Origin of the sequence: Devosia sp., assembly GCF_036676215.1 — a bacterium.
Classification (GTDB): domain Bacteria; phylum Pseudomonadota; class Alphaproteobacteria; order Rhizobiales; family Devosiaceae; genus Devosia.
The window spans coordinates 1-48,113 of sequence record NZ_JAKFDJ010000163.1 but is presented as its reverse complement, the minus strand read 5'-3'; the positions used below and the strand labels follow the sequence as shown (position 1 = coordinate 48,113).

General features: G+C 62.4%; 34 protein-coding genes and 4 pseudogenes. 21 read left to right on the top strand and 17 right to left on the bottom strand.

Annotated features, from left to right (window positions below; genetic code table 11):
• Window positions 1-2: 2 nt before the first annotated feature.
• The 5 genes and pseudogenes from V6M52_RS14260 to V6M52_RS14240 form a co-directional block, all read right to left on the bottom strand.
• Entirely contained in the window at window positions 3-581 is a 579-nt protein-coding gene (locus V6M52_RS14260; protein WP_332701496.1) for an outer membrane protein, read from the bottom strand.
• A 599-nt stretch (window positions 582-1,180) separates the two neighbouring features.
• Window positions 1,181-1,452: pseudogene (locus V6M52_RS14255) on the bottom strand (class I SAM-dependent methyltransferase); the annotation flags it as partial.
• A 113-nt stretch (window positions 1,453-1,565) separates the two neighbouring features.
• The gene (locus V6M52_RS14250; RefSeq protein WP_332701495.1) at window positions 1,566-2,165 is read right to left on the bottom strand and encodes an NADPH-dependent F420 reductase; all 600 of its coding nucleotides are present in this window, start codon (window positions 2,163-2,165) and stop codon (window positions 1,566-1,568) included.
• Window positions 2,166-2,192: 27 nt separating this feature from the next.
• Complete coding sequence (locus tag V6M52_RS14245) at window positions 2,193-2,987, bottom strand: SDR family NAD(P)-dependent oxidoreductase (RefSeq protein ID WP_332701494.1); 795 nt, start codon at window positions 2,985-2,987, stop codon at window positions 2,193-2,195.
• A 38-nt stretch (window positions 2,988-3,025) separates the two neighbouring features.
• Window positions 3,026-3,760: an SDR family NAD(P)-dependent oxidoreductase gene (locus tag V6M52_RS14240; RefSeq protein ID WP_332701493.1), complete on the bottom strand. Its 735-nt coding sequence runs from the start codon at window positions 3,758-3,760 to the stop codon at window positions 3,026-3,028.
• A gap of 229 nt (window positions 3,761-3,989) precedes the next feature.
• On the opposite strand from V6M52_RS14240, the gene V6M52_RS14235 reads away from it, so the two are divergent.
• From V6M52_RS14235 to V6M52_RS14220, 4 genes and pseudogenes are all read left to right on the top strand, one after another.
• The gene (locus V6M52_RS14235; RefSeq protein ID WP_332701492.1) at window positions 3,990-4,886 is read left to right on the top strand and encodes a LysR family transcriptional regulator; all 897 of its coding nucleotides are present in this window, start codon (window positions 3,990-3,992) and stop codon (window positions 4,884-4,886) included.
• A 144-nt stretch (window positions 4,887-5,030) separates the two neighbouring features.
• Window positions 5,031-5,456 (top strand): annotated as a pseudogene (locus V6M52_RS14230) (GNAT family N-acetyltransferase); the annotation flags it as partial.
• A gap of 91 nt (window positions 5,457-5,547) precedes the next feature.
• On the top strand, window positions 5,548-6,411 hold the full coding sequence (locus V6M52_RS14225; RefSeq protein ID WP_332701491.1) for an alpha/beta hydrolase: 864 nt from the start codon (window positions 5,548-5,550) through the stop codon (window positions 6,409-6,411).
• 187 nt (window positions 6,412-6,598) lie between these two features.
• The gene (locus V6M52_RS14220) at window positions 6,599-6,844 is read left to right on the top strand and encodes an NUDIX domain-containing protein (RefSeq protein WP_332701490.1); all 246 of its coding nucleotides are present in this window, start codon (window positions 6,599-6,601) and stop codon (window positions 6,842-6,844) included.
• A gap of 640 nt (window positions 6,845-7,484) precedes the next feature.
• On the opposite strand, the gene V6M52_RS14215 is transcribed toward V6M52_RS14220, so the two are convergent.
• The 5 genes from V6M52_RS14215 to V6M52_RS14195 form a co-directional block, all read right to left on the bottom strand.
• Window positions 7,485-8,270, bottom strand: a complete 786-nt coding sequence (locus V6M52_RS14215) for an SDR family oxidoreductase (protein ID WP_332701489.1) — start codon at window positions 8,268-8,270, stop codon at window positions 7,485-7,487.
• A gap of 49 nt (window positions 8,271-8,319) precedes the next feature.
• The gene (locus tag V6M52_RS14210; protein ID WP_332701488.1) at window positions 8,320-9,270 is read right to left on the bottom strand and encodes a sugar-binding transcriptional regulator; all 951 of its coding nucleotides are present in this window, start codon (window positions 9,268-9,270) and stop codon (window positions 8,320-8,322) included.
• Between the two features lie 22 nt (window positions 9,271-9,292).
• The gene (locus V6M52_RS14205; RefSeq protein ID WP_332701487.1) at window positions 9,293-10,762 is read right to left on the bottom strand and encodes an FGGY family carbohydrate kinase; all 1,470 of its coding nucleotides are present in this window, start codon (window positions 10,760-10,762) and stop codon (window positions 9,293-9,295) included.
• Between the two features lie 77 nt (window positions 10,763-10,839).
• Complete coding sequence (locus tag V6M52_RS14200) at window positions 10,840-11,808, bottom strand: transketolase family protein (RefSeq protein ID WP_332701486.1); 969 nt, start codon at window positions 11,806-11,808, stop codon at window positions 10,840-10,842.
• Window positions 11,808-12,617, bottom strand: coding sequence for a transketolase (locus tag V6M52_RS14195; RefSeq protein ID WP_332701485.1), 810 nt, complete (start codon window positions 12,615-12,617; stop codon window positions 11,808-11,810). The genes V6M52_RS14200 and V6M52_RS14195 overlap by 1 nt, the downstream gene beginning before the upstream one ends.
• Before the next feature lie 211 nt (window positions 12,618-12,828).
• Between V6M52_RS14195 and V6M52_RS14190 the strand changes: the two genes are divergently transcribed.
• From V6M52_RS14190 to V6M52_RS14175, 4 genes are all read left to right on the top strand, one after another.
• Entirely contained in the window at window positions 12,829-13,806 is a 978-nt protein-coding gene (locus V6M52_RS14190; protein ID WP_332701484.1) for an ABC transporter permease, read from the top strand.
• Window positions 13,807-13,921: 115 nt separating this feature from the next.
• A complete protein-coding gene (locus tag V6M52_RS14185; protein WP_332701483.1) occupies window positions 13,922-14,854 on the top strand; it encodes a substrate-binding domain-containing protein in 933 nt (310 codons plus the stop codon).
• Between the two features lie 23 nt (window positions 14,855-14,877).
• A complete protein-coding gene (locus V6M52_RS14180; protein ID WP_332701482.1) occupies window positions 14,878-16,371 on the top strand; it encodes a sugar ABC transporter ATP-binding protein in 1,494 nt (497 codons plus the stop codon).
• 17 nt (window positions 16,372-16,388) lie between these two features.
• Complete coding sequence (locus V6M52_RS14175) at window positions 16,389-17,177, top strand: SDR family oxidoreductase (protein ID WP_332701481.1); 789 nt, start codon at window positions 16,389-16,391, stop codon at window positions 17,175-17,177.
• A 317-nt stretch (window positions 17,178-17,494) separates the two neighbouring features.
• Here V6M52_RS14175 and V6M52_RS14170 read toward each other — a convergent pair whose 3' ends face one another.
• Window positions 17,495-18,433, bottom strand: coding sequence for a LysR substrate-binding domain-containing protein (locus tag V6M52_RS14170; protein WP_332701480.1), 939 nt, complete (start codon window positions 18,431-18,433; stop codon window positions 17,495-17,497).
• 122 nt (window positions 18,434-18,555) lie between these two features.
• Between V6M52_RS14170 and V6M52_RS14165 the strand changes: the two genes are divergently transcribed.
• The 7 genes from V6M52_RS14165 to V6M52_RS14135 all read left to right on the top strand — a co-directional run bounded on the left by V6M52_RS14165 (window position 18,556) and on the right by V6M52_RS14135 (window position 28,040).
• A complete protein-coding gene (locus tag V6M52_RS14165) occupies window positions 18,556-19,278 on the top strand; it encodes an isochorismatase family protein (protein WP_332701479.1) in 723 nt (240 codons plus the stop codon).
• 77 nt (window positions 19,279-19,355) lie between these two features.
• Window positions 19,356-20,897 (top strand): ABC transporter substrate-binding protein, encoded by a 1,542-nt coding sequence (locus tag V6M52_RS14160; RefSeq protein ID WP_332701478.1) that lies wholly within the window; start codon window positions 19,356-19,358, stop codon window positions 20,895-20,897.
• 11 nt (window positions 20,898-20,908) lie between these two features.
• A complete protein-coding gene (locus V6M52_RS14155) occupies window positions 20,909-21,856 on the top strand; it encodes an ABC transporter permease (protein ID WP_332701477.1) in 948 nt (315 codons plus the stop codon).
• A gap of 15 nt (window positions 21,857-21,871) precedes the next feature.
• Complete coding sequence (locus tag V6M52_RS14150) at window positions 21,872-22,759, top strand: ABC transporter permease (protein ID WP_332701476.1); 888 nt, start codon at window positions 21,872-21,874, stop codon at window positions 22,757-22,759.
• A gap of 15 nt (window positions 22,760-22,774) precedes the next feature.
• Window positions 22,775-24,733, top strand: coding sequence for an ABC transporter ATP-binding protein (locus V6M52_RS14145; RefSeq protein WP_332701475.1), 1,959 nt, complete (start codon window positions 22,775-22,777; stop codon window positions 24,731-24,733).
• Window positions 24,723-25,988: an MFS transporter gene (locus tag V6M52_RS14140; protein WP_332701474.1), complete on the top strand. Its 1,266-nt coding sequence runs from the start codon at window positions 24,723-24,725 to the stop codon at window positions 25,986-25,988. The genes V6M52_RS14145 and V6M52_RS14140 overlap by 11 nt, the downstream gene beginning before the upstream one ends.
• A gap of 3 nt (window positions 25,989-25,991) precedes the next feature.
• Complete coding sequence (locus V6M52_RS14135) at window positions 25,992-28,040, top strand: MFS transporter (protein WP_332701473.1); 2,049 nt, start codon at window positions 25,992-25,994, stop codon at window positions 28,038-28,040.
• Window positions 28,041-28,313: 273 nt separating this feature from the next.
• Here V6M52_RS14135 and V6M52_RS14130 read toward each other — a convergent pair whose 3' ends face one another.
• Together V6M52_RS14130 and V6M52_RS14125 are read right to left on the bottom strand one after the other, a co-directional pair.
• Window positions 28,314-30,131, bottom strand: a complete 1,818-nt coding sequence (locus V6M52_RS14130; RefSeq protein ID WP_332701472.1) for a sensor histidine kinase — start codon at window positions 30,129-30,131, stop codon at window positions 28,314-28,316.
• A 3-nt stretch (window positions 30,132-30,134) separates the two neighbouring features.
• Complete coding sequence (locus V6M52_RS14125; RefSeq protein WP_332701471.1) at window positions 30,135-30,869, bottom strand: response regulator transcription factor; 735 nt, start codon at window positions 30,867-30,869, stop codon at window positions 30,135-30,137.
• Between the two features lie 157 nt (window positions 30,870-31,026).
• Between V6M52_RS14125 and V6M52_RS14120 the strand changes: the two genes are divergently transcribed.
• Genes V6M52_RS14120 through V6M52_RS14110 form a run of 3 tightly spaced genes read left to right on the top strand, consistent with a single transcriptional unit; the run spans window position 31,027 to window position 37,827 of the window.
• The gene (locus V6M52_RS14120) at window positions 31,027-32,802 is read left to right on the top strand and encodes a ShlB/FhaC/HecB family hemolysin secretion/activation protein (RefSeq protein ID WP_332701470.1); all 1,776 of its coding nucleotides are present in this window, start codon (window positions 31,027-31,029) and stop codon (window positions 32,800-32,802) included.
• Between the two features lie 14 nt (window positions 32,803-32,816).
• On the top strand, window positions 32,817-37,301 hold the full coding sequence (locus V6M52_RS14115) for a beta strand repeat-containing protein (RefSeq protein ID WP_332701469.1): 4,485 nt from the start codon (window positions 32,817-32,819) through the stop codon (window positions 37,299-37,301).
• Window positions 37,291-37,827: an invasion associated locus B family protein gene (locus V6M52_RS14110; protein ID WP_332701468.1), complete on the top strand. Its 537-nt coding sequence runs from the start codon at window positions 37,291-37,293 to the stop codon at window positions 37,825-37,827. The genes V6M52_RS14115 and V6M52_RS14110 overlap by 11 nt, the downstream gene beginning before the upstream one ends.
• A 201-nt stretch (window positions 37,828-38,028) precedes the next feature.
• On the opposite strand, the gene V6M52_RS14105 is transcribed toward V6M52_RS14110, so the two are convergent.
• Both V6M52_RS14105 and V6M52_RS14100 read right to left on the bottom strand, forming a co-directional pair.
• Window positions 38,029-39,375: a pyridoxamine 5'-phosphate oxidase family protein gene (locus V6M52_RS14105; RefSeq protein WP_332701467.1), complete on the bottom strand. Its 1,347-nt coding sequence runs from the start codon at window positions 39,373-39,375 to the stop codon at window positions 38,029-38,031.
• Window positions 39,375-39,848, bottom strand: coding sequence for a hypothetical protein (locus V6M52_RS14100; protein WP_332701466.1), 474 nt, complete (start codon window positions 39,846-39,848; stop codon window positions 39,375-39,377). Before V6M52_RS14100 ends, V6M52_RS14105 begins: the two co-directional genes overlap by 1 nt.
• A gap of 152 nt (window positions 39,849-40,000) precedes the next feature.
• Between V6M52_RS14100 and V6M52_RS14095 the strand changes: the two genes are divergently transcribed.
• Window positions 40,001-41,548 (top strand): flavin-containing monooxygenase, encoded by a 1,548-nt coding sequence (locus V6M52_RS14095; protein WP_332701465.1) that lies wholly within the window; start codon window positions 40,001-40,003, stop codon window positions 41,546-41,548.
• A 68-nt stretch (window positions 41,549-41,616) separates the two neighbouring features.
• Entirely contained in the window at window positions 41,617-42,054 is a 438-nt protein-coding gene (locus V6M52_RS14090) for a hypothetical protein (protein ID WP_332701464.1), read from the top strand.
• A gap of 602 nt (window positions 42,055-42,656) precedes the next feature.
• Here V6M52_RS14090 and V6M52_RS14085 read toward each other — a convergent pair.
• Together V6M52_RS14085 and V6M52_RS14080 are read right to left on the bottom strand one after the other, a co-directional pair.
• A pseudogene (locus tag V6M52_RS14085) lies at window positions 42,657-42,839 on the bottom strand (hypothetical protein); the annotation flags it as partial.
• Window positions 42,840-42,916: 77 nt separating this feature from the next.
• Window positions 42,917-47,398, bottom strand: a complete 4,482-nt coding sequence (locus V6M52_RS14080; protein ID WP_332701463.1) for an autotransporter outer membrane beta-barrel domain-containing protein — start codon at window positions 47,396-47,398, stop codon at window positions 42,917-42,919.
• A gap of 526 nt (window positions 47,399-47,924) precedes the next feature.
• Between V6M52_RS14080 and V6M52_RS14075 the strand changes: the two are divergent.
• Window positions 47,925-48,113 (top strand): annotated as a pseudogene (locus V6M52_RS14075) (hypothetical protein); the annotation flags it as partial.

Below are 48,113 nucleotides of genomic sequence, written 5' to 3'. Positions count from 1 at the left end.
ACTTAGAAGTGGTAGTAGACGCCGACAGTTGCCTTGGCCGCTTCGAAGAACGGGTCCGAAGCACCGTCGAAGTCGCCCTGGCCGACGAGTTCACCGCGAACGGAGACCACATCGGTCACAGCCAGTTCGACGCCGCCGCCGAGCTGATACACGCCCTGGTTGAAACCAGTGCGATTGTTGGTGCCGAGACCACCGATGGCATAGACGAGGACCGAATCGGTCACAACGGCACCAGCACGCAGGTTGGCGAAGAATTCGCCGGTGCTGAAGGCGTTGTTCCAGATGTAGTCGCCGGTGACTTCAGCGCCGATCAGGAAGGGTTCCATGGGCAGGAAGTTCACACCAACGGCGGCGCCGAGAACACCCGAAGTGGTGCTGATCGGATAGCCGGCATAGAGGCTGGCATCGGTACCAGTGAACTGGCCACCGGCGCGAGCGCCGACATAGAGACCTTCCCAGCTGAAGCCAGCAGCTTCATAGATCGGCTCCGGGGTCATCGGGATGATGAGGTCAGCAGCCTGAGCGGCGACGGTGCCCAGAACGGCGAGCGAAGCGCCAGCGAGTAGAATACGTATGGACATATAAGGCCTCCAGAGGCGGTGCAATTTAAGCAAGGTACGCTCGCCTCCCCCGCGCCACAACCGCCTTGGTCTCAAACCATGCACGGTCAGCGACCGGTGTTGCGAAAACGCCTCACGCCAAACGAGCAAAAAAGAAGGCCTGGCGTGGGAGTGCAAATCCCGCCAGGCCATCTTGCGGCCGACGCCGCGTACGCAAAGAAAAGGCTACAGTAACTTTTGACCGTAGGCAACTGGCCCCACCTGTTCCACCTGTTGTGCTCCTTGCCTCGCCGGTGCGACGGCAGTCTGGCTCAACCCCTGGGGCTGACCAGGCATGGCGCGCGATGTGAGATGAACTTGGGCGGCCCGTGCGCGTGGTCGGCGCGGCCATGAGGGGGAACGGGGCCCGGACCTATCCGTTGTGCCAGTACAACCTTGTAGGAGGCCAATTATGGAAGCCATTCCCAGCACCATTCATACAGGCGAGAGGTTTCGAGCTGGAAGGTCATGACTGAACATAACCTACCCGGTCCCGAGTTTTCCATTCTGTTGCGGGACGGAGGTGCACTATTCACCCGTTCGGACAATTGTCTACACAACGTGCTCGTGCTCGTGCATGGGCTGGCCTCCGACATCGCGACGAGGTCCGCTCCACCGTCATCGACGTTGTCTCGGCCCGGCTCCTTCGCGAGCGTCCGCATGCGGCCGACCTGATCGTCCACTAAGTCGGCGATTTCGGTCGGGACGGCACTGAAGACCGGTCCTTGGGGTCCCACGATGTCCGAGAGCATGCGCGTCCAGTCGCCGTCGCTTGGGTAAACGTCGATGACGGTGGAGCCGCGTCGACTTGGGCGAACCGGATCAACTCGGACAGCTTGGGTTGGTCGTGCATTGTGGGTCCATTGTGGCAGGGCATGGGCCGAGCGCACGGCATAAGAGGGCGGTCGGATCGCGCTCGACCCGACCGCTTGCGTCGCATCCCTGCCTTTGGGAATGTCGTGTCCGTCAGTCGAACGTGACCAAGTCCTTGAAGATCAACCGACCCCAACTATTTCCGTGCGCCTGCACAAGCAGCCCACCTTCCGAAAGCCCGCCAAGTTTGATCGGCGCGAATCCGAGATTTTCCGCGAGTGCACCGATCTCCGTTGCAGCGCCTTCATCGTCGCTCGCCAGGAACACGACTCTCTTGCCTCCATGTACGACCGGGGACTGGTCGAGGACGGCCGCAACCAGATGGTTGAAGCCCTTGACCACGCTTGCGCCAGTGAAGGCCCGCGCGACGACCCTTGCAGACGGCTGTCCGCCCAGATCCTCATCAGGCACGCCGTAGGCATTGGTCACGTCGATGATGATCTTCCCCTGCCAGGAGGGGAGCGCTTTCGCGACATCCGGGTGCGACTGGAAACGGACGGCCAAGAAGATGACGTCCGCCTTGACCGCTTCCGCGAGCGTCTTGGTAGTGACTTCGGGTCCGATCGCGGCCGCGTCGGATGCGAAGCTTTCCGGGTCGCGCGTGGTTGCAACAGATACATCGATGCCGCTTCGGGCGAATGCCCTGGCGAGAGTCTGGCCGATCTCGCCGAAGCCGATGATTGCGTAGCTCATACTATTCTCCTTGGTTTTTTGTCGCGGTCAGAGCTTGTAGCCGCCGCTCGCCTCAATCGTCTGGCCGGTCACCCAGTGGCCTTCATCGGAAGCCAAGAACGCCACGACGGCGGCGATTTCCGAAGGCTCGCCAAAGCGTCCCAGCGCGATTTGGGCCTCGACCGCCTCTACGAGTTCGGGGTTCTCTCGGAAGGCGGCGTTCGCGTCGGTTCGCGTGTAGCCCGGCGCTACGGCGTTCGCGGTAATTCCGCGCGGCCCCAGCTCGGACGCGAGTGCATGGGTCAGGCTGTTGATAGCCGCTTTGGCCATCGAGTAAATGGGCGCGGCTGCCATGGGCTTCGTGGCGGCAGCGGAAGAGATGTTGATGATGCTTGCGCCATCGGCGAGACGACCCAGAGCGGCCTGAACGATGAAGAAGGGCGCACGGGCGTAGACCGCGATCAGGGTGTCCCAACTGTCCGGCGTCGCGTCTTTGAAGCCAACCCAGCCGGAATTGCCAGCGTTGTTGACTAGAATGTCTAGGGCTTTGCTTCCGTTCCGCTTGGTGAACTCGTCGTCGAGTCTCTCGAACAAGGTCGGGACGGTCGCCGGGTCAACGAGGTCCGCGTGGATCGCGAACGCAGTACCTCCAGCTTTCTCGATGGCCGCGACCGCCTCATCTGCGCCAGATTTGCTGGCGTTGTAGGTCAGCGCGACCGTCGCGCCATCCTTTGCAAGACGTTCGGCGATGGCACGGCCTATGCCCCGCGACGCCCCGGTAACGAGAGCAGATTTTCCTTTAAGAGATTGGTCCATTTTGTTTTCTTCCGTGGATGTGCGCATAATCGGATCAATGGGAATGACCGGCCGAGCGAGGCGGGTCAGAGTTGCGCCAGGCCGCCGTCAACGGCGACCTCGCTGGCGGTCATGAAGCTGCTGTCCGACGACGCGAGAAAGGCAGCCGCCGCCCCGACGTCCGCCGGATCGCCCATGTGCTGGAGCGCAGTCATCGCTCCGTAGATGTTCAGACCCTCCTCGCCCAGCGCTGCTTTCGCGAGTTCGGTCGCCACCGCCCCGGGCGACAGCACGTTGACCCGGATGCCGGTGCCCTTGAGGTCCTCCGCCCAGGTCCGCGCGAGATTGCGCACTGCCGCCTTGCTCGCGCTGTAGGCGGTGAATGCCGGGGCGCCCGTGGTGCCGGCGCTCGATCCTGTCAGGATGATTGAGCCGCCCTGTCCCATCAACGGCAGCGCCTTCTGGACAGTGAAGATCGTACCCTTCACATTGGTGTCGAAGGTTTCGTCAATGTGCTTGGCGGTGATCTGCCCGAGCGCAAGCTGGCTTCCCACGCCGGCATTGGCGAAGACGATGTCGAGGGTTCCGCGCTCGGCCTTTACCGCCGCGTAGAGTCGGTCAAGGGCGGCCTCATCCGAGACCGAGCCTTCAACCGCGCGGGCGTTGGGCCCGAGTTCGGCCACGGCGGCATCGAGCGCTTCCCGTCGGCGGCCGAAGATGAAGACGAAGGCGCCTTCCTCGATGAAGCGCTTTGCCGAGGCGAGGCCGATGCCGGTGGCGCCGCCTGTGATAACGGCGGTCTTCCCATTTAATCTGGTCATTCGTGCAGTCCTTGTTTCCCCGTCTCGGGTCTTTGGCTGTCCGGGAGGTCGCCCGAGACCCCCAAAATGGGTTCGCCGGAGGGAGGCTGCGAGTGCGGAATCGCGCATATCGGTGGTGCGAAAACGATCCATCTAGACGATTGAACGCCGCAGCGTTCGCTCGCACTGCGGCTCAACGTGGTGTTAGAGTGGGCTTCGGAAGGCGAAGCTTGCGGCGCGGGAATGCACCATGATGAACTGGGATGACGTTCGCTACTTTCTAGCCGCCGCGCGCGGCGGCTCAGTGCGGGCGGCCGCCGGGCGCCTCGGGGTGAATCATGCAACCGTGCTGCGACGCATCGCTCAGCTCGAGGAACGCCTCGGGACGCAGATGTTCGAAAGGCTGCCTTCGGGCTACCGCCTGACGGCTGCGGGCGAGGAGGTTCTCGAACTCGCGGAGCAGATGGAAGCGTCATCGCACCAGTTGGAGACGCGCGTATTCGGTCGCGACCAGAGCGTGCGCGGGCTTCTGCGGGTGACGTTGCCTCCGTTCCTTGCGACACACCTGCTCATGCCGGATCTCGCCGATTTTGCGCGCGTGCATCCGGACATCGAGATGGAGATCGTGTCGACCGGCGAGGTGGCGAATCTGACCAACCGAGAGGCGGACGTCGCGATCCGCATTGTCTCCGATCGCAAGACCCTGCCGCTCAATCTTCATGGCCTGAAGGGGCCGGAGCTGTTCGCAGGCATCTATATGTCCCCCGATCTACTTGCCGCGTGGCGTACGGGCGCGCCGGATCCCATCCGGCCCATCGTCATCGGCGGTCAGGGAGTTCCGAACTGGGCCGACGAGGGCGAGGTTCGTGCGACAGGGGTTCCGTTCAGGACGCCGGACGCCGAGGCGCAGATCGCTGCGGCAAGGCAAGGGATCGGTATGACCAAACTGCCGTGTTTCGTTGGAGATGCCGATCGCCTGCTGGCGAGGGTGCCGGGCATCGATCTGAAAGCACACGCAACGCTCTGGCTTCTTACGCAGGGGGAGACACGGAAGGCGAAGCGTGTCCGGCTCTTCACGGAGTTCGTATCCCGCAGGCTCGGCGCCTACGCTCCACTTCTCGCGGGGCTGTCGATGTCGCGCGACTAACGCCCGGCAGGTCGCCGTCGACGTTTGCGGTGGACAGGTGTCGGCAAGCGGACATCCCCAGCGGCCGCCGGGGTGGGACACGGCCGTTCACGCTGGCGATCCCAATGTTCGGCTTCTGCAGCAGTCTCAAGGACCGCTTTTGGCGCTTACGCCCGGCCTCCGTGGTACGAGAACTGGTCGCTTGAAGCTGCAATTGAGAATGTAACTTATGTACTTGAGACTCCCAAATCGATTGCAATCGTCGCGGTCGAAGGTGGCAAGGTGCTAGGCATCGCATTAGGTATTCGCCAGCGGCGTCATGCTGGCCCGGTCATTTACCTCGATGAGCTATCGGTTTTGCCCGAAAGGCAGGGTACGGGGATAGGAACCGCGCTTCTTTCAGCCATGGGTGAAATGGCAAAGGCAGAAGGGTGCGACAGCGTCTGGTTGGTTTCACAGCGGGAGGGCGCGCTGTCGAATTTCTATCAGCGTGGTGGTTTTGTTTCTGCGCACAACCTTGGGCTCTATTCAAAATCGACCCGATATTGCCGAGCGTGCGAAACTTCGCCAGGGCCGCTGCTGAACGGTTGACAATAACGGCAGCACGGCCGGAACCTTGACCTGCGCGCCGTTCTTTCATCGGAGCAACACCTTGAGGACTCTTTGGATTTCCATCGCTGTCATGACAGCAATCACGCCGGCGGGCGCCTTTGCAGAGGTCCAGCAACTCCCCCGTGGCGATGGCAGCGTAATTCGATACTCTCTGGATGTCCCTCCGGACGGAAACGAGGGGCTGTTGGTTCTGGCGCAAGGGTCAGGTTGCGAGCCCGCAATCGGCAGTGCCAATTTGGCCACCGTCCGTGCTGCCTTTCCGCAATACTCAGCCCTGATTGTTGAAAAGGCCGGCGTCACGGGCAGCGGCGATGCAGACCAGAGTGATGACATTTGCTCTCAGGAGTTTGTCGACACCTTCACCTTTACTGGCCGCGTCCAAGATTATGAGACCGTTCTGGAACACTTGACCACGGACGGTAACGCCGGCGCCGAGATCGTTCTCTTTGGTGGCTCGGAAGGCGGTCTGGCAATGGAAATGCTGGCAGCGCGTCTACAACCCAAGGCTACTATCATTCTGTCGGGTTCGGTCGGAACTACGTTTGGTGACATGGTGCTGGCTTCCGTGCCGCCCGAGGGACAGCCTATAGTCGAGGCGGGCTTTGCTGATGCACGAGCCAACCCTAGCAGTGAGATGTTCTCCGGTCATACGAAGCGGTTCTGGGCTGACATCCTTGATCATCGATCTTCAGCCTACCTGAAAGCGACTGAAACGCCCGTTTTGCTGATCTATGGAGGGCGGGATGAAAGCTCATCTGTTCAGGCGGCGCGAACCTTGGCTGATAGCTTCGCCAAAGAGGGGCGCTGCAATCTTGTTTGGTGGGAGTTCCCGGGCCTGGACCACGGCATGGCTGACCCCTCCGGCAAATCGTATTTGGACCGAGTTGCCAATCTTGCATCCGCGTGGGTTGAGGCCCCGATCCCTGCATGCTGAACGACCACATTGAGCGAACTTGATCCAGAAGCAAACCGTCAGCTACCCGGAACGCGGCAAAGGATTCGAACATCAATCCATGAGGAGGCGGCAGTGCCGGCACCTTCGAAAACGATCAAACTGGATGTAGGGTTTGCCAAGGCAAATATCTTGCCGACTATTTTGCCAGTTTCGTTGGGGGCTACCCGTGACTGCAAAGGTTTGTGCTGTCCCATACCGTAGGCCGCCGAGTGGTTTCGAGGTGTTGGCATTTCGGCATCCCCTTGCTGGGAACCAGTTCGTAGAAGGAACCCTTGAGGCTGGCGAAGACCCTGCCGAAGGAGCTTACAGGGAACTGCAAGAGGAAAGCGGCTTGACGCTCGGCGAACCCCCCGCCCTTGGGCCAGGACACCATTGGCGCTCTTGCGCTCGTATGGCACTTCTATGCGTTTGAAGCACCCGGTCTCCCGGATAGTTGGAAATTGATCAGCGACGAATGGGGGTGTCCGAATGCGAGTTTTGGTGATTGGCTTGGCGTTGGCACTCGGTTTCGCTGGTAGCGCCCACGCGCAGGACATGCTGAGAGACCGAACCGTGTTGCTGCATGACGGCACGCTGGGTACTCAGATCATCTATCTGGGGCGCTCCAACAAGACCTTCCTCTGGCACCCAACGAGCTCTCAGGTGATCCCTGGCTGGTGGACGACCCGAGCCACCGGGGAATACCCTGACACGATCTGCCTCAGATACGGATCTGAGAAGTACAATCCGGTCACGGGCGAAACCGACTGGAACACCCAGTGCACGCACGTTCAGCGGCTCCTGGACAGGGTAGGGGCCGGTAGCGGCCTGGCAGCTTGTGGTGTCGTCTAAGCGATAGCGGACGTTCAATTCACAGCCCGAGATCTCGGAATGGCCCAAGCGTATCTAGACCGTCGATCGCCAACTCGCGGTTCGAGCAAGGTCCCAAGAAGTCTCGAAATGGTCGCCGATCTGCAAGCGAAGATGTGCCTTGAGCCGCTTGGAGCTACGCCAAGTCATGATGTGCCGTGGTTTCGGCGGCCGCTGATGCACCGCGATGGCCCCCGCGCCACTCACGACATGATCAAGCCGCCATCCACATTGATGGTCTGGCCGGTGATGTAGACGGCATCGGCAGACGACAGGAACGCGACCAAAGCTCCGACTTCGGCCGGCGTTCCCGCGCGTCCCATAGGGATGCCTCTTACCCATTCTTCCATCAATTCACCCGGCGCATAGTCTCCCAGCATCTGGCCCCAGACGCGGTCATTGTAGTCCCACATTTCAGTATGGATGATGCCGGGGCAGATGGCGTTGACGGTGATGCCTTCTCGCGCCACCTCCTTCGCCAGGCTCTGGGTGAGGCCGACGACACCGAATTTTGAAGCCGCATAGTGCGGCGTATAGATGAACCCGTCACGCGCTTGGCCTGAGGCTGTGTTGACCAACCGCCCCCTGGTGCCGCTGGCGCGAAACCGGCGGATCGCTTCCTGGCAGCATAGGAAAACGCCCTTGGTATTGACGTCGAGGTTGAGGTCCCATTCCCGCTCGCTAAGGTCCTCGACCTTGGCGATGGTGATGACCCCGGCATTCTGCACCGATACGGAAAGCGTCCCGAGCCTAGCCTCGACCTCGCCATAGGCCTCCCGCACCGCCTTGGCGTCGGTGACATCAAGCGTCAGTCCCAGCACCTGGGCGCCGGTTTCCTGCGCCAGCTCCGCCGCAACTGCCGGCGTATCCTGTTCGATGGCAGCGATGGCTACCTTGGCCCCTTCCTGCGCGAAGCGGGTGGCGATGCCCCGTCCGATGCCCTTATTGCCCCCCGTTACGAAAACGGTCTGTCCGGCGAAGCGAGCCATGGCTTTTTCTCCATCATGGGCAGCGCGCCGGACGAAGGCCCTTGCGGGCTCAGGCCGTCAGGCGGGCTGCAGTAAACTTGTCAGTGACAAGCACATCGATGACGCCGAGCTTGAGCGCGCCAGCAATGGCATTGGTCTTGGATTCGCCGCCGGCCAGGGCCATGACGCGATCGGCTTTGGTCAGTTCTTCAAGCGTGATGCCGATCACTCGCTCGTCGAGCGGCGTCTTAACCTGCTTTCCGGTCTTGTCGTAGAAGCGCAGCGAGATTTCCCCGACCACGCCTGCCTCGTTCAGCGTTGCCAGTTCCTGCGGCGAGAAGACGTTGCCCGACCGGGCCAGTAGTTCGGAAGGCTCGACAGCGCCAATGCCGACGATGGCGAGGCTAATGCGGTCGAACAGATCCATCGTCTCGCGCACAAACGGATCGGCCAGCATCACCAGCTTGGCTTCGCGCGACGAGGTGACGCCCTGTACTGGCAGTACGCGTGCTTCGCCGCCGGTGAGCTTGGCCAGCCTGGCGGTCAGTTGCGTGGCATGGGTCTGCACCGACGGGGCGCCCATGCCACCCAGAGTCTGCACGATGTAGCGGGCATGCGTGCCCTTCATGGGGTGGATATTATCCACCATGCGCAGGATCGTCTGGCTCCAGCTCGACACCCCGATGATTTCATCCTGCTGCAGGGTGATTTCAAGGAAATGCGCCGCGGCCTCGCCGATACGCGCCATGATGGCGCCGTCGCGATCCTCCGAGCAATCGATGACGATGGCTTCGGTCAGCCCGTAGCGCTCGCGCAAGGCAGTCTCGAGATCGGCAAACGTTCCTGCTGGCGGGATGACCGTCGTGCGGACGATGTCCTCCTGCTCGGCGCGCTTGAGCATGCGCGAAACCGTGGCTTGCGACATCCGCAATACGTCGGCGATCTCGGCCTGGCGCTTGTGCTCGACATGATACATTTGCGCGACGCGGGCGATCAGCCGCAACTCATTGATCCGCCCCATAGATGCCTCCAGGTGTGAATTTTTATTCACCCTCAGACTTAGCTTTTGGCAACGACGCGCGATAGATGGCATCCCGCCAAATCGACAATTGCCCAGCGGAATCGGTGGAATTCGGGGATAGCAGGTGTTCCGCGCGGGGCAGCGCCGCTATGGCTGGCAGATCGGGCCAGATGCCCAGCGTCAGGCCGGCCAGGTAGGCCGCCCCCATTGCCGAGGCCTCAGGCGCATCACACTGGATCAATTGATGGTCGATAATGTCGGCCACGCATTGCATCAGGAAGGTGTTTTGGCTTGGCCCGCCATCGACATAGAGCTGACCAAGCCGGGTCGGCGATTGTCCCCGCATAGCGGCAAAGACATCGTGGACCTGGAAGGCGATGGAGTCGGTTACCGCGCGCGCCATCTGGGCCCGGGTCGTGCCGAAGGTGATCCCGGAAAACAGCGCCCGCGCGTCCGCCTGCCAATGCGGAGCGCCCAGCCCGACAAAGGCGGGAACAAATCCCGGACCGCCCGGCTCGGCGGTGGCAGCCAGATCGGTCAGCGCCTGCACGTCCGGCAGGCCAAGCATATCGGCCATCCAGGGAAGGGCAGCCGCCGAAACCAGGATATTGCCTTCGAAGGCGTAGGTCGGTCGACCGTCAATCGCCCAGGCGATCGTCGTGGTTATGCCGCGCTGCGGCGGGAGGAAACCTGGCAGGGTGGCCATGACCGACGAACCGGTGCCGAACGTCACCTTGCCGTCACCGGGATGGAAGGCGCCGTGACCGAACAGCGCCGCGTGGCTGTCCCCGATGGCCGAGCAGATGGGAATGCCGTCAGGCAAGCCGGACACGCCCTTGGTCGTGCCGAAACGCGCCGCGCTGTCATGCACTTCGGGCAGCGCGGATTTCGGAACGCCGAACAGCGCGCACAGCTCGTCGCTCCAGCTCTGCGTGCTGAGGTCGTAGAGCTGGCTGCGCGCCGCATTGGAGGCGTCACAGGCGTGGACCGCGCCGCCGGTCAGGCAATGGATCAGCCAGGCATCGATGGTTCCGAGGCGACTGTCGCGATCGCCAGGCACCCGGTCGAGCAGCCATTTCATCTTGGGGCCGGGAAACATCGGATCGATCGGCAGGCCCGTCAGCGCCTGCACCCGCTCGGCATGGCCGGCGGCGGCCAGCTCGGCACAGGCGTCAGCGGTGCGCCGACATTGCCAGCTGACCACTGGGCCAAGCGGCACGCCAGTCTGGGCGTCCCAGGCGGCCACCGATTCGCGCTGGTTGGAAATGCCAATCCCCAGGATGTCGACGCCGCGTACGGCGCCTAGACAGGCAGCAATTGCCTCCTGCACCGATGCCCACACACGCAGCGGGTTCTGCTCCACCCAGCCCGGCCGGGGATGCTCGATGCCCACGGGCGAGGAACCGCGCGCCAGGATTCGTCCTGACGTTGAGACAAGCACCGCCTTGGAATTGGTCGTGCCTTGGTCGATGGCAAGGATGGCGGGGATCATTGCAACTCCGGCGGTAGGAACAGGGCACGGCTGTCGGGAGGACCGCCGTGCCCGGCGCTGAAGCTAGCGCGCGAGGGTCACGCGCGAGAAGCCTTCCGCGCGATTAGCGCAATTGCGGCTTCGGCGATGGCAGCTGGCGCCATGCCGAATTCATCCAGCAAGAACTCTGCCGAGCCGGTCGGGGCAAAGATACCCGGCACGCCCAGGATTTTCATCGGGACGGGCGCCTCGGCTACGACGACCTCGGCGATGGCAGAACCCAGGCCGCCGTAGACCGAGTGCTCCTCGGCGGTAACAATGGCTCCGGTATCGCGTGCTGCGGCGACGACGGCTTCGACATCAATCGGGCGAACGGTCGCCATGTTGAGCACTCGGGCCTCGATGCCACGTGAGGCCAGCAGTTCGGCCGCCTTCATCATGCGGTGGGTCAGGGTGCCATTGGCGATCAGGGTGACGGAGTCGCCGTCGCGCAGCAGATTGGCTTTGCCCAGCTCGAACTTGTGTCCTGACGGCAGCAGGTCGGGAACGCCGACGCGCGACAGGCGCAGGAAGACCGGGCCCTCATAGCTTGCCGCCCATTCGGTCGCCGCCGCCGTCTCGATGGAATCGCAGGGGGCGATGACCGGCAGGTTTGGCAGCACGCGGGTCCAGGCAAAGTCTTCGATGGAATGATGGGTCGGTCCAAGCTCGCCATAGGCCATGCCCGAAGATATGCCGATCAGCTTCACATTGGCATTGGAATAGGCAATGTCGGCCTTGATCTGTTCTAGCGACCGGCCGGTCAGGAAGCACGAGGCGGCGCAAACAAAGGGCAGCAGCCCGCCATTGGCAAGACCGGCGCCGACGCCGACCATATTCTGTTCGGCAATGCCCACATTGACCAGCCGCTCCGGCCACTTGGCCTTGAAGCCAACCAGTTTGGAGGAGCCGACCGAGTCATTGCAGACCGCGACGATCCGCTCATTCTCGGCCCCCAGCCGTTCGAGGGCGGCCGTGAAGGCATCGCGGCAGTCGTGCAGCTTGGGGTTGGTGGTCAAGGCGTTCATCACAAGCTCTCCGAAAGCTCGGCCAGGGCGATCTGGTATTGCTCGGCATTGGGCACCTTGTGGTGCCATTCCACCCGGTCCTGCATGAAGGATATGCCGTGGCCCTTGTTGGTGTGGGCGATAATGCCGTGCGGGCGGTCGGCCCGGTGCTGCAGCGCGGGTACGATCTCGGACATCTCGTTGCCGTTGATTTCCGTGACCTCCCAACCGAACGCTTCCAGCTTGCTTCGGAACGGGGCCAGATTGTTGGTATCGCTCAGCGAGGCGCCCTGCTGGAACCGGTTGTGATCGATGATCAGCGTCAGGTTATTGAGACCGAACTGCGCCGCTGATGAAATGGCTTCCCAGTTTGAGCCTTCCTGCATCTCGCCGTCACCGGTCATGACGTAGGTGTGGTAGGCGGCGCCCAGGATCCTGGCGGCCTTGGCCATACCGACGGACACAGGCAGGCCGTGCCCCAGGGGGCCGGTATTGGTTTCGACGCCCGGGACCTTGTTGCAGTTCGGGTGGCCGTTGAGACGGGAATGCGGCTGGAGAAACGTCGAAATCTCCTCCTCGGGCAGGAATCCCCGCTTGGCAAGGGTCACATAGAGCGCGCAGGCCGTGTGGCCCTTGGATAGTACGAAGCGGTCCCGATCAGGGTGCCTTGGCTCTTCCGGCCAGATGCGGAGCACGTGGAAGTAGAGCGCGGTCAGAATGTCGATCGCCGACATTTCGCCCCCGATGTGACCGGCGCCGGCCTCAACGACGGCTTGGAGATCGCGGCGGCGAATCTGACGGGCGATGCGCTCGAGATCGTTCGGCTGCATGATGTTCTCTTGATGAATAAATATACGGTTGTCTATATATTTGCGCGACGCCTGAGCAAGTCAAGCGAAAACGCAAGCAGTAACCAATGCGCGCCCTAGGATTTCGTGTTGACACCTCCGTTGCTGATCGGCTACGCATTTACAGACGTGCTTGAATAAATATGCGCAACAACCTGCGACGAGCAGATGGAATGCGGGAGGAAGTACCGTGATGCTTGCATCGGTGAAGGATCGCGAGGAGGGAGGTGCGGCGCGTGTCGTGTTCTCGGCCCTCAAGGGCGCTACCGGGCCGCTGATAGGTCTTATCCTGCTGTGCCTGTTCCTGACCTTCGCCACAGACAAATTCATGTCCGTGCGCAATGTGCTGAACATCCTCGACCAGATCACCGTTCTTGGGATCATGGCGGTCGGCATGACCCTGGTCATCCTGATTGGCGGTATCGACCTGGCGGTGGGGTCGGTGCTGGCCCTGGCCATGATGGTCATGGGCTATCTCTCCAACCAACTGGGCTACCCCTTTCCCATCGCGATGCTCCTGGCCCTGGCGGTCGCAGCTCTGTGCGGCGCCGTCTCGGGAGGGTTGATCACTGCCTTCAAGGTCCCGGCTTTCATTGCTACGCTGGCCATGATGTCGGTGGCGCGCGGCCTGGCCAATATGATCACCGATGGCCAGCAGATCGTGGGCTTTCCGAGCTGGTTCAGCCTGCTGGCCTATAACCGCTTCGGCGGCTTCCTGACTGTCACCGTTGCCATCATGCTGGTGGTCTTCTTGGCCGGCTGGCTCTACCTGCGTTTCACGCGTGGCGGCCGGTCGCTCTATGCCATCGGCGGAAACCCGGAAGTGGCCCGACTGGCTGGTATCAACGTGACGCTGTTCACCATCGGCGTCTACGTGGTGTCGGGCCTGCTGGCGGGACTGGCGGGCATCGTGCTGGCGATGCGGCTGGACTCGGTCCAGCCGACGGCAGGTGTCACCTACGAACTCGACACCATCGCAGCGGTGGTCATCGGCGGCACCAGCCTGTCCGGTGGCAAAGGCGGCGTCGTCGGCACGATCGTCGGCGTCCTCATCATCGGCGTGCTGCGCAACGGCCTGAATCTGTTGGGCGTGTCGCCCTTCACCCAGGCTGTGGTCATCGGCGTCGTGATCGCACTCGCGGTCGCCGCGGAGGCCTTCAAGAAACGATAGCAATTTGGCGGCTCGCCAAAACTGGTGGGGTAACCGCCAGCCAAACGCCCGGAAAACCGGGAAAACCTTCGGGCCCGCGATGGTTGCGGGCGCCGAGCCACAAGGAGGAAATATTATGCAAATCAAGACTGCCGTTATGGCTGCCATCCTGGCCACTACCGCTCTCAGCCCCCTCGGCGCTTCCGCCCAAGAGGTCAAGAAGATCGGCCTGGCTGTTTCGAACCTGCAGGCCGACTACTTCAACCAGATCAAGATCGGCGTCGAAGCCTACGCCGCAGAGCTGGGCATCGAGGTCATCACTGTCGACGCCAAGAACGACAGCGCCACCCAGGTGAGCCAGGTGCAGGACCTGCTGACCCAGGAAATCGACGCCTTCATCTATATCCCGGCGGGCGCCGCCGCTGCCGCCGTTCCGACACGCCTTGCCAAGGAAGCCGGTATTCCTGTGGTCAACGTCGACCGCAATGCCGACGAAGCGCCGGGCGATACCTTCATCGCCACCGACAATGCCACATCGGCTTACGAAGTGTGCAAGCACATCATCGGTCTGGCCGAAGGCAAGGGCCAGATGATCATGATCCACGGCCAGAAGGGCACGACCCCGGAAGTGGAACGCACCAAGGGCTGCATGCAGGCTATCGGCGAAAACCCGGGCGTTGAACTGGTCGCCGAACAGTGGAGCGAGCAGTGGTCGCAGGCCGAAGGTCTCAACATCGGGCAGAACCTGTTGCAGGCCAACCCTGAAGTCACGCTCATCTTCGCCCAGGCCGACGGTCTTGCCCTTGGCGCGGCCCAGGCCGTGAAGGTTTCGGGCGTAGCGCAGCGCGTCTATATCGGCGGCTTCGATGGTGACACCACGGCCCTGCCTATCCTGGCCGAAGGCGGCTTTGACGCCACCGCGACCCAGCAGGTGCGCGGTATCGGCCGCCTGGCCGTCGACAGTGCGATCAAGCTGGCTGCCGGCGAAACGCTGCCGGCCGAGCAACTGCTGCCCGGCTTCCTGACGACGCCGGAAAATGCTGCCGAGTTCGTCGCCGAACACCCCTGATCGGCCAACAGGAAAGTAGCGCCATGACTGCGAGCGATACTGCTCCCATCCTCACTCTGCGGCAGATCCGGAAGTCCTACGGATCGCTGGAGGTTCTGCACGGTGTCGATCTCGACGTCCGGGCAGGGGAGGTCGTGGCGCTGCTCGGCGAGAACGGCGCCGGAAAATCGACATTGTCGAGCATTGTTTCCGGCGCTGTTCAGGCCAGCTCGGGCGAAATGACCTGGTTCGGGGCACCTTATGCCCCGACCAATCCCCGCGCCGCCATTGATGCCGGCGTCGGCATGATTCACCAGGAGTTGCGGCTCCTGCCGCAATTGTCGATCGCCGAAAACGTGTTTGTCGGCCGCTACCTGACAAGCGGCGGCCGCATCGATCGCAAGGCCATGGAAGAGCGGGCCCATGCCGGCCTGCAGCGGCTCGGGCTGGAAATATCGCCGAGCCGGCTGGTCGAGGGGCTGTCGACGGCGAACCAGCAACTGATCGAGATCGCCAAGGCCCTGACCCTTAATGCCAAGCTGCTCATCCTGGACGAACCCACGGCGGCGCTGGGCGGCGAGGAAACCCAGCTGCTGTTCCGGCAGATTGAGCGGCTGAAGGCGGCTGGCGTCGGGATCATCTACATCTCCCACCGGCTCGACGAAATTCACCAGATCGCCGACCGTGTCGTGGTCATGCGGGACGGCTCCAAGGTGCAGGAATTCGACAGCGGTGACGTGCCGGTGCGGACCATCGTGGAAGCCATGGTCGGCCGCTCCCTGGACCGCATGTTTCCCGCCATACCCGTGCCGAAAGACGACGTGGTCATCGAAGTGCGCGATCTGGCCTCGCCGTCCGGCAGCTTCGACGACATCAGTTTTCAGGTGAAGCAGGGCGAAGTGTTCGGCATTGCCGGGCTGGTCGGCGCCGGCAGGACCGAACTGGTGCGTGCCATCACCGGCGCCGATCCGATCGCCAGGGGGCAGGTCATCCTGCGTGGCCAGGACATTACCCCGCGCTCTCCGGCCGGCGCGATCCGCAACGGCATCGTGCTGGTTCCGGAGGATCGCAAACTACAGGGCTTGGTGCTCGACCACGCCATAGAGGAAAATATCGGCTACGCGAACCTGGATGCCATTTCCAGGCGTGGCGTCGTGACATCGCGCGGCCTCAGTCAGTTTGCCGACACTTTCATTGCCAGGTTTGGCGTGAAAGGGCGGGGCAGCCAGGATGCCGGCGAACTGTCAGGGGGAAACCAGCAAAAGGTAGTGCTGGCCAAGTGGCTGGCGCGCAACCCCCAGGTGGTGGTGCTGGACGAGCCGACGCGCGGCATCGATGTGGGGGCGCGATCCTCGATCTATGACACGATCATGGATCTGGCCCGGCAGGGCGTTGCGGTGATTGTGGTCAGTTCGGACCTCGAGGAGGTGCTGGGTGTCTCGAACCGTATCCTGGTCATGGCGCATGGAAAACAGGCCGGAATTCTGGACCGGAAGGACGCCAATGACGTCTCGGTGATGGAACTGGCGACCAGTTGAACAAGGAATACTAGACGATGGCTGACATCACGCTCAATGCGCCTACCCTGTTTGATCTCAGGGGGAATGTCGCTTTGGTCACAGGCGCCGGTAGCGGCATCGGCCAGCGCATTGCGATGGGGATGGCGCAATGCGGCGCCGATGTCGCGCTGCTGGACCGCCGGACCGATAACGGGCTGGCCAACACGGCCGAGTTCATTGCACGCACCGGCCGCCGCAGCATCCAGATCGCTGCCGACGTCACGAGCGGCGCCGCTCTCAATGATGCCGTCGCCCGCACGGAGGCGGAGCTGGGCGCGTTGAGTCTGGCGGTGAACGCCGCCGGCATTGCCAATGCCAATCCGGCCGAGGAGATGGAAGAAGCCCAGTTCCAGACTATGATGGACATCAACCTCAAGGGGGTCTTCCTGTCCTGCCAGGCCGAGGCGCGCGCCATGCTGGCGCACGGGCGGGGTGCGATCGTCAACATCGCTTCGATGTCGGGCGTGATCGTCAATCGCGGTCTCAACCAGGCCCACTACAACGCCTCGAAGGCGGGGGTGATCCACATGTCCAAGTCCATGGCGATGGAATGGGTAGGGCGCGGAATTCGCGTCAACACGATCAGCCCAGGCTATACCGCGACCCCAATGAACACCCGCCCCGAAATGGTGCACCAGACCAAATCGTTCGAGGAGCAGACGCCGATGCAGCGTATGGCGAATGTGGATGAGATGGTGGGACCCGCAGTCTTCCTTCTGTCCAACGCCGCGAGTTACGTGACAGGCGTCGACCTGCTGGTCGATGGCGGTTTCTGCTGCTGGTAGAGGGTCTGGTCGGCCTGCCCGGCATCTTTCGTCCTTGAGGCGCATTCTCGCGATAGTGGCCCGAAAACGCCGCATCGTCGGTTCGCGCTCGGATGTCCGCTTTAGGGTTGCCGCCGCTGTCTGCACAACGACCGATTTGGGGCGCGAAACGGACGGGCAGGGCAGGGGGCCGGTAGCCGACTGACAGCTCATGGTGGCTACGGAGCGGTAGCGGACATCCAAATTGATCGGTCCAGGGTCTCTGATTGGCGTATGCCGACGGCCGCGTTTTATTCCCAGAAGTTGATCGCCGGCAAAGGAGCCGATGGCTCAGGTCACTAACCTTGTCCGACCGCCAGACCAAGCCCGCGTCTTTGCGCTAGACTGGACTTGGTCACGCCCATCTCCTGCTGCAGCCATTGAATGAAAGCATCAACGATCAGCTTTCTAGCCCGGTGGTCGGGCTCGAGAAGATAATAGCCTCGGCCCGACGGAACGCGGGCGGAGTGGACCTCGACAAGCGAGCCCGCGGCAAGCTGGTCCGCGATCATCGCCTCCTCCGCGATGACGATGCCCATACCCTTCTCTGCCGCGCTGTAAGACAGCGCGGAATTGAACAGGATCGTCCCCTGGTCGAGATGAAAATTGGGGACGCCTGCCCCAAGGCACCACATGGCCCAATCATCCAGGCGCTTCATGGTGTGAATTATGGCGTCGGTATTTCCGGCCAGGAAGGGTCCCAGGTCGGTCCGCCGGGCGACCGCCGGGGAGGCGACAGCCACAAGGTCGATGTCGAACAGCTTGGTCGTCAGGAACCCCCGCCACTGGTCCTGCCCGGTGGTGATGGCGACGTCGCCAACGCCATCGAACTGTCCATTCGACGATTCCACGGCTGTGACGGTCAAGCTTGCCATGGGCCAAGCCTGCTGGAAGCGGGAGAGTCGGGGTAGCAGCCAATAGGACGCGAATGTCGGCGTGGTTTTGACCACGAGAGCATTCGGACGGGCCAGCGCACGAACGGTTTCGAAGGCGCTTTCCATCTCCCGCAACGCTCCGACCGTCAGGCCGAGGTAGAGCCTGCCGAGATCTGTCAATTTCACATGTCTTGCTTCGCGCCGGAACAGCTCTCCCCCAACACGGTCCTCAAGCAAGCGAATCTGCTGGCTGATGGCCGCTTGCGTCAGGTTAAGTTCCTGCGCTGCCTTGGAGAAACTTTCGAGACGCGCGCTTGCCTCGAATGAGCGGAGGCTGGCTAGGGAGGGCAGAGGTTGGGGCATCTATAAGTCCGGCTTATGGGAAAGCGTAGTTAGTTTTGCTTGAACCGGAGTGAAATGCCAATACTATAATCAATGCATAAAGATGCCTAACAAATAGGCGAAATTGGGCGTTGAGAAGGAGAATGATGATGTATGGTTGGGAACCATTCCTGAGCGAGCGCGACAAGCTGCATGACCTGCAGTGGGGTAAGAAGGAGCTGTCGGGGTTTGGCAGCAAGCCGGCCCTGGTGCTCATCGACATGTATTACAGCGTCGTCGGCCTGACGCGGGAGCCGATCTTCGAGTCGATGAAGCTTTGGCCGGGCAGCACCGGCCTCGAGGGTTGGGCCGCGGTCGACAAGACCGCCGAACTGCTGGCCGTAGCGCGCGAAACCGGCGTTCCGGTCATACACGTCAAGGGCCTCGACAACGGCATGAAGCCCTGGGTGCACCGCAAGCGCGGCCCCTCGACGATGAGCGCTGAGATGAAGCTCAAGGGCCAGCAGATCTGCGACGAAGTTGCCCCTATCGCCGGCGAAGTGGTCATCGAAAAGACCGCGCCGAGCGGCTTCCAGGGCACGCCGCTGGCCTTCCACCTGATTTCGATGGGCATCGATACGGTGATCCTTTGCGGCGAGTCGACCAGCGGCTGCCTGCGCGCCAGCGCCGTCGATGCGGCCACCCACCGCTTCAAGGTCGGCGTACCGATGGACTGCGCCTACGACCGAACCGAGGCATCACACTGGATGAACCTCTACGACATGCATCAGAAATATGCCGATGTCGTCGACGCCGAAACGGCCAAGGCCTACTTCCGCAAGCTCGCCGCCGGGTCCGAGCCCGCGCTGACCCGCATGGCAAGCTGAAGCATCTCACGACACCCCGCCGCTCCCTCGACGGGGGCGGCCCTGCCGCCCCTCCTCACCTCGTCGAGAGAACAACAATGATTGCCAACATTCGAAAATGGCTTGCCGCGGGCATCACGCTGCTGGCCGCCACCGGTCTGGTTCTGATCTTCGCTCCCGCCGCCATGGCGCAGGGCAAGACGCTAACGGTCCGATTCTATGACGATCCGGCCGGTTTCGATCCGGCAAACATCTTTCGCATCGAGAACGAGAACATCGCCTTCAATATCTTCAGCGGTCTGACAAGCTATGATGGGGTGACCGGCGAGATCGTCCCCGACCTGGCGACATCCTGGGAAACCACGGACAACAAGACCTGGACCTTCAAGCTGCGCGGTGACGTCACCTTCCACAAGGGCTATGGCGACGTCACCGCCGCCGACGTCATCTACAGCTTCAACCGCATCAAGGACCCGGCCACCGCGTCGCCCTATGCTGCCGAACTGGCTGGCATCGTCAGCATGGAGGCACCCGACCCCTACACGCTGATCATCGAGTTGGACGCGCCCAACGGCAACTTCCTGCACACGGTCGCCAACTACCACCAGGGCCAGATCGTGAGCCAGAAAGCCATCGAGGAGGCAGGCGACCAGGTGCGCTGGCAGCCCATCGGGACGGGCCCTTACTACCTCGAATCCATCGATGTCAGCTCGCAGATCGTGCTCAAGCGCCATGAGGGCTACTACAAGGGTCCCGCGCCCATCGAGACGATCGTCTTCAACATCATCAAGGATGAAGCGACGGCCACCATCGCCCTGCGCAATGGCGAGGTTGACCTGGTGATGCGTTCCAACCAGGAAGAAAACCTGGCGACGCTCGAGGCTGAAGGCTTCACCATGAATTCGGTGAAGAACTATGCCGTCGTGATCGGCGTGCTGAACCCCCAATTCGAGCCCTTTGCCAATCCGCTAGTCCGCAAGGCCATGGCGCATGCGGTCGACTATGTGTCGATAACCCAGGCCATCTCGCCAAGCCTCACACAGCCGCACCATTCGATGCTGCTGCCCTGGATGGACGTCTATACCGACGAAATTCCAAAATACGACTACGACCCCGAAAAGGCCAAGGCGCTGCTTGCAGAGGCCGGGTATCCGGACGGGTTCACCTTCAAGAACCTGGGAACCTCCGCCCAGGGCGTCACCGAACTGCAGCAGTTCCAGATCGATTTCCTGAGCCAGGTCGGCATCAACATGGAAATGGAGCTGGTCGACACGCCCACCTTCAACCAGCGTCGCAATGCCGGCGAGTTCGACCTGGCGTCGCGCCTGCTGCCGGCGGTCAATCCCGACATGATCCTGTTCAGCTACCTGCACCCCGACAACATGGTGCCCAATGGCCTGAACGGGGCCCGCTACGACAATCCTGAAGTCACTGCCCTGCTGGAGGCGGCTCGCGCCGAGCCCGACAAGGCCAAGGCCTTCGAAATGTACAAGAAGGTGCAGCAGATCGTGGCCGAGGACGGTGCCTATCTACCCACCTATTCGAACAACGTCTTCTGGCCAGGCAAGCCAGAGGTAACCGGGGTACACATCAACTACCTCGCCCAGGTCAATTTCTACGACGTTGACATCACCGAGTAGGAGCGCCTGCCATGGCCGAATATACCGCAAAGAAACTGGCTCAGATGCTCGTCACCGTGCTCGGCGTCGTCACCTTGGTCTTCTTCACCCTCCGGCTCATCCCTGGGGATGCGGCCTCGGCCATGGCGGGCGACACGCTTTCGGGGGAGGCGCTGCAGGTCCTGCGCGAGCAGATGGGCCTCGATGAGCCGCTGCTCACGCAATATCTGGGCTTCCTGCGCGATCTGGTGGTGGTGGATCTGGGCGAAACCATCACTACGCGGATCCCCATCGCCGAACTACTGCTGCGCGCTCTTCCGATCACCCTGAGCATCGCTTTGGCCACCATCGCGGTGTCGGTGATCCTCTCCATCCCCCTGGGAACCCTGGCTGCCTACATGGCGCACAAGGGACGGAACTGGCTCGACCACGGGCTGACGGGGGCAGCCATGATCATCGACCTCATGCCCTCTTTCTGGACAGCTCTGGTGTTGCTGCTGGTCTTCTCGCTTGGCCTGGGCTGGTTTCCGGCATCTGGCCAACTCAACTGGAGCGATCCCTGGGGGCTGGTGCTCCGGCTGGCGCTACCGGTCATCGTGCTGTCGCTCTCGCAGGTCGCAACCCTGGCGCGCATCACCCGCACGGCCGTGCTCGAAGTGCTCAACGAGGACTATGTGCGCACCGCCCGCTCGCTGGGCTGGTCGGAACTGCGCGTGCTGTTCCGCCACGCGCTCAAGAACGCCGCCTTGCCCATCGCTACCGTGGTCGGCCTCAGCTTCGGCAACCTGCTCGGCGGCACGGTGATCGTCGAGTTCATCTTCACCATTCCGGGTGTGGGCAACCTACTCATCGCCGGCATCAACAGCCGCGACTATCAGCTCGTGCAAACGCTGATCGTGCTCTACGCGCTGCTCTTCGTCGTCATCAATTTCGCGACGGACCTCATCTACAAGACCCTCGATCCTCGCGTGCAGTTCTAGGCAAGGACCCCTCCCATGGCTGACATCACGCTCCCCGCCACACCTGCACGAAACACCGGCCTGCTCGCCGCAGTTTCAGCGGTCTTCCGGCACCGGCTGCTATCGCATGGCAAGGTCCGGCTGGCGCTGCTCATTCTTATCCCGATCTTCGCTCTGACCATCCTGGCGCCAGTGCTGCCCATCCAGAAACCGCTGGAAACCAACCTGCGTGCCATGATGCAGTTTCCGTCAATCGAGCATGTGTTCGGCACCGACAAGATGGGCCGAGACATCTTCAGCCGCACCCTGGCAGGCGTGCAGGTGTCGATCATGGTGGGATTCAGCGTCGCCTCCATTGCCCTGGTCTTCGGCATGGTGCTCGGAACCCTCACCGGTTTCTATGGTGGGCTGATCGACCGCGCGATCATGACCGTGGTCGACATTTTCCTCGCCTTCCCATCGCTGCTGCTGGCCATCGGCCTGGTCTCGGTGATGGGAACGGGCATCGTGCCGGTCATCCTCGCCATCTCGCTGGCTGATGTACCCCGCTTCATCCGTCTGCAGCGCTCGCAGGTGCTCAGCCTGCGCTCCCGCGCCTTTATCGATGCGGCCCGCACCGTGGATGCTTCCCAATACTGGCTGATGACCCGTCACATCGTGCCGAACACCATCGCCGCCATGCTGGTCGCGGCGAGCATAGCGGCGGCCAATGCCATCCTCGTCGAGGCCAGCCTCAGCTTCCTGGGCCTGGGCATCATGCCGCCCCAGCCTTCGCTCGGAAACATCGTGCGCGACGGCCAGACCTATCTCGAACAGGCCTGGTGGATCTCGACGCTGCCGGGTGTGGTGATCCTGCTCATCGCCGTCGGCCTGCACTTCCTCTCGGACGGCGTCCGCGAGCTGCTCGACCCCCGTTCGCGCTAACTGGAGGACACCGAAATGAACTACCAGGCGCCGGTAAAGACCACGCTGCTCGAAGTGCGCGACCTCCGCACCGAGTTTCATACCGCCTCGGGAACGGTGACCGCCGTCGATGGCGTCTCCTTTGCCATCGAACGCGGCGAGCGCGTGGCGGTGGTGGGTGAAAGCGGCTCGGGTAAGAGCGCCATGGCCATGTCCATCCTGCGATTGCTGACCCATCCCGGCAAGGTGGCGGGCGGCCAGGTGCTGCTCGATGGTCGCGACATCACCAAGCTGAGCGAAGGCCAGCTCAATGCTATCAGGGGTCACCTGGTGGGGACCGTGTTTCAGGACCCCATGTCGTCGCTCGATCCGGTCATGCGCATTTCCAAGCAAATGATCGAACCGATCATGCGCAACCTGCGGCTCAATCGCGAACAGGCGCGCCTGGAGGCAATCAAGTGGCTGGGCAAGGTGGGCATTCCCGAACCGGAACGCCGCATCGAGGCCTATCCCTTCGAGATGAGCGGCGGCATGCGCCAGCGCGTCATGATCGCCATGGCCCTGTCCTGCCGGCCGCAACTGGTGATTGCCGACGAGCCGACCACGGCGCTCGACGTCACCATCCAGGCCCAGATCGTGGAGGTGCTGAAAGACCTCACCGCCGAGGCGGGCGCAGCCATGATGTTCATCACCCATGATCTGGGGCTGGTGGCACGCTTCGCCCACAAGGTGGCGGTGATGTATGCTGGGCGTATCGTCGAATTCGGTCGGGTGGAGGACATTTTTGCCCACCCGTCCCATCCCTATACGCAGAGCCTGCTCGGCACCATTCCAAGCACGTCCATGCTCAAGAGCGACCGGCTGCCGCAGATTCCCGGCCTGCCGCCGGACATGCGGTATCCGATCACCGGCTGCGCATTCAAGGAACGCTGCGCCGCGGCCCATGATCGCTGTCTGCAGGAGGCGCCGCGTCTGACTGACCGGGGGCTCGATCACCGGGCTGCATGCTGGACGCCGTATGGGTTGGAAAATGGCGCCACGCTCAAGGCCGAAAGGCCGCTGCGCACCAACAGGCCCTTTGAGCCCGACGGCAGCGTGGTGGTGGAACTCAACGCGCTGTGGAAGCAGTTCGAGACATCGCGCAAGATGGTCGTCCGCGCCGTGAACGGCGTTAATCTGCGCGTCCACAAGGGTGAGACGCTGGGCATTGTGGGTGAAAGCGGCTGCGGCAAGAGCACCGTCGCCCGGCTGCTGCTGGGACTCGAAAAGCCGACCTCGGGCGACATCTTCATTGCGGGCCTGGCCCAGATGGTGTTCCAGGACCCGGCCTCGTCCTTCAACGCCAAGATGACGATTGGCGACATCGTCGCCGAGCCCCTGGTGGTCAAGGCGCGCGGCAACAAGGTCGAACAGCTCGATGCGGTCAAACGCCTGATCAGCCAAGTGGGGCTCGATCCCGCCTTTGCGGAGCGATATCCGCATCAGCTGAGCGGCGGCCAGCGCCAGCGTGTTGCGGTGGCCAGAGCCCTGGCGCTTAATCCATCCGTGGTGGTGGCCGATGAACCGACTTCGGCGCTCGACGTCTCGGTACGCGCCCAGATCATCAACCTGCTGGTCGATCTCAAGCAGGAATTAGGCATCAGCTTCGTCTTCATCTCCCATGATCTGCTGACGGTCCGCTACATCTCGGACCGCATCGCGGTGATGTATCTGGGCGAGGTCGTGGAATATGGCGCGGCTGAGGAGGTCTTCGCCGACCCGCGCCATCCCTATACCAAGGCTTTGATCGACGCCGTTCCGGTGCCCGATCCGGCTATCGAGAGCCGGCGCACCAGCACACCTCTGCAGGGCGAATTGCCCAGTCCTCTAAACCTGCCCAAGGGCTGCGCATTTGCTTCGCGCTGCCCCATGGCGACCGATCGCTGCCGCGCGGAGAAACCGACGCTGCCCAACCACGACCTTTCAAGACAGGTGGCCTGCCATTATGCCCACTGACGTTGCGTCTGGTGACGCCGGAGCGCGCTTTACCCAGTTCGGAGTCATCGGCGGCGGTGTGTTCTTCACCATCCAGGGCCTCGCCAACCCGTTCTTTGCGCTCTACGCCACCGAGCTCGGAGCATCCACCTTTGCAGTGGGGCTGATGGTCACGCTCAAGGCCCTCTTGCCCATCGTCATCGCCATGCCGGCGGGTCAGCTCATTGACTCCATCGGGCCGATGAAAATGCTGAAATTCGGCTCCTGGTTCCTGCTGGCCTCGCTGGTCTGCACAGTGTTTGCCACGGGCATTCCGTTGCTGGCCCTGTCCCAGGTGCTCATCGGCGCCTCGGTCATCATCATGGCCTCCTCGTTCCAGGTGCTGGTGGCCCATGGCGATCGGGAAAGTCGCAACAATGCGATCAAGAAGTATTCCATGTGGATGTCGGGTGGCGGCATGCTGGGGCCGATCGTCGGTGGCCTCATCGCCTCGGCCTTTGCCGTTCCCAATGACGGCTACCGCGCCGCCTTCGTGGCCTCGCTGATTGCCTGCGTGCTGTTCATGGTGGCGCTGTTCTGGCTGAGCACACGCTATCCCCATCCCGATGCCAGCCATGTCCGCGTCCGCGACGCCTTCAGCCCCGCGGGGATCGTCTCCAGCTACAAGCGCGGCATTGGCCTGGCCGGGTCGCGACCGGTTCAGTTCGGGCTGACGGGCACGTTCCTGGTCATGTACATCCAGGCGCTCTACATGAGCTTCCTCCCGCTGTACCTGGATCAGAACGGCTTCGCCACCTTTCTGATAGCCCTCACCATCTCTCTCAAGGGGCTTGCCGGCATGCTGTCGCGCTTCGCCCTCAGCGGGCTGATGAACCGCTATTCGCTGGAACTTATCCTACTGTCGGCCGGCACGATCGCGGCCGTCGGCGTAGTGCTGACACCCGTGGCGGTCGGCAATCCGGTCACCATGCTGCTGCTCGCGGCCGCCATCGGCGGCGCCGTCGGCGTCAATCTGCCGGTCAGCATCATGATCATGGTCGACGCGGTGGGAGAGAGCGAGCGTGGCAAGCTCATGGGACTACGCCTGCTCGCCAACCGATTCTCCCAGGTGCTGAGCCCAGCCATGTTCGGCATTTTGGGCCAACTCTTCGGCCTGACTGCCGCCTTTTACAGCGGCGGCGCCGTACTGGTGGCGACGGTGCTGGGCTTTTCTGCCTTCACGGTGCATCGCGGTCCGCTCAAAGCCCCGGAAAAATCCGGCGAGCCGGCGGAGTAGGGCATGAACGCGCTCTTTGGCGACCTGCCCGTGAACCCGGCAAGCTGGCGTGAAACCTTGAAAACGATGCCCTACCTGCCGATCACGCTGGTCGCGGTGGCAGGGCACATGATGCTGTTCGGCATGCTGACGCCGGTCATGGCCATCTACGCGCAGAGCTTTGCCGTTCCCGACTGGCAGATCGGGCTGATAATCACCGTCTTCGCTGCGGGGCGGTTGGCGGCAGATCTGCCTGCGGGCCACTTTGCCTCCCGCGTCGGCATTCGTCCGCTGCTGGGGTTTGGCCTCCTGCTCTGCTCGGCCGGCGCCTTGCTCGGCGCCGTCGCCCCCGGCTATGCGACGCTGCTGGCCGGACGCGTCATGCAGGGCGTCGGATCGGGCCTGTTCATGACGGCCGCCATGATCTACCTGGCGCAGAAAAGCGACCGCCGTACCCGTGGCAAGGTCATGTCGATGTTCCAGGGCGCAACCCTAGTGGGCGCGGCCTTCGGACCCAGCGTCGGCGGCCTTGCGGCCGGCCTGTTCGGGCTCGCCGGCCCCTTCTATGTCGCTGCGGCCATTGGCCTGTTGTCGGGCCTGCTGCCGCTCATGCTCTTCAACGACACCAATTCGCATCTCGAAGAGCCGCCGCACGCGGAATCGCGCGGCATGCTGGGCCTGCTGCTGATCGTGCCATTCCTGTGCGTGCTGTTGGCCAATTTCGGCTTCTTCCTCACTCGGACGGCCGGCCAATGGCAGATGATCCCACTGCTGGCCGACCAGCGTTATGCCATCGGGCCCGACCAGCTTGGCCTCGCCATGTCGCTTTCAGCTGTCGCAAACCTGCTGGCCCTACCGGCCGCCGCATATATCGTTGACAGGGCGCCGCGTGCCGCCATCATCACCTTTTCGCTTCTCGCCACCGCGGCGGCCCTGGTTGGCATTGCCATGGCCGACAGCGCGGTAATGCTGTTCGCCGGGATGATCGCCATTGGCCTGGCGACCGGCATCGGTGGCCCGGCCATTGGCGCCTATGCGGTCGATGTCATTCCGGCCCGGCAGCAGGGCTCGGCCATGGGCCTGCTGCGCTTTGCCGGCGATTTCGGCTACCTCGTCGGCCCCCTGGCCATCGGCATGATCGTCGATGTCGGCCATATCGGATATGACGGCGGGCTTTTTCTCAACGCCGCCCTTCTTGTCGCGTTTGGCGCCGTTTTCGTGCTCGGGGCGCGGCGCCTGCTGATCACCAGACCGCACGAGCATTCCCATCCACTCGAACCTAGGAGATCTATGACCATGACGGAACGTATCTGGGACAAGTATCTGAGCGCAGAGGACAAGGCGGTGTTCGCATCCTCGGGCTTCGGCTCGCTTGCGGAGTGGGGCAAGCGGCCGGCCCTGCTGATCATCGACGTCAACTATGCCTTCTGCGACGAGAAGCCGACACCGATACTGGAGAGCATCAAGAAGTGGCGTACATCCTGCGGCGAATACGCCTGGGAAGCCATGCCTGTGTTGCAGAAGTTGATCGAGACCTGCCGCGGCAAGGGCATACCGGTCATCTACACCACCGGGGCCCAGCGTCCCGACAAGTGGGACGCCGGTTCCTGGGCGTGGAAGAGTTCGCGACGCAAGGACGAAGGGTTCTCCGCTGCGCCGCTGCTGACGAGCGATGGGATGGAGGGCAACGAGATCGTGGCCGAGATCGCACCTGGTCCGCGCGACATCGTCATCCATAAGCAGAAGCCTTCAGGGTTTGCCGGGACGCCGCTGGTCTCGTATCTACAGCTTCTGGGCTGCGACAGCGTGATCGTGACCGGCACCACCACATCCGGTTGCGTTCGTGCCACCGTGCTCGACGCCTTCTCGCTCAACTACCGGGTCACCGTGGTGGAGGACGGGTGCTTCGACCGCGCCCAAGCCAATCACGCCGTCAACCTGTGCGACATGCATGCCAAATACGCAAATGTCATGCCGTCCGACGAGGTGATCGGCTACCTGAATGGGCTCAGCCAAGGCATGTATGACTTGCCCTCGGGTGCAGGCATGGAGCGAGCTGCTGCTGCAGAGTGAGCCTGCTTCAGCTCCGTACTTGCCATGGCACAGTACGGAGCTGTTGCTCGCGCTTCTGACGCAGAAGAGCCACTTCGCACGTCGTCGGCAATGTCAGCTTTTGGCGAACGGCAGCCGTGATGCAAAAGGCCGATATGGGGCGCGCTGCCGACTGGCAGGTTGCTCCGGTGGTCGCTTCGTTGCTTCGTGAACTCGATCAAGCGATGCACGGGCAGATCAGGGCCTGCACCTCGTGGGAGGCGCAACGGTCAAGAGGTACAAGGAATGGGAAAGCTATGACGCCAGCGTCGGAAGGCTTGGTGGAAGTTCGAGGGTGAGGCACATGCCGTTCGAGGTTGGTGCGACCGTGAGATTGCCGCCAAGGGACTCGGCACGTCGATGCATGTTTCTAAAACCGTTTCCCTCAACTCTTGACAAGATGTTGCGCCCGTCATTGGCAACTGTGATGATGGCGGAGCCCATTTGCGAGGTCGTTCCGTTGATCGCGATGCGGCGCGCGGGTCCGTGCTTGATGGCGTTCGTCACCGCCTCTTGAAGTATCCGCAGAAGTGAAAGCGCATGGCCGGGGGTGACGCCGGTAATGACCGGGATACGATCCATGGACCAGTCAAGCGCTATACCGATGCGGCGCAATTGCGGGGAGGCCCGCTCGCGGAAATAGGCGAGCACGACCGGTATGTCCTCTCCGTCAATATCGAGCGACTGGATAACGAGGCGCAAATCGTCCAGCGATTCGCGCGCGGCTTGTTCGATATCGCGATTTTCCGCCCGTTCTGCGAGCGCGATAATGGAGACGATATGGCCAGAGAGCCCGTCATGCAGGTCGCGCATCAGGCGCTGACGTTCCTGCTCGCGGGCGATGCCGGCAGTGAGCGCGCGTTCTTGCGCATGCGCCTCGGCCAGTTCTGACTCCCGTTCTGTGAGCCTGACTCGGAGCGTATCGTTGGCAATGTCGATCTTATGCAGTGATATGGCGAGCCGGTGAATGAGAATGAAGGCACCCGCTGCGATTAACAGTGGCTGAGGATAGGGAAGCAGCAGGAAGCCGCGATCATACATGCCGGTGATCGTGGCGAAGTCGATGAGCCCGTACCAGATGATTATGACCAGGGCCGCGGCGAGAAGAGCATTCTCGACATTGCGCGTGTCACGAAAGGCGCGAACGAGAATGACGATCGCAGCAAGCAGCCAAGCGAGCGGCACAAGTCCGAATAGACCGATCAGGATAGGCAAGCTTGGCATACTCGCCAGAGACGCAAAAACAACCGTCGGCCAGACGACAATCAGCGGGATTAGCCAGCGCGGCAGCTGTCGCTCGGCGGCGGCGAAGGCCACCCCGATCATTGAGATGCTCGTGAAATTGGTGAGTGCCACGACAAGGATCGCGCGCATAGGGTCGGAAAGCAGATGGAATGGGCCGAGCTCGACCAGATTGATGAGCACGCCGCCACCGGCAAGCAGCGCGAACCAGCCAAAGATGACATCCTGTCGACGGATCAGGTAAAGCGCGGTGACGCCGACGGCGATCAAGACCGCCAGCGCCAGGATCATCATGCGCAACTGATCGGCAAAAAAGGCGCGAAGGTGGTAATTTGGCAGGATTTGATCAGCGTCGCCGGCATAAAGCTTCGACAGGTAGCCTAGGCGAAGACCACTCTTGCGATCCAGGCGGATGGACAGGACATTCTCGCCTTTCGCAAGCACGTCTGGCGGCAAGCGTACGAGACCCGCCGTGTTGACCAGTGGCGATGCCCAGGCACTGGCGCGATCGATATGGAGTTCGCGCCCGTTGAGGATGACGCGAAGATCGAGACGCGACAAAGGGATCAAGAGGAGCTGCGATCCATCTTGCTCAGGTAGCGCCTTGAACGTTATCCGGTATTCGCCCTGGGCCGCACCTGGGGCAGGCGTTCGCGGCCAGGAATGGGGAAGCATGACCTCTTCGGCTGCCCCGTCGTTCAGGCTGAAAACCGCTCGCTCGATGCGCAGCGCGTCGGGCTCGGGCAGACGTATCGCGAAGGGCAGGAGCAACAAGACAACGAAGATTGCAAGCGCGCCGGCCTTGCCGATGAAATCCCGCCAACTCGCCATGGCTCACCTCGGCAACAGGCCGCGCTGGCGCGCTTCGAACACGGCTTCGGAACGATTGCTCACCGAGAGCTTACGATAAATGTTGCGGATATGCACAGGCACGGTCTGGCGCGAAATGCCGAGGCGATCGGCGATCTCGTCATAGGTGAAGCCCTTGGCGATGCCCCAGATGATATCCATCTCGCGCGCTGTCAGGTCGGTCTGCTTGATGTGCGGACGCCCGGTTTCTTCCTGGCCCGCAAGGCGGCGCACCAGAACGCGGGCGATGCTCGAGGAAATGGGGGAACGTCCGGCCATGAGATCGGTGATGGCATCGATCAGATCCATGGCGTAGGCATCTTTCAAAAGATACCCGGAAGCGCCTGCCTCAATGGCGTCGAGCACGGTGCGTTCATCGGCCAGCGCCGAGATGACCATGGCCTCGGCTTGGGGGGAGGCGGCCTTCAGCAGTCTGATGGCATCAATCCCGTTGCCATCGGGTAGGCGCAGATCTGTAATCAGCAAATCAATCGCCTCGGCGCTCATGATATCCATGGTCTCGGTCAGTGTGCCACACGCCGCGACGACATGGCCCCTGTCCCACCTCGAAAGAATATGGGCCAGCCGCTCGCGGACGGGGACGTCATCCTCGACGAGGAGGATGCGCCAGGCTTCTTTTGCCTCGGCTTGCTCGGACGACTCCTGTTGCACGCGCTTCGTTCCGTTCGCACTGAAAAATCTGGGCGCAGTTGCGGACAACTACGCGGGCACCGCGGCACGGCATATACCATATTCATGGTATATACGCCCATCTTCCAAACGGTAGTCTGCCTCGAAATACTATTCGGCGTCATCCGAGCAATAGATATGCAATTCACAAAGATGCCCAAGTTTATCTTTCGTGAAATCTCATTCGATGGCCGTCGTATTGATACAATCGGGGCGCGCAAGGGTGAAGAGCGGCAAGAGACACTGGCTGTGGGGCGCGTCATTGTTTGGATGCGCGGCAGTCATTTTTTCCGGCGAGGTCCGCGCGCAGGATGTCGGCTCCCTGTTGGGCGAGCAATGGCGGCTACAGGAACGGCAGCGGCTGGAGAGCCTGCCGAAGCCTGAGGAGGTTGCTCCTGGGTCGGCTCAACTACCCGCCCCGGAGCAGGGGGAGACGATCATCGTCAGGCAGTTGCGGTTTTCCGCCAAGGTGGGACTGCTTTCCGAAGCAGACCGAGCGCGGTTTTCCGCTTCGGTGAAGGACAAGCGGCTCGGGCTCACCGGCCTTTATGCGCTGGCAGGCAAAGTGACCGCCAGCTTGCAGCAACAGGGCCACCTGCTGGCGCGCGCCATTCTGCCGCCGCAGGACATCACCGAAGGCATCGTCACCATCGAGATCATCGAGGGGACGCTTGAGGGAATCACGTTTGAGCATGGGCAAAACGTGCGCGCGAACGAAGATCGGCTGCGGATGATTGCTGAATCGCATCTCGTGGCGGAGAGCGTCACCAAGCAGGACCTCGAAGAAGCGCTTCTGCGCATGAACGATCATCCGGGCGTCACGGCGCGCGCCAAGCTGACGCCGGGGACGGCGGCCAATACCAGCCTGCTCATCGTCGATGTGGAGCAGGCCCCCATCTTCTCCGCCTCCTTCTGGGGCGACAATGCCGGTTCCAGCTCCACCGGACGCGCACAAGGCAATGCGCTGGTCACCATCACCGATCTCACGGGGCATGGTGATCTGACGCGGCTCACCGGCACCTTTTCGGAAGGGCAGAAATTCGGGCAGGCGGCGTCAAGCATGCCCCTGAGCACCAGCAAATTCACCGTCAACGCCAATTACAACTACCTCCAATACCGCAACGTCGACGATCTCGGCACGGCGCTGGATCTGAAGGGGTACGCTCACAGTGCCGGGATCGGGCTCGACTACGGCCTTATCAATGGGCGGGATTTCAACCTTCTTGTTACCGGCGGACTGAATTGGAAAGCGCTGGTGGACGAATCCCTCATCGGACGTCTTCAGGACAAGCGCGTCATCGCAACCCAGGTCGGCATGAACGGCGATATGCGCGATCATGCGTTCGGCAGCGGGCTGACCTCCTGGTCACTGGGCTGGACCTATGGCGATCTTGATCTGTCGCGCGAGCCAACGGCGCTGGCTGCCGATCAGACTGGATTGCAGACTCAAGGGCAGTTTCATCGCCTCAACGCCAGCCTTGCCCGGTTGCAGGATTTGCCCCGCGATTTCTCGCTGTTTGGGCGGGTTTATGGCCAATGGGCCAGCAAGAATCTCGACAGTTCGGAAGATTTTTCCCTGGGCGGACCTTATGGCGTGCGCGGCTGGCCGGTGGGTGAGGGACGCGGCGATATGGGCCTGTTGGGAACCATAGAGCTTCGCTACGAGGCGCCGATTCCGGAACCTTTCGGGGCGCTGCAGCTGGCCGCCTTCCTTGATGGCGGGCATGTATGGGTGAACAAGAGCCCGGATGGCATCGCCACCACCAACGCCTGTGCCTGCAATGACTACGATCTCGCCAGCGCCGGGCTCTCGGCCCGTTGGACACGCGAGAACTTGAGCTTCTCGGCTACCTGGGCACATGGGCTGGGAGACAATCCCGGCAGATCGAGCATCACGGGCGAAAACGCCGGCGGCGGCACGAGCAATCAACAATTCTGGTTCTCGGGCGCGATCAAATTTTGAACGGACGATTACCCATGACTGAGATCTATAGGCACATCTGGTCGAAGACGCTGGGATTGGTGATCGTCGTACCCGAATGCTCGAAGGGGGGTGGGGGTAGAAGATCCAAACGGCGGAAACTTGCCGTCACGCTCGCTGCCTCCACCATGCTGACCGCACCCGCTTGGGCTGACGACTTACCCTCGGGCGGGCAGATCGTCGCGGGGCAGGGCGCGATCACAACGAATGACAACGCCGTGGTTATCAATCAGGCGACGGACAAGATGATCGCCAATTGGCAGGGATTTTCTATTGGTGCCATCAACTCCGTCATCTTCAATCAACCGGCCTCATCCTCGGTGGCGCTCAACCGCGTGATCGGGCAAGACCCGTCGCAGATTCTGGGCTCCCTCACCGCCAACGGGCAAGTGTTCCTTATCAACCCCAACGGCATTGTTTTCGGCCAAGGGGCCAGCGTGCAGACTGGGGCGTTTGTGGCCACGACATTGGGGATGACGGACGGGAATTTCCTCAGCGGCAATTACAACTTCACCGGCTCGGGCGGGAGCATCACCAATCGCGGCAATATCACCGGCAACGTGGTGGCTCTGATTGCGCCAAGCGTCACCAACGCGGGTACGATCAAAGGTTCAACGGCGCTCGCCGCCGGAACCGATGTACTGCTCGACTTTGACGGCGACGGGCTGCTCACGATCGAGGTGAAGGCGAACACCCTCGCGGGTCTGGTCGAAAACAAGGGGCTGATACAGGCCGATGGTGGCGTGGCGATCCTCACCGCCCAGGGCGCAAGCGATGCCTTGAAAGGCGTTGTGAACAACTCGGGTACAGTCCAAGCGCAGACCATCGCCAAGAAGAATGGCCGAATCCTGCTGCTGGGGGACATGGACAACGGCGAGGTGAACGTGTCGGGCGGACTCGATGCCTCTGCGCCTTCGGGCGGCAACGGCGGGTTCATCGAGACATCCGCCAAAAGGGTGACGGTTGCCGACGATGTCGCCATCACGACCAAAGCCGTCGGCGGCGTGACCGGCACCTGGCTCATTGACCCACAAGATTTCACCATCGCGGCATCAGGCGGCGACATCACGGGTGCAACGCTCTCCAGCCAGCTCGCCAGCAACAACGTCGTCATCGAAAGCGTAAATGGCGCGACAAGCGGGAATGGCGACATCTTTGTCAATGACAGCGTGACCTGGAGCGCGAATGCGCTCACCCTCTCGGCCTTCCGCAATATCGAGATCAACAGCGCTTTGAACGGCTCCGGCGCCGCAGGATTGGCGCTGGAATACGGGCAAGGCGCAGTGGCCACCGGCAACACTGCCGCTTACGCCATCAACACCCACATCAACCTCGCTTCGACCGGGAGTTTCTCGACCAAACTCGGCAGCAATGGGACAGTCAAAACCTACACCATCGTTAGCGACCTGATCGCGCTGCAAAATATTGGCGCCGGTGTATCCGGCAACTACGCCATTGGCGCGGAGATTGACGCCAGCGATACCGCAAACTGGAATGGCGGTGCCGGCTTTGTGCCCATTGGCGACTCGACAACCTGGTTCACCGGCGCTTTCGATGGCCTTGGCCATACCATCACCGACCTGACCATCTACCGGCCATCGACCGATTACGTCGGCCTGTTCGGCGCAGCGCTAGGTGCGACGATCCGCAACGTCGGGCTTGCAGGCGCCAACATCACCGGTCGGGACCGTGTCGGCGGGTTGGTAGGGAGCACCAATATCAAGGGCGCTGTCAGCCAGTCTTATTCGTCGGGCACGGTTTCGGGTGCCAATTATGTTGGCGGACTGGTGGGGATGAATTTCAACAGCAGCATTGATGGAGCTTATTCCACCGCAACGGTTACGGGGACTGGATCCTTCACCGGCGGGCTGGTGGGGGTTAGCGGGACGAACTCCAACATTACCCATACCTATGCCAGTGGCATTGTGACAGGAACCAATAGAGTCGGTGGACTGGCCGGATTTAACAACGATGGCAGCGCCATCAGCCTCTCATATGCAACCGGGGATGTGGCGGGCACTGACTATGTCGGCGGACTGGTGGGTCTAAACGCATCCAGTTCCAGCATAAGTCAGACCTACGCAACGGGTGCGGTGACGGGAAGCACGAGTCTCGGCGGGCTGGTGGGATCCAGCAGTGCAGGCTTCATATTCAACAGCGTCTGGGACGCGGAGACGACCGGCCAAAGCCTTGGCGTGAGCGCGGGAGACGCGAGCGGCATCACGAGCCTGACCACGGCGCAGGCGTTGACGCAGGCGAGCTACAGCGGCTGGGATTTCACCAATGACTGGTACGTAGTGGAAGGCTACACACGCCCCTTCCTCCGTTCGGAATACTCCACGACCATCACGGGCACCCATCAGTTGCAATTAATGGCGATGGACCTGACCGCCAGCTACAGCTTGGTGAACAATGTCGATTTCGGCAGCGAGCTTACCGATAGCAGCCGGTCCGACATGTGGGCCACATCAAGTAGCGCGGGCGCCGGCTTTGTGAGTGTCGGTCAAATCTCTACAAGCGCCTTCACCGGCGTCTTTGATGGTCTCGATCACACCATCGCTGGCCTGACCATCAATCGACCCTCAGTAACTATCGGGCTCTTCGGGTACGCGCTGGGTGCGGTGATCCACGATATCGGTCTGGTTGACGCCAGTATCACCGGCAATAGATCTGTCGGTGCGCTGGTTGGTCAGACCAACAACAGCAGCATCAGCCGCTCCTATATGACAGGCACGGTTTCCGGTGTCCGATATGTCGGCGGACTTGTAGGGTACAATGCCGGTACCACCATCTCCGGCTCTTACGCCATGGGCACCGTCTCGGGGAGCGAGATCTATTCCGGCGGGCTGGTAGGGGTTAATTTGAGCGGCTCCACCCTCACTGGCTCCTACGCCATGGTCGACGTCAGCGGAGACGGCCGGGTCGGCGGGTTGGCGGGCACTAATGATGGGACGATTGAAACGTCCTATGCCACCGGCAACGTCACTGGTCACGATGACGTCGGCGGGTTGGCGGGCGGGAACAGTGGGACGCTTCAGGGAACATACGCCACAGGCAGCGTCGCGGGAAACACCGATGTCGGCGGCTTGGTCGGCGTGGATTTCGCGGGAACGGTGATCGCCAGCTTCTACGACGAAGAGACCAGCGGACGGAGCGACACCGGCAAGGGCACGGGCCTGACTACCGTCGCGATGAACGATCCCTTCACCTTCATCGATGCGGGTTGGGATTTCGCCAGCGTCTGGGGCACGCCCAAGGCAAGCGGCGCGCCGCTGTTGCGCTCGCTGGCCGGCGAGGCGCTCCACGACTACTACATCCGCATGTCGGGTAGCCTCGCGCGCGCCTATGGCAATTCCGTCGCCGCGAGCGGCATCACGGTCGACGGCGTCGGGACCGGCAATGTGACCCTCGACTGGGGCAGCGCCACTACGTCCGCCACCAATGTCGGCACCTATGCCTGGTCCGGCTCCAACGTACTCTCCCTCTCCTATTCCGCTGGATCGGCGGCAGACTACTATGTCGACTACGGTTCAGCCGGCTTGACAATCACCCAGCGCATGATCTCGCTGACCGGCAGCCGCACCTATGACAGCACGACCGGGCTCGCAGCCTCGATCTTCGGCCTTGGCAACCTGGCAAGTGGCGAGACGCTAACGCTCTCTGGCATCGGCTCCATGGCGAACAAGAACGCCGGGGACGGCAAAGCCGTGACGCTTGGCACACTGGCGCTGGGCGATGGAACGGGCTTTGCCTCCAACTACACTCTCGTGGGCGGCGCCAATACGGTTGATATCGCCAAGGCTGCGATCACGTCGATCGCCGACATCTACGCCAATGACAAGACTTACGACGGCACCACTGCCGCAGATCTCGATCTGACAGAGGCGAGGTTCAATGGCCGGGTCAGCGGCGACACTCTGGAGGTTGCCTCGGCGATTGGCGCTTTTGCCGACAGGAACGCTGGCGCCGGCAGGATGGTCAGTATCTCTGGCCTGACCTTGGGCGGCGCCGACGCGGGTAACTATACGCTCGCCAATGCCACGGCGGCCACGACAGCCGACATCACCAAGGCGGTGATCTCAGCGATCACCGGCATCACCGCGTTCAGCAAAGTCTACGATGGGACGACCGCAGCAGCCTACAACACCTCCGGTGCGGTGTTCAACGGGATCGTCCTCGGCGACACGCTTACCGTGGCAAGCGGCTCCAGTGTTTTCGCCGATGCCGAACCCGGATGGAACAAACCCATCACCATCACCGGCCTATCGCTGGGCGGAAGCGATGTCCCAAACTACATCCTCGCCGACACCACGGCGCAGACCTCGGCCCACATCATCTATGGCTTCGCCGCCCCCTTCCTTCCTGATCAGCTCGACCGGATGCGACAGCCGGGCTTCGACGGCCCCTCGGACGCGCTGCTCGATCCCGGCTCCGTGCTCATCGAAATCGCAACAACTCCGGACACCCAGAATGACCAATAAACAAGCTGTCTCGTGGCATCATTCGGCCATTGCCGCGATTTGTCTCACCCTTCCATTTGCCTCGGGCGTGGGCGCTGCGCCCTTGCCCGGCGGGGCGGGATCGCTCGTTGAGACCTATCAGGACTGGGTCGTGGCCTGCGGGGCGCAGAACAACGCCACTACCTGCGTCATGCGACAGGTGCAAACCACACAAGCCGGCGAGCACATGTTGACGGCGGAACTGCTCGTTGGCGCGGATGGCCAGCTCGGGGGTGCGCTGCTCATGCCCTTCGGCTTGGCGCTCGCCCTGGGCGTCGCCCTCAACATCGACGAGACAGAGGGCCCCGTGCTTTCCTTCTCCACCTGCCTTCCCCGGGGCTGCATCGCCCCGGTGAGCTTCGAAGCGGCGGTCGTCGATAAACTCGAGGCGGGCGGGGTGCTCAATCTCACCGCGACTGCGGCAGGCCCGCAGCAACCGGTCCCCTTCAAGGTCTCACTCAAGGGCTTTTCCGCCGCGCTCGCTCGAATGATGGAACTGACGAAATGACCACTCGCAGCGCCGACGATCCGTTATGAGCGTCCACCTAAGGTTTTGCACCGTCAGGAACCGGATCGGGCAATGGCAGCGGCGCTGGCAAGTGGTGAAATTGCCGCTTGAGCCCGCGACCGACGACTTCAGAGGAAGTAATGCGCTTAACGTCGGCCCTTCTGCGCGTCCAACTCGCTGGCGCGACTTCTCAAACACGTCCTAGCTGCCGAGCGCCGTCGTCAAAATCGGTGATCCAACTGGGTCGAGCCGGATTTGGCCACGCCCGGAGCGCTGGATCTGGACCGGCAACGCCTTTTCCGCCAGACGACGCCGCAGCAGGAGCAGTCGCGTTTCAAGATTGTCCTTCAGATCGGGCAAGCGAAGCCGCTCGTCGAGCCGCAGCTCGCGATTGGTGAAATCCCGCCGGCCCTCATCGCGGAAAATCGTCAATAGATGCAGCAACAAACGCCCGGCGACGCCTTTGATGACATATTCATTGTTGATGAAAATACTGTCGTCGAACGGGTAGTGCGTGACCCTGAACATATCTGCTGCTGAATCGACAGCTTGTACCTGTGGTGAAGGCCCTGCTTCGATCCCGGTTTCCATCGACACCATCTCGATCATCGCCAGCGTCGCACCTAGTTGCGATGCCACGATCGCGAGGGCAGCTTCTGCGTCCGCACCAAACGCCATGCGTTCGAGACTTTCGACAAAGACGACACCGCGAAAATCCTTCTGCACCATCATGGGCACTGCGATCTGGCTCATAGCCTTGCCGAGGCCGGGCAGCGCGATGATGCGCGTTTGGTTCTCCGGCGCCAGGGAAATCCGGATTGCCTCATCGAGGCGGCGCATCCGGCTCATGTCGGCCACGCACACCGGCCGGCGTTCACTTGCGCAAATGCCGATGACCCCTTCACCAAGCGGCACTTCGGATCCCACGCCCGTCTGACCGTAGCCGCGGCTGCCAAGCGTTACCAGGCGCCCCGAGGGCTTGTCGTGAATGAGGATCAGGACATGAGCGAAGCCGAAAACCTCGCTGAGCCTCTGGAACGTCGTATCGATGGCGCTGTCGAAGTCGGTTTCCGCGGCAACGGCCATAGCGATTTCGGCGACCTGTGCCATCTGCGCATTTCTTCGCGGCTCTGCAGCCGGCCGCTCCGCCGAAGATGGGACCATGCGCAGATCGTTCACACGATAGATGTCGACACCCCGCAGGCGCATGACGTTGGCCATGCCGGTTTGGGTGCTGGCGGCTCGCAAATGTGCCGCCATTTTTTCGAAGAGCTGTCCTTCGATCAGTGTCTGCTCGAAGGTTACGTCGAGCCTATATTGGGCGCCCGTCATGGCATCGACTATGAGAATGGCGGCCTGCGCATTGGCGCGGATATTGGCTGCGGTTTTGGAGAAGAACTGGTTGGAAAGCGCAACGTGCTCATCGTCGACGCACACCACATGCGAGAGGTAGGAGATGTTCGGCGTGCCATCGGCGGCCGCTGTGGCGATGACCGAGGGCACAACTCCTTCGAAACAGGCTTGCAGGTGGCGCAGACTTAATTCCATCAACCAGCTACTCTCAGGGGCTGACCCGCCTTGGTGCCGGGCGTCTGAATGAAGGCCTCTTCGGCAAGGAACCGAATCGTAACGAGGTCGCGGCCGACCAGCCATTCCTCAATGACCCATGTGCTGACGCCGAGTTCGCCCAGCACGGCCGACGTTCTCACGACGTAGTCGCCCGACCATCTGCTTTCATGCGCCGACGGCGCACGCACGAACATGACCGCGCCCTTTATTTGATAGGACACATAGTCCGAGGGCCGGCTGAAGGTTACGGCGATGCTGGCGGTCTCGCTGGCATCGGCGACGGTCTGCGGCCACTGCCAGGCGGAGACGCAAAGATCAATCGTACTGGTGCTCCGGTCGGCGCGCGCTCCCGCGGCGCGGCCGATTGAGGGTACCAGCGCAGCGTTGCGGGTGCCCACGATGATCATCACCGGGCTTTCTATGAAAGCTGCCAATTCTTCGGTCACAACCATGTTGCCGCCCCATTGCCCCGTGTGCCGCTTTCAGGCTCGTCCAGCTTAGTGTTCTTTTAGGATCAAGATCAGCCACTTAGCATCCATTTAGGAAGCGCTCCACAGCATCAAGTCATATCAAGGGGCTCACTTCAAGCCAAGGAGCCCTTACTATGAACACGTCCGAAGGACTTGACCGTCTGCCCCAGAATGCTGTTGCGATCATTGGTGCCGGTCCCGCAGGCCTGGTGGCCGCCAATTATCTGAAGCGGCATGGTTTCGACCCCGTCATTTTCGAAGCGAGTAACAGCATCGGAGGTCAATGGAACACCTCGTCGCCGCTCAGCGGCGTATGGCCCGGCATGCGAACCAATACCAGCCGTGTCCTCACTGCCTTCAGCGACCTCGATCACGCACCGGGCACGAGCGTCTATCCCAGCCATGCCGACATGCTGGTCTATCTTCATCGCTATGCCGACACCTCGGGTCTTTCCGCGCATCTGCGTCTTTCGACCCTGGTAGAAGTGCTTGAACGCTTGCCGGATTCCGGCTGGATCGTGCGCTCGAGAAATGGCGGGGCACTGCGGTCCGAATTGTTCCAGCGCGTGGTAGTGGCCACGGGCCGCTTCACCGCTCCCGCTGTCCCGGAAATTGCGGGGCTTGCGGGGTTTGCTGGCGCGCTCGGGCTGACGCACAGTTTTAACTATCCCGGCGCCGCCGCTTTCAGGGACAAGCGCGTCCTGGTTGCCGGCTGCAGCATCAGCGCCCTCGAAATCGCTAGCGAGCTTGCAACCTCCGGCGCCAGGAAAGTCATCGTCGCATCGCGCCGGCAGCGTTACGTGCTGCAAAAGCTGCTTGCCGGTGTCCCGGCGGACCATGTGGCGTTCACCCGCTTCGCGGCGCGCGCCGGCGAGGTCTTTCCGCCCGAAGCGCTGGCGGCCGGTCTTAAAAACCTCGTAGTGGGCCATTGCGGCAGTCCCGAGCAATTCGGCGCGCCTAAACCGGACGACAACATCTTCGTTGCCGGGCTGACGCAATCGCAATCCTATCTCGGGCTCGTGGCCGAGGGTCGCATCAGCGCTCGCCCCTGGGTCGATAGCATTGATGGCAACTCCGTGCGTTTCAGCGACGGTGACACCGAGGAGGTCGACGCTATACTTCTCGGAACCGGCTATTCGCTCGCCCTTCCCTTTGTCAGTCGGGAGATTGCCGAGACCCTCGGCCTCGATGGGCAACACATCGACCTCTACGACCATACCTTCCATCCTCAATTGGACGGTCTCGGTTTTGTCGGCCTTTATCCGCAGGTCGGGCCCTATTTCCCCGTCCTCGAACTGCAGGCCCGCTGGCTGAGCTATGTTTGGGCCGGTCTCTCGCCCGCGCCCAGCACCGCGCAAATGGATACCGGACTCTCGGCGGCGAAAGCGCGCCGCGGCGGCCCCCAGGAAATGCCCATGCACGCCATGGCGCGCCTTTTTGCCCGCCATGCGGGTGTCGAACCGGACCCGGAAAATTGGCCCGAGCTTGGACGGGCGCTGCTCTTCGGCCCGCTCTCTCCGGCTTCGTTCCGGCTCGAAGGGGCGGACCGGCTGCCCGAAGCCGCGGCCCGTACCCTTGTCGCCGCCGAAGCCTTCGGCGCCGTTACCTCGAACGTACCGACGCCGCAGGAGGCGGCGCAACTCGCCGCTCTCCGTGCCGCGGCGGACGCCAAGGCCGCGTGAGGCAGAATCCTCGCCCCGCAAGGCCGCACTTACGCCGACACCAACCCGATCACCCCAAGGAGACTACAATGACCGCTCTTCGCCACCTAGCCGCCATCGCACTGACCATCATCCTCGCCGCGCCCACAAGCGCCCACGACGCCCCCACAGGCGATCTCTCTGACCTCCCCGATGCCTCGCTGCTGCCAGCGGACGTCGTGCAGGTTTCAGGGGTCGTCCCCGGCATGGGCGAGCATTGGGCCAATCCCGCCGACCTGCCGCTCGGGCCGATCTATGGCGTTTCCGAGGGAAAGATCATCTTCCTCGAATTCATGATCGACCGTGATTCTCTGGCCAAGGGTCAATCCTATCTCGAACTCGCGTCCAAGGCCGGCATCGCGCTGCCACCCATCGACCACACCGACATCGGCTGGGAACCGAACGGCCACGAGGGCTTCGAGGTCCCCCATTACGACATCCACATGTACTTCGTCACCCACGCGGAACACGAAGCGATCAAGCCCTAAGCGCCGCGTCGCCATATGTCCCCTCCCATATGGGAGGGGACAGCGCCATTGCTCCAGGTCGCAATGCGCAGGGGCTCGGTTGTGCGAAGTCGCGTTCGACCGGATACAGTCCCGCTCTAGCGCGATTGAAAACCGACAAGGCTCCATCGGCCCGAAGCGGCCTCATGCCCTGGTCCATGTCCTCGAGCGCCCCGGGGATGCATCTCCCGCCACCGCGCCGCGGAAGACGTCCACGTGCCAGACGGCATTCGTCTCCGCGACACCGCCAAGTTCGGAATTGAGCTTGAGTTGACCCTTACCTGTCAGGCTCCAAGCTCTGACGCTGCGAGACAATAGTAGGCGTTTCCCAACGCCAGCTTCTCTATCGTGGTTTGTGTCAATGGCCGCACGACGTCATTTGCCGCCGAGAGGCGGCATTGCTGGGCTTGGAAGAACGCCGACGAGCGGCGTGTGTACAGGGTCAGCCTTACTGCTTGCGTGAGGTCGTGCCACACGGGGCTCGCGCTTCTCTTCGGGGGCGGCGCTGTGACCGCCCCATGATGGGGATCAATCTTTTGGGCGCCCTTGCCAACTGGCGGGGCTGCTGCCAGTACGATCTCACGCTACCTTCGTTCCTGTGAGGACCTCTTCCTGCCGAGGCAGAACCGTTTGAAGCTTCTGTTGTGGGTGATCAGGCGATCGCTGCACCAGCGGAAGTCGGTGCCGTCGGTCCACATCCGGTGCAGGATCACCGCCAGGCGACGGGCCACGGCGACAATGGCACGACGCTGGCCTCGCCGTTGCGCGCGACATTCACCTCGGGAGGAATGTCCGCCTCCCATTGGCAGCCGCTCGCCAACGCGACGTCCGTTACCGTCTAGGCTCAGAATTTGACACTGAACCCAGCCGTCCCAGTCACATCATAACTCCTACCAAAATTGCCCAAGCTGGTATTGAACGCCGCCTCGGTGTGAAGTGTGTATTTGTCGTCGGCCCAGCTGTAGCTGCCGCCAATACCGATGCCGCCCCAAAGCGGCTCTTCCTCGCTGGCGAGCGTGACCCCTGCGAGGTCGGTTTGCGCCCCGGAGAGGAACTCGTAGTACACATTGGCTATACCATAGGCATGCAGGCTGCTGGCCTGACCCAGGGTGTCGGTCCAGGCAGTTTGGTAGTCGGCAGAGATCCCCAGGCGCGCTCTGAGACTGTCGCCATCGAGCAGCGAAACGGAGGCGCCGAAGGCATCGGTGAAGTCGTCATAGTCGACCGCAGAATAAATCAATTGTGCCTGCGGCGTGATCGACCAGTTCGGGCCAAGCGTTATCTTTTGGCCCATTTCTATTCCCAGTGCATAGCCGAAGCCGTCTATGCCAGAGGCAAGGCCGGTGCCGGCCGTAGTGGACGAGAGGTCTCCTTCGTACAAGGTGAGATTGGCCTGAGCGTCGAGATAGAAATCGCCTTTGCCTTGCCAGGTCAGCGTCGCGCCCAGGCCATAGCCGGATGCATTGATGGCGCCGTCGCCATATGGCGAGGTGACGCCGGCAGCGAGCGTGCCGTAACGCGCCGAGAGGCCGCCGGTCAGCCGGCCGTCGTCTCCAGCATCAAGCAGACCGTCGACCCCCGCCTGAAGCTGCCAGATATCGGCATCGTAGCGCGCGTCGGTCGTCGATGTCCTGGGGTCGATGCTGAGATGGCCGCCAACGATCCGGCCCCAGATGCCGCTGCCATGTGCGGCCTCGGGCAAGACGCCATCGTCGACGACACCATTTGCCCAGGAGCGGCTGCCGACGCGCTGGCGCAGGGTATCGAGGCCATTGAAGCTCTGCAGCACGTTAGCATAAGCCTCGTAGATCGGGGCGCCCGGTTGGTAAAGCGGCGTCACAGGACTGTCCGGAACGGCGGGGGCAAGCAATGCCGAACGCAGATACCAGTCGCCATCCGCTGGCGTGCTGATCCCGTTCCTGTAGAGACGGTAGCCGTAGGCGCCTGCCACCACGGCCTGCTCGCCTTCGAAGACATAGTCGCCCAAAAGGTCGAAGCTACCGTTGGAAGCGCCGGCGACATCGACGATCTTGATACCTTGCATGGTCTGGGCGCCGCCGCCTCCAAGATTGATGACATCGACACTGGTACTGCCGGCGGTATCACCGGTCACGACAAGCCTGTCGGATGGCGAACCGTCCCCACCCAGCACAGCTTCGATTTCCAGGATGCCGCCATTGCCGACATAATTGCCGTTGATGGTCAGCGTGCCGATGGAATTGCCTGGTGCCACCACGCCGCCGGTCTGGTTGGTTGTGCCGCCGACAATTCCCTGGCCCATCAGCGTGCCGCCGGTGGCAACGGCTACGGTGCCGCCCAGTTGGCCGTTCACCGATAGCTTGCCTGATGAGATGAGGGTTTGCCCTAAGAACGCTGAACTATTCGCCGTGAGCGCGGTCACGCCGATACCCAACTGACGGATTTCGCCACTTCCGGAAATGATGCCATCGAAAGTCAAGGCATTGGAGCGGCTGAAGGCGAGAATGCCGGCATCGGAGACATTGCCGACAAGACTGCCTGACGTGCCGCCATTGCCGACCTGGAGCGTGCCGGCACTGATCGACGTACCGCCCGTATGGGTCACCGCTCCCGTCAGCACGGTGGTGCCGGAACCGCGTTGGGCCAGACTGCCGATGCCGCCGACGTCCCCGGCAAATACCGCGATGTCCGAGCGGTTAAAGGCGAGAATTCCCGCATTGGCGACGTTGCCGGCAAGGCTGCCAGACGTGCCGCCATTGCCGACCTCGATAGTGCCAGCACTGATCGCGGTGCCACCGGTATGGGCGGCGGCGCCGGCGATGATCAGCGTGCCGCTGCCGGCTTTGTCGAGCCCGCCAGCGCCCGAGATCGTACCGTCCCAGGTCAGCGCCGTTCCGGCATCTGTCAGCAGCCTGCCATTTCTGGTCATTGTGAGAGCACGGATCGTTGCAATATCAGCGGTTGATTGCAGCGTGCCGCCGTCAAGCGTAACGCCGCCGGATATCGCACCGAGGTTGACGTTATCAGCAATGGCCAGCGTGCCACCGCCGATCACCGTGCCACCCGAGTAAGTGTTGGCGCCACCCAAACTCAACGTTCCGCCGCCTATCTTGTACAAGCCGATATTCGGGGCGCTTCCGCTGATCACAGCATTGATCCTGGCCGCGAGCCCGGTGTCCACATTGACGAAGCTGGAGGTCGGTCTGCCGCCCGGTGTGTCACCGAGCATGTTCAGTGTCCCCCCGTCGACCTGATAGCCGTCGGTTACGAACTGGAGCCCCTGGAAGCCCTGCGTGCCTGCGACAACGACAGTCCCCGCTGCACCGCCAAATACACCGACCTGGCTTTGCCACGTGGCATTGAAGTTGTAGTCCGGTCCAGTGGTCCAGTTGGTATCTGCCACAGTCCAGATTCCGTCGCCGCTGCTGGCGATCCCGTTGCCAACGCCGTCGAGACCGTCCCAGACCTGAACGAGCTGACCGCCGTTCGAGACAAAGACATTGACCTGGTTGGGGACGCCCAGCTGCAGCGTTCCCGTGCCAAGGGTCGAGTTGACGCTCGCTCCGTTGTCGACCAGCGTTCCGTATTGAAGGAGCCGATAGTATCCGCTTTCTGCGGGGGTCAGGTTGATGATGCCGTCCAGGGTCAACTGGCCGTTGACGTCGACAAGATCGTTCAGCAGTCCGCCGACCACACCGGCGTCGCCGAGTTCGAAGTTGCTGACCGATGCTGCGTTCAGCACAAGATTGCCGTTGATCGTCAACGTGCCGGGGCCGCTACCGGCTGCCAATATGCCGAAATCCGCCACCGACACGTTCCCGCCGATCACGCCGCTACCACCCAGTGTCGCCCCGGCGCCGACGGAAATTCCACTTGTGCCGTCACCAAATGTGCCTGCGGTATTGTCGATGAGGAGCCTGCCCCCAGCGACCGCAACGTCGCCGGCATAGCCGGAACTGTCGCCGCCGAGCGTCAGGGTAGCCGCGCCATTTTTGACGAAGCCCTCAGCCCCTGTGAACGCACCGGCATAGGTCTGGTCAAGCGATTGGCTGACGGCCAGATTGGCGTCCAGATTGATGGTTCCGCCGGTCCCGGACAGGTTTCCCTTGGCCTGTGCGACATCGATATCGAGAGTGCCGCCATTGACGACGAGCGCACCAGTAGCGGCGCCCAGCGCGTTGACCGATGACGCTTGCAGTTGACCCGAATTGACCGTGGTCGTCCCGGTATAGGTGTTTGCCCCGGTGAGCGTGATGAGGGCGGAGCCGGTCTTGGCGATCGAACCGCTTCCCAGAATGGCGTTGGCGACGGTTGTATTGATGCTCGACTGATCGAAGGTCAGCACGCCCGTGACGGAGATCGTGCCGACCAGCCCTGTGGCCGCATTGGCGAATGTGAGACTGTTGGTGCCGCCGGTGAAGGTGATCGCATCGGCCCCGGCGCCCGCCGTGACCATGCCGGCCGCACCCATGGCAATCGCCAGATTCTGGCCAACGATACCGGCGCCGCTCTGGCCCGCGACTCCGGGTAATGCGCCGGCGCCTCCCACCCCGCCAACGCCGCCCGTGATGCCCGCGTCGATCGTCAACGTCGTGGTTCCCCCGCCACTCACCAGCAGACCGACACCCCCATCGCCGCCCGCCCCGCCCACGAGGCCGCCTGCGCCACCCGCGCCACCTGCGCCACCTGTAATGCCCGCCCCGATGACGAATGATTGGGTCGTGCTCCCGCTGAGCACAAGACCGACACCGCCATCGCCGCCGGCGCCGCCGCCCGCACCCACCGATGCTCCGCCAACGCCACCAGCTCCGCCAGTGACGCCGACGCCTAGCGTTCCGAGGGGACCGGTGGTCACCGCGCCAAAGCCGCCCGCGCCGCCACCCCCGCCACCACCAATTTCCGGTGCCGCGCCACCCGCGCCGCCGGCGCCGCCAGTTGCGCCAGTTATAGGCAAGATCACGTCAACGAAACCATGTGCGCCGCCGCCACCGCCGCCGCCGCCGCCGCCAACAGCACCGACCGCGCCAACGGCGCCGACTGCCCCGGCAGTTGCAGCGCCTGCGCCGCCTAAACCGCCCGAACCTGGAGTTGTATCGTCGCCGCCTGGGCCGCCGGTGCCCCCGGTAGTACCGGCGGCACCGCCACCACCGCCCCCGCCGCCGAGGTTGTTGTCCGTGCCATCGCCTCCAGGACCGCCTGCTGTTCCATTATTGCTCGCGCCGGCAGCGCCGCCGGGACCACTGGCTTGCCCGCCCGCTCCAGCGTCGGCCCATACGGCGGTCGTCGTCAGGGCGCCGACCAGCGCCATCGCGGAAACCGTTGTCAGCAGCTCGGTCGTCAGCGCCACGCGCGCTGCAATCCCTGCCCAACAACCCGGAATAAGCAGCCCGACCTGCGTTAGAAGCCGTCGGATCCTCCCGGTATCGAGATCGAACGCAGCCTTGACGCCACACTCCCTAACGTTGGGGAGGTGTCGATCGCCACGGCCTACAGAATTGGTGATGGCGGCTGACTCCTTGAACAGGAAAGTCGAGAGCAATCGTAGGGGGGTGGGTGACCAGCGACATGCGAAATCTCACGACGAGAGCGCCAGCAAAAATTGGCAATATTGGAGTTGCCAAAATTCCGAAAGAACAACCTAGTCGAAAAAGTGTCAGTCCTATCCGTCACGTATGAAGAGTATATTGCGTCGGAGCAATCGTATCACGCGAATAATTATTCTGGCGGCACTCATCGACGGTAGAAACATTAAGACTGCGCGGGCTAATTATGGCAATAGTACGTGGGCTGAACCAATGGCTTGGGATGTGGAGCCGCCGCCCTTCCGAATTGACGCGAGGCGTCAAAGGCGTGCTGCAGTCCAATGACGTGCTGTGCCTCTACCGGCCCTGCTGACCGCCGATACCGCTTTGCCGCCGCCCGATTGGACGGCCCCGCCAACCCCCATGCTCGAGCGCATCCTGGTGCCGGCCAGCGAGCGCGACGAGGCCAAGCTCTCGGGTACACTCGCTCGCCTCGCTGAAACCGATCGCGGCCTCACCGTGACCCAGGAGGAGGGCACC

Excerpts from the sequence above, each read along its gene's own strand:
- V6M52_RS14260 (WP_332701496.1), bottom strand. The coding sequence starts at position 581 with ATGTCCATACGTATTCTACTCGCTGGCGCTTCGCTCGCCGTTCTGGGC.
- V6M52_RS14250 (WP_332701495.1), bottom strand. The coding sequence starts at position 2,165 with ATGAGCTACGCAATCATCGGCTTCGGCGAGATCGGCCAGACTCTCGCC.
- V6M52_RS14245 (WP_332701494.1), bottom strand. The coding sequence starts at position 2,987 with ATGCGCACATCCACGGAAGAAAACAAAATGGACCAATCTCTTAAAGGA.
- V6M52_RS14240 (WP_332701493.1), bottom strand. The coding sequence starts at position 3,760 with ATGACCAGATTAAATGGGAAGACCGCCGTTATCACAGGCGGCGCCACC.
- V6M52_RS14235 (WP_332701492.1), top strand. The coding sequence starts at position 3,990 with ATGATGAACTGGGATGACGTTCGCTACTTTCTAGCCGCCGCGCGCGGC.
- V6M52_RS14225 (WP_332701491.1), top strand. The coding sequence starts at position 5,548 with ATGACAGCAATCACGCCGGCGGGCGCCTTTGCAGAGGTCCAGCAACTC.
- V6M52_RS14215 (WP_332701489.1), bottom strand. The coding sequence starts at position 8,270 with ATGGCTCGCTTCGCCGGACAGACCGTTTTCGTAACGGGGGGCAATAAG.
- V6M52_RS14210 (WP_332701488.1), bottom strand. The coding sequence starts at position 9,270 with ATGGGGCGGATCAATGAGTTGCGGCTGATCGCCCGCGTCGCGCAAATG.
- V6M52_RS14205 (WP_332701487.1), bottom strand. The coding sequence starts at position 10,762 with ATGATCCCCGCCATCCTTGCCATCGACCAAGGCACGACCAATTCCAAG.
- V6M52_RS14200 (WP_332701486.1), bottom strand. The coding sequence starts at position 11,808 with ATGAACGCCTTGACCACCAACCCCAAGCTGCACGACTGCCGCGATGCC.
- V6M52_RS14195 (WP_332701485.1), bottom strand. The coding sequence starts at position 12,617 with ATGCAGCCGAACGATCTCGAGCGCATCGCCCGTCAGATTCGCCGCCGC.
- V6M52_RS14190 (WP_332701484.1), top strand. The coding sequence starts at position 12,829 with ATGCTTGCATCGGTGAAGGATCGCGAGGAGGGAGGTGCGGCGCGTGTC.
- V6M52_RS14185 (WP_332701483.1), top strand. The coding sequence starts at position 13,922 with ATGCAAATCAAGACTGCCGTTATGGCTGCCATCCTGGCCACTACCGCT.
- V6M52_RS14180 (WP_332701482.1), top strand. The coding sequence starts at position 14,878 with ATGACTGCGAGCGATACTGCTCCCATCCTCACTCTGCGGCAGATCCGG.
- V6M52_RS14175 (WP_332701481.1), top strand. The coding sequence starts at position 16,389 with ATGGCTGACATCACGCTCAATGCGCCTACCCTGTTTGATCTCAGGGGG.
- V6M52_RS14170 (WP_332701480.1), bottom strand. The coding sequence starts at position 18,433 with ATGCCCCAACCTCTGCCCTCCCTAGCCAGCCTCCGCTCATTCGAGGCA.
- V6M52_RS14165 (WP_332701479.1), top strand. The coding sequence starts at position 18,556 with ATGATGATGTATGGTTGGGAACCATTCCTGAGCGAGCGCGACAAGCTG.
- V6M52_RS14160 (WP_332701478.1), top strand. The coding sequence starts at position 19,356 with ATGATTGCCAACATTCGAAAATGGCTTGCCGCGGGCATCACGCTGCTG.
- V6M52_RS14155 (WP_332701477.1), top strand. The coding sequence starts at position 20,909 with ATGGCCGAATATACCGCAAAGAAACTGGCTCAGATGCTCGTCACCGTG.
- V6M52_RS14150 (WP_332701476.1), top strand. The coding sequence starts at position 21,872 with ATGGCTGACATCACGCTCCCCGCCACACCTGCACGAAACACCGGCCTG.
- V6M52_RS14145 (WP_332701475.1), top strand. The coding sequence starts at position 22,775 with ATGAACTACCAGGCGCCGGTAAAGACCACGCTGCTCGAAGTGCGCGAC.
- V6M52_RS14140 (WP_332701474.1), top strand. The coding sequence starts at position 24,723 with ATGCCCACTGACGTTGCGTCTGGTGACGCCGGAGCGCGCTTTACCCAG.
- V6M52_RS14135 (WP_332701473.1), top strand. The coding sequence starts at position 25,992 with ATGAACGCGCTCTTTGGCGACCTGCCCGTGAACCCGGCAAGCTGGCGT.
- V6M52_RS14130 (WP_332701472.1), bottom strand. The coding sequence starts at position 30,131 with ATGGCGAGTTGGCGGGATTTCATCGGCAAGGCCGGCGCGCTTGCAATC.
- V6M52_RS14120 (WP_332701470.1), top strand. The coding sequence starts at position 31,027 with ATGGCCGTCGTATTGATACAATCGGGGCGCGCAAGGGTGAAGAGCGGC.
- V6M52_RS14115 (WP_332701469.1), top strand. The coding sequence starts at position 32,817 with ATGACTGAGATCTATAGGCACATCTGGTCGAAGACGCTGGGATTGGTG.
- V6M52_RS14110 (WP_332701468.1), top strand. The coding sequence starts at position 37,291 with ATGACCAATAAACAAGCTGTCTCGTGGCATCATTCGGCCATTGCCGCG.
- V6M52_RS14105 (WP_332701467.1), bottom strand. The coding sequence starts at position 39,375 with ATGGAATTAAGTCTGCGCCACCTGCAAGCCTGTTTCGAAGGAGTTGTG.
- V6M52_RS14100 (WP_332701466.1), bottom strand. The coding sequence starts at position 39,848 with ATGGTTGTGACCGAAGAATTGGCAGCTTTCATAGAAAGCCCGGTGATG.
- V6M52_RS14095 (WP_332701465.1), top strand. The coding sequence starts at position 40,001 with ATGAACACGTCCGAAGGACTTGACCGTCTGCCCCAGAATGCTGTTGCG.
- V6M52_RS14090 (WP_332701464.1), top strand. The coding sequence starts at position 41,617 with ATGACCGCTCTTCGCCACCTAGCCGCCATCGCACTGACCATCATCCTC.